The organism is Streptomyces alboniger (assembly GCF_008704395.1).
Taxonomy (GTDB): Bacteria; Actinomycetota; Actinomycetes; order Streptomycetales; family Streptomycetaceae; genus Streptomyces; species Streptomyces alboniger.
Genome location: NZ_CP023695.1, coordinates 5,753,119 through 5,810,789 on the forward strand (window position 1 = coordinate 5,753,119; position 57,671 = coordinate 5,810,789).

Annotated in this window: 45 protein-coding genes and 2 pseudogenes (2 of these 47 only partly in view); 37 read left to right on the forward strand and 10 right to left on the reverse strand. The window is 71.0% G+C overall.

Going from position 1 to position 57,671, the window contains the following annotated elements; all coding sequences use genetic code 11:
- The 5 genes from CP975_RS25840 to CP975_RS25860 all read left to right on the forward strand — a co-directional run.
- Window positions 1-43, forward strand: partial view of a YraN family protein gene (locus CP975_RS25840; protein ID WP_055529854.1) — the final stretch only. 335 nt of this gene lie to the left of the window's left edge; only the last 43 of its 378 coding nucleotides appear in the window; its start codon lies off the left edge, out of view; the stop codon is at window positions 41-43.
- The gene (locus tag CP975_RS25845; RefSeq protein ID WP_055529852.1) at window positions 43-1,662 is read left to right on the forward strand and encodes a YifB family Mg chelatase-like AAA ATPase; all 1,620 of its coding nucleotides are present in this window, start codon (window positions 43-45) and stop codon (window positions 1,660-1,662) included. The genes CP975_RS25840 and CP975_RS25845 overlap by 1 nt, the downstream gene beginning before the upstream one ends.
- Window positions 1,659-2,819 carry a DNA-processing protein DprA gene (dprA, locus tag CP975_RS25850; RefSeq protein ID WP_150477390.1) on the forward strand — a complete coding sequence of 387 codons (1,161 nt, stop codon included), beginning with the start codon at window positions 1,659-1,661 and terminating at the stop codon, window positions 2,817-2,819. Before CP975_RS25845 ends, dprA begins: the two co-directional genes overlap by 4 nt.
- A gap of 344 nt (window positions 2,820-3,163) precedes the next feature.
- The gene (gene whiG, locus CP975_RS25855; RefSeq protein WP_030784668.1) at window positions 3,164-4,006 is read left to right on the forward strand and encodes an RNA polymerase sigma factor WhiG; all 843 of its coding nucleotides are present in this window, start codon (window positions 3,164-3,166) and stop codon (window positions 4,004-4,006) included.
- Window positions 4,007-4,124: 118 nt separating this feature from the next.
- Window positions 4,125-4,682: a TetR/AcrR family transcriptional regulator gene (locus CP975_RS25860; protein ID WP_055534633.1), complete on the forward strand. Its 558-nt coding sequence runs from the start codon at window positions 4,125-4,127 to the stop codon at window positions 4,680-4,682.
- A gap of 26 nt (window positions 4,683-4,708) precedes the next feature.
- On the opposite strand, the gene CP975_RS25865 is transcribed toward CP975_RS25860, so the two are convergent.
- On the reverse strand, window positions 4,709-5,275 hold the full coding sequence (locus tag CP975_RS25865) for a M23 family metallopeptidase (RefSeq protein WP_150477391.1): 567 nt from the start codon (window positions 5,273-5,275) through the stop codon (window positions 4,709-4,711).
- A gap of 344 nt (window positions 5,276-5,619) precedes the next feature.
- Between CP975_RS25865 and rpsB the strand changes: the two genes are divergently transcribed.
- The 10 genes from rpsB to CP975_RS25915 all read left to right on the forward strand — a co-directional run bounded on the left by rpsB (window position 5,620) and on the right by CP975_RS25915 (window position 16,361).
- Window positions 5,620-6,540: a 30S ribosomal protein S2 gene (gene rpsB, locus CP975_RS25870; RefSeq protein ID WP_055534631.1), complete on the forward strand. Its 921-nt coding sequence runs from the start codon at window positions 5,620-5,622 to the stop codon at window positions 6,538-6,540.
- 100 nt (window positions 6,541-6,640) lie between these two features.
- On the forward strand, window positions 6,641-7,477 hold the full coding sequence (gene tsf, locus CP975_RS25875) for a translation elongation factor Ts (RefSeq protein WP_055534629.1): 837 nt from the start codon (window positions 6,641-6,643) through the stop codon (window positions 7,475-7,477).
- Between the two features lie 200 nt (window positions 7,478-7,677).
- Complete coding sequence (gene pyrH, locus CP975_RS25880; RefSeq protein ID WP_055534627.1) at window positions 7,678-8,439, forward strand: UMP kinase; 762 nt, start codon at window positions 7,678-7,680, stop codon at window positions 8,437-8,439.
- Between the two features lie 157 nt (window positions 8,440-8,596).
- Complete coding sequence (gene frr / locus CP975_RS25885; protein WP_030784640.1) at window positions 8,597-9,154, forward strand: ribosome recycling factor; 558 nt, start codon at window positions 8,597-8,599, stop codon at window positions 9,152-9,154.
- 32 nt (window positions 9,155-9,186) lie between these two features.
- Window positions 9,187-10,233: a phosphatidate cytidylyltransferase gene (locus CP975_RS25890; RefSeq protein WP_150477392.1), complete on the forward strand. Its 1,047-nt coding sequence runs from the start codon at window positions 9,187-9,189 to the stop codon at window positions 10,231-10,233.
- A gap of 123 nt (window positions 10,234-10,356) precedes the next feature.
- Window positions 10,357-11,463, forward strand: a complete 1,107-nt coding sequence (gene rlmN / locus CP975_RS25895) for a dual-specificity RNA methyltransferase RlmN (protein ID WP_055534624.1) — start codon at window positions 10,357-10,359, stop codon at window positions 11,461-11,463.
- A gap of 249 nt (window positions 11,464-11,712) precedes the next feature.
- On the forward strand, window positions 11,713-12,795 hold the full coding sequence (locus CP975_RS25900) for a thiamine ABC transporter substrate-binding protein (RefSeq protein WP_055534622.1): 1,083 nt from the start codon (window positions 11,713-11,715) through the stop codon (window positions 12,793-12,795).
- The gene (locus CP975_RS25905; protein WP_150477973.1) at window positions 12,771-14,462 is read left to right on the forward strand and encodes an ABC transporter permease; all 1,692 of its coding nucleotides are present in this window, start codon (window positions 12,771-12,773) and stop codon (window positions 14,460-14,462) included. Before CP975_RS25900 ends, CP975_RS25905 begins: the two co-directional genes overlap by 25 nt.
- On the forward strand, window positions 14,462-15,559 hold the full coding sequence (locus CP975_RS25910) for an ABC transporter ATP-binding protein (protein WP_055534618.1): 1,098 nt from the start codon (window positions 14,462-14,464) through the stop codon (window positions 15,557-15,559). Before CP975_RS25905 ends, CP975_RS25910 begins: the two co-directional genes overlap by 1 nt.
- 10 nt (window positions 15,560-15,569) lie before the next feature.
- Window positions 15,570-16,361, forward strand: coding sequence for a maleylpyruvate isomerase family mycothiol-dependent enzyme (locus CP975_RS25915; RefSeq protein WP_055534616.1), 792 nt, complete (start codon window positions 15,570-15,572; stop codon window positions 16,359-16,361).
- 18 nt (window positions 16,362-16,379) lie between these two features.
- On the opposite strand, the gene CP975_RS25920 is transcribed toward CP975_RS25915, so the two are convergent.
- Window positions 16,380-17,054, reverse strand: a complete 675-nt coding sequence (locus tag CP975_RS25920) for a response regulator (RefSeq protein WP_055534614.1) — start codon at window positions 17,052-17,054, stop codon at window positions 16,380-16,382.
- A 58-nt stretch (window positions 17,055-17,112) separates the two neighbouring features.
- The gene (locus tag CP975_RS25925; RefSeq protein WP_055534613.1) at window positions 17,113-18,309 is read right to left on the reverse strand and encodes a sensor histidine kinase; all 1,197 of its coding nucleotides are present in this window, start codon (window positions 18,307-18,309) and stop codon (window positions 17,113-17,115) included.
- Between the two features lie 141 nt (window positions 18,310-18,450).
- On the opposite strand from CP975_RS25925, the gene CP975_RS25930 reads away from it, so the two are divergent.
- Window positions 18,451-19,578: a glycosyltransferase family 4 protein gene (locus CP975_RS25930; RefSeq protein WP_055534612.1), complete on the forward strand. Its 1,128-nt coding sequence runs from the start codon at window positions 18,451-18,453 to the stop codon at window positions 19,576-19,578.
- Here the strand turns inward: CP975_RS25930 and CP975_RS25935 are convergent.
- Window positions 19,545-20,717: an LOG family protein gene (locus tag CP975_RS25935; RefSeq protein ID WP_055534611.1), complete on the reverse strand. Its 1,173-nt coding sequence runs from the start codon at window positions 20,715-20,717 to the stop codon at window positions 19,545-19,547. The genes CP975_RS25930 and CP975_RS25935 overlap by 34 nt on opposite strands.
- Window positions 20,718-20,924: 207 nt before the next feature.
- Between CP975_RS25935 and CP975_RS25940 the strand changes: the two genes are divergently transcribed.
- From CP975_RS25940 to CP975_RS25955, 4 genes are all read left to right on the forward strand, one after another.
- Window positions 20,925-25,238 (forward strand): HAMP domain-containing protein, encoded by a 4,314-nt coding sequence (locus tag CP975_RS25940; RefSeq protein WP_055534610.1) that lies wholly within the window; start codon window positions 20,925-20,927, stop codon window positions 25,236-25,238.
- Window positions 25,235-27,706, forward strand: coding sequence for a SpoIIE family protein phosphatase (locus tag CP975_RS25945; RefSeq protein WP_055534606.1), 2,472 nt, complete (start codon window positions 25,235-25,237; stop codon window positions 27,704-27,706). Before CP975_RS25940 ends, CP975_RS25945 begins: the two co-directional genes overlap by 4 nt.
- Before the next feature lie 99 nt (window positions 27,707-27,805).
- Window positions 27,806-28,168 (forward strand): STAS domain-containing protein, encoded by a 363-nt coding sequence (locus CP975_RS25950; RefSeq protein WP_246201630.1) that lies wholly within the window; start codon window positions 27,806-27,808, stop codon window positions 28,166-28,168.
- Entirely contained in the window at window positions 28,165-29,097 is a 933-nt protein-coding gene (locus CP975_RS25955) for a sensor histidine kinase (RefSeq protein ID WP_055534604.1), read from the forward strand. The genes CP975_RS25950 and CP975_RS25955 overlap by 4 nt, the downstream gene beginning before the upstream one ends.
- A gap of 19 nt (window positions 29,098-29,116) precedes the next feature.
- On the opposite strand, the gene CP975_RS25960 is transcribed toward CP975_RS25955, so the two are convergent.
- From CP975_RS25960 to CP975_RS25980, 5 genes and pseudogenes are all read right to left on the reverse strand, one after another.
- Complete coding sequence (locus CP975_RS25960; RefSeq protein WP_055534601.1) at window positions 29,117-29,521, reverse strand: VOC family protein; 405 nt, start codon at window positions 29,519-29,521, stop codon at window positions 29,117-29,119.
- A gap of 124 nt (window positions 29,522-29,645) precedes the next feature.
- The gene (locus CP975_RS25965) at window positions 29,646-30,803 is read right to left on the reverse strand and encodes a hypothetical protein (RefSeq protein WP_150477394.1); all 1,158 of its coding nucleotides are present in this window, start codon (window positions 30,801-30,803) and stop codon (window positions 29,646-29,648) included.
- Between the two features lie 749 nt (window positions 30,804-31,552).
- Window positions 31,553-32,248 (reverse strand): annotated as a pseudogene (locus CP975_RS25970) (ABC transporter ATP-binding protein); the annotation flags it as partial.
- A gap of 193 nt (window positions 32,249-32,441) precedes the next feature.
- Complete coding sequence (locus CP975_RS25975; RefSeq protein ID WP_055527190.1) at window positions 32,442-33,821, reverse strand: aspartate aminotransferase family protein; 1,380 nt, start codon at window positions 33,819-33,821, stop codon at window positions 32,442-32,444.
- On the reverse strand, window positions 33,806-34,351 hold the full coding sequence (locus CP975_RS25980; protein WP_078594210.1) for an Lrp/AsnC family transcriptional regulator: 546 nt from the start codon (window positions 34,349-34,351) through the stop codon (window positions 33,806-33,808). Before CP975_RS25980 ends, CP975_RS25975 begins: the two co-directional genes overlap by 16 nt.
- A gap of 162 nt (window positions 34,352-34,513) precedes the next feature.
- On the opposite strand from CP975_RS25980, the gene CP975_RS25985 reads away from it, so the two are divergent.
- The 10 genes from CP975_RS25985 to CP975_RS26030 all read left to right on the forward strand — a co-directional run bounded on the left by CP975_RS25985 (window position 34,514) and on the right by CP975_RS26030 (window position 47,796).
- Entirely contained in the window at window positions 34,514-35,953 is a 1,440-nt protein-coding gene (locus tag CP975_RS25985) for a gamma-aminobutyraldehyde dehydrogenase (RefSeq protein ID WP_030784580.1), read from the forward strand.
- A 215-nt stretch (window positions 35,954-36,168) separates the two neighbouring features.
- Window positions 36,169-38,766: an MXAN_6230/SCO0854 family RING domain-containing protein gene (locus CP975_RS25990; protein WP_055527187.1), complete on the forward strand. Its 2,598-nt coding sequence runs from the start codon at window positions 36,169-36,171 to the stop codon at window positions 38,764-38,766.
- Between the two features lie 94 nt (window positions 38,767-38,860).
- Entirely contained in the window at window positions 38,861-40,060 is a 1,200-nt protein-coding gene (locus CP975_RS25995; RefSeq protein ID WP_055527185.1) for a polyamine ABC transporter substrate-binding protein, read from the forward strand.
- A 418-nt stretch (window positions 40,061-40,478) separates the two neighbouring features.
- Entirely contained in the window at window positions 40,479-41,693 is a 1,215-nt protein-coding gene (locus CP975_RS26000) for a B12-binding domain-containing radical SAM protein (RefSeq protein ID WP_246201631.1), read from the forward strand.
- Window positions 41,690-43,216: a B12-binding domain-containing radical SAM protein gene (locus tag CP975_RS26005; protein WP_055527182.1), complete on the forward strand. Its 1,527-nt coding sequence runs from the start codon at window positions 41,690-41,692 to the stop codon at window positions 43,214-43,216. The genes CP975_RS26000 and CP975_RS26005 overlap by 4 nt, the downstream gene beginning before the upstream one ends.
- Window positions 43,213-45,021 carry a fatty acyl-AMP ligase gene (locus CP975_RS26010; protein ID WP_150477395.1) on the forward strand — a complete coding sequence of 603 codons (1,809 nt, stop codon included), beginning with the start codon at window positions 43,213-43,215 and terminating at the stop codon, window positions 45,019-45,021. Before CP975_RS26005 ends, CP975_RS26010 begins: the two co-directional genes overlap by 4 nt.
- Window positions 45,011-45,286 carry an acyl carrier protein gene (locus tag CP975_RS26015; protein ID WP_055527179.1) on the forward strand — a complete coding sequence of 92 codons (276 nt, stop codon included), beginning with the start codon at window positions 45,011-45,013 and terminating at the stop codon, window positions 45,284-45,286. The genes CP975_RS26010 and CP975_RS26015 overlap by 11 nt, the downstream gene beginning before the upstream one ends.
- A 13-nt stretch (window positions 45,287-45,299) precedes the next feature.
- Window positions 45,300-46,574, forward strand: coding sequence for a beta-ketoacyl-[acyl-carrier-protein] synthase family protein (locus CP975_RS26020; RefSeq protein WP_055527177.1), 1,275 nt, complete (start codon window positions 45,300-45,302; stop codon window positions 46,572-46,574).
- Window positions 46,575-46,604: 30 nt separating this feature from the next.
- Entirely contained in the window at window positions 46,605-47,039 is a 435-nt protein-coding gene (locus CP975_RS26025) for a PaaI family thioesterase (protein ID WP_051819590.1), read from the forward strand.
- A gap of 19 nt (window positions 47,040-47,058) precedes the next feature.
- Window positions 47,059-47,796 carry an enoyl-CoA hydratase/isomerase family protein gene (locus CP975_RS26030; RefSeq protein ID WP_055527175.1) on the forward strand — a complete coding sequence of 246 codons (738 nt, stop codon included), beginning with the start codon at window positions 47,059-47,061 and terminating at the stop codon, window positions 47,794-47,796.
- Between the two features lie 41 nt (window positions 47,797-47,837).
- Here the strand turns inward: CP975_RS26030 and CP975_RS26035 are convergent, their stop codons facing one another.
- Window positions 47,838-48,752, reverse strand: a complete 915-nt coding sequence (locus CP975_RS26035) for a helix-turn-helix domain-containing protein (RefSeq protein ID WP_055527173.1) — start codon at window positions 48,750-48,752, stop codon at window positions 47,838-47,840.
- A gap of 215 nt (window positions 48,753-48,967) precedes the next feature.
- Between CP975_RS26035 and tkt the strand changes: the two genes are divergently transcribed.
- The 7 genes and pseudogenes from tkt to CP975_RS26070 all read left to right on the forward strand — a co-directional run.
- Window positions 48,968-51,064 (forward strand): transketolase, encoded by a 2,097-nt coding sequence (tkt, locus tag CP975_RS26040; protein WP_055527172.1) that lies wholly within the window; start codon window positions 48,968-48,970, stop codon window positions 51,062-51,064.
- 55 nt (window positions 51,065-51,119) lie between these two features.
- Window positions 51,120-52,256, forward strand: a complete 1,137-nt coding sequence (gene tal, locus CP975_RS26045; RefSeq protein ID WP_055527194.1) for a transaldolase — start codon at window positions 51,120-51,122, stop codon at window positions 52,254-52,256.
- A complete protein-coding gene (gene zwf / locus CP975_RS26050) occupies window positions 52,253-53,785 on the forward strand; it encodes a glucose-6-phosphate dehydrogenase (protein ID WP_055527170.1) in 1,533 nt (510 codons plus the stop codon). The genes tal and zwf overlap by 4 nt, the downstream gene beginning before the upstream one ends.
- Window positions 53,782-54,723 carry a glucose-6-phosphate dehydrogenase assembly protein OpcA gene (opcA, locus tag CP975_RS26055; protein ID WP_055527167.1) on the forward strand — a complete coding sequence of 314 codons (942 nt, stop codon included), beginning with the start codon at window positions 53,782-53,784 and terminating at the stop codon, window positions 54,721-54,723. The genes zwf and opcA overlap by 4 nt, the downstream gene beginning before the upstream one ends.
- The gene (gene pgi, locus CP975_RS26060) at window positions 54,716-56,368 is read left to right on the forward strand and encodes a glucose-6-phosphate isomerase (protein ID WP_055527165.1); all 1,653 of its coding nucleotides are present in this window, start codon (window positions 54,716-54,718) and stop codon (window positions 56,366-56,368) included. Before opcA ends, pgi begins: the two co-directional genes overlap by 8 nt.
- Window positions 56,369-56,406: 38 nt before the next feature.
- A pseudogene (gnd, locus tag CP975_RS26065) lies at window positions 56,407-57,291 on the forward strand (phosphogluconate dehydrogenase (NAD(+)-dependent, decarboxylating)); the annotation flags it as partial.
- Window positions 57,292-57,376: 85 nt separating this feature from the next.
- A protein-coding gene (locus CP975_RS26070) for a histidine phosphatase family protein (RefSeq protein WP_055527163.1) crosses the window boundary here: on the forward strand, window positions 57,377-57,671 show its beginning. The gene runs 305 nt beyond the window's last position; 295 of the gene's 600 nt are visible here — the first part of the coding sequence; the start codon lies at window positions 57,377-57,379; its stop codon lies off the right edge, out of view.

Here is a 57,671-nt window from a genome sequence, read left to right on the forward strand (position 1 = left end):
GCGCGGCGCTCCCGTGGTCGAGCACGCGCGGGGGGTGGCCTGATGGGGTTCGCGCGTACGTGTTCCGTGGCGCTGGTCGGCGTCGAGGGCGTGGTCGTCGAGGTGCAGGCCGATCTGGAGCCGGGCGTGGCCGCGTTCACGCTGGTGGGGCTGCCGGACAAGAGTCTGACGGAGAGTCGGGACCGGGTCAGGGCCGCCGTGGTCAATTCGGGCGGGGAGTGGCCCCAGAAGAAGCTCACGGTGGGGCTGAGCCCGGCGTCGGTCCCCAAGGGCGGCAGCGGTTTCGACCTGGCCGTCGCGTGCGCGGTCCTCGGGGCTGCCGAGCGGATCGATCCCCGGGTGCTCGCCGACATCGTCATGATCGGCGAGCTGGGACTCGACGGGCGGGTGCGCCCGGTCCGTGGAGTGCTGCCGGCGGTCCTCGCCGCCGCGGACGCCGGGTACGAACAGGTGGTCGTCCCCGAGTGCACGGCCGCCGAGGCCTCGCTGGTGCCGGGGATCTCGGTCCTCGGGGTGCGCAGCCTGCGGCAGCTCATCGCGGTGCTCACCGACGAGCCGGTGCCGCAGGAGGAGCCGGACGAGCCGGGGCGGCCCGATCCACTGCTGGCCGGGCTCTGCGTGCCGGGGACCGGAGTGGGCACGGGACTCGGCGGCGCGACGGACGACGCGCACGGGCTCGACCTGGCCGACGTCGTCGGGCAGGCGGCGGCGAGGGCCGCCGTGGAGGTGGCCGCGGCCGGGGCGCACCACCTCTTCCTGCAAGGGCCACCGGGCGCGGGCAAGACCATGCTCGCGGAGCGGCTGCCGGCCATCCTGCCCCGGCTGACCCGCGAGGAGTCCCTGGAAGTGACGGCGGTCCACTCCGTAGCGGGCATGCTCCCGCCGGGCAAGCCGCTGGTCGACCTCGCGCCGTACTGCGCGCCGCATCACTCCGCGACGATGCAGTCGCTCGTGGGCGGCGGCAAGGGCCTCGCGCGGCCGGGCGCGGTTTCGTTGGCTCATAGAGGAGTGCTCTTTCTGGACGAGGCGCCGGAGTTCAGCAGCCAGACGCTGGACTCCTTGCGCCAGCCGCTCGAGTCGGGCCACGTGGTGATCGCGCGCAGCGCGGGAGTGGTGCGGCTGCCCGCGAAGTTCCTGATGGTCCTCGCGGCCAACCCCTGCCCCTGCGGTCGGCATACGTTGCTCGGGGACGGCTGCGAGTGCCCGGCCTCCGCTGTCCGGCGCTATCAGGCCCGCCTGTCGGGACCGCTGCTCGACCGGGTCGATCTGAAGGTCGAGGTGGAGGCCGTCACCCGGTCCGAACTCGCCGGGTACGGCACGCCCGGGGAGTCCACGCGGACCGTCGCCGACCGGGTGCGCGCCGCGCGCGAGAGAGCGGCTGCCAGGCTGACCGGGACCGGCTGGCGGACCAACAGCGAGGTCCCCGGGCATGCGCTGCGCACCCGGTGGCCCGCTGCCCCAGGAGCGCTGGACGCGGCCGAGCTGGACCTGGAGCGCGGCTTCCTGACCGCCCGTGGGCTTGATCGCGTCCTGCGGGTGGCGTGGACCGTGGCGGACCTGGCCGGGCACGACCGGCCCTCCGCTCACGACGTCGCCCTGGCCCTCCAACTGCGCACGGGCATCTCACGAGGTGTCCCGATGCCGATCGGAGTGGCGAGGTGACCGCCGGGCCGCCGACGGACGAAGAGCGTCTGGCCAGGCTCGCCCTGACGCGGGTCCTTGAGCCCGGGGACGCGGTCGGGGGCAGATGGCTGCGGGAGGCCGGTGCCGTCGAGGTGCTGCGCAGGCTCGGTGAGGAGGAGGGGCGGTTGGCGGGGGTGACCTCGCGGCGGTGGGAGGGGCTGCGGGCGCGGGCCGCCGGGGCGCGGCCGGAGTGTGACCTGGAGGCGGCGCGGGACGTCGGGGCGCGGTTCGTGTGCCCGGGGGACGCGGAGTGGCCGCTGCCGTTGGACGACCTCGGGGACGCCCGGCCGATCGGGCTCTGGGTGCGCGGGCGGCCCTCGTTACGGATATGGGCGGTGCGGTCGGTGGCCGTCGTGGGAGCCCGGGCCTGCACGCAGTACGGCGCGCACATGGCCGCCGACCTCGGCGCGGGGCTCGCGGAGCGCGGCTGGGTCGTGGTCTCCGGCGGGGCGTACGGCGTGGACGGCGCCGCGCACCGCGGGGCGCTCGGCGCGGGCGGTGCCACCGTGGCCGTGCTGGCTTGCGGGGTGGACCGGCCCTATCCCCGCGGGCATGTCGAACTGATCGGAAGGATCGCGGAACAGGGTCTGGTCGTCGGGGAGTTGCCGCCGGGAGACCACCCCACGCCGAGCCGGTTCATCCTGCGGAACAGGGTGATCGCCGCGCTGACCCGAGGGACGGTGGTGGTGGAGGCCGCCTACCGCAGTGGGGCTCTGGCCACTGCCCGCTGCGCCCAGGAGCTCGGCCGCTTCGCCATGGGGGTGCCGGGGCCCGCGACCAGCGGCCTCTCTGCGGGTGTGCACGAACTGCTGCGGGGCGACGGCGTCCTGGTGACCGACGCCGCGGAAGTGGTCGAGCTGGTCGGTGACATGGGTGAGCTGGCCCCCGAGCGGCGGGGGCCCGTCGTGCCGCGTGACCTGCTCGCCCCGGGGGCGGCCCGGGTCCTGGCCGCGCTGCCCGCGCGGGGGCGGGCGACGGCGCGGGATGCCGCCGTCGGCGCGGGGACGACCGAGGACGACGCGGTAGGGCGCCTGTACGAACTTCAGTCGTTGGGGTTCGTCGAACGACACGGCGATGGCTGGCAGTTGACACGCCAGGCGTACCGGACGGTCTTCGCCGCTGGAGGTGAATCGTGACCGAGCGTGTTCCGCCGGACGGATGACGCCCGACAGCCTTGGGAAATCGCGCAGTTGATGCGTCGACGTCGTCACGCAGTGCGACGATCCCGACTCCGCAGGAGGCCTAGCGGAACGTATCTGCGCACGCGCGATCCCATAGTCTTCGCACACTGCGACACTTCAGTCACGCTACGCTCACAAGGATTCCGACGCGGACAGGCAACCAGACGGACAACCTCATTCACTTCACGCACATCCCCCACCGCACGGACGCGAGCGGCACCCGCGAAATCGCCGCGTCGCGCGACCTCACCGACCCACGCGACCTCACCAATTCACGGCAGAACGGCTCAAGGCGACGAATGACCCAGCACACCTCAGGGTCCGACCGGGCGGCGGTTCCCCCCGCCACCCGTAGCGGCGAGCGGGAGCGGCCTCCCGCCCCCTCGTCGCTGGACGAGTTGTGGCGGTCGTACAAGGCGACGGGCGACGGACGGCTGCGGGAGCAGCTGATCCTGCACTACTCACCCCTGGTGAAGTACGTCGCGGGCCGTGTGAGTGTGGGGCTGCCGCCCAATGTGGAGCAGGCGGACTTCGTCTCGTCCGGGGTGTTCGGGCTGATCGACGCGATCGAGAAGTTCGACATCGAGCGGGAGATCAAGTTCGAGACCTATGCCATCACGCGCATTCGCGGGGCGATGATCGACGAGCTGCGGGCGCTCGACTGGATCCCGCGGTCCGTGCGCCAGAAGGCGCGCAACGTCGAGCGTGCCTACACCACCCTGGAGGCGCAGCTGCGGCGTACTCCCTCGGAGGGCGAGGTCGCCGCCGAGATGGGGATCGCTCTGGAGGAACTGCACGCCGTTTTCAGCCAGTTGTCCCTGGCGAACGTGGTGGCGCTCGAAGAGTTGCTGCACGTCGGCGGTGACGGCGGTGACCGGCTGAGCCTCATGGACACGCTGGAGGACCACGCGGCGGACAACCCCGTGGAGGTCGCCGAGGACCGGGAGCTGCGCAGGCTGCTCGCGCGGGCTATCAACACGCTGCCCGAGCGCGAGAAGACCGTCGTGACGCTCTACTACTACGAGGGGCTCACGCTCGCCGAGATCGGCAACGTACTCGGTGTGACCGAGAGCCGGGTGAGTCAGATCCACACGAAGTCGGTGTTGCAGCTGCGGGCGAAGCTGGCCAGTTTTGGCCGCTGACGCCGCGCGTCCGGCGAGCTGAATCGTCCCTGCCCGACGCATATGCGCCCGGCAGCGACTCCCGTGCGGGGCGTCCCGTCCGTAAAGTGGAGCCGTGCCAAGGATTCGAGCGGCCTCTGTGGCCGAGCACCGGTCGATGCAGCGCGGGGCCCTGCTGGACGCCGCGCGGTCCCTGTTGTCCGAAGGCGGCACGGAGGCGTTGACCTTCCCCGCCCTCGCCGAGCGCACCGGGCTCGCCCGGTCGTCCGTGTATGAGTACTTCCGGTCGCGGGCCGCCGTGGTCGAAGAGCTGTGCGAGGTCGACTTTCCCGTATGGGCCGCGGAGGTCTCCGCGGCGATGCGGGGGGCGCGGTCGCCCGAGGGTCAGGTCGAGGCGTATGTGCGGCGGCAGCTGGCCCTGGTGGGGGACCGGCGTCACCGTGCCGTGGTCGCCATCTCCGCCAGTGAGCTGGACGCCGGTGCCAGGGAGAAGATCCGGGCGGCGCACGGTGGGCTCATCGCGATGATCGTCGAGGCGCTGGAGGCGCTGGGGCACGAGCAGCCCCGGATGGCGGCGATGCTGCTCCAGGGGATCGTGGACGCGGCGGCGCGGCGGATCGAGCTGGGGGCCGCGGAGGATCCCTCCGCCATCACGGAGGCCGCGGTCTCGATGGCTCTGCGCGGGGTGCGCGGCTGAGGTTTCCGGGGCTCTTGAGGTCCCGCTCATGGCGCCGGTGGGCCGGTCAGTGGGAGCAGGCGGGACGGGCCGTCGCGCAGTAGCCACGGTGGCAGCAGGGTCAGTGGGTCCAGATAGGTCCCGGCTCTGCGCAAGCCCCAATGGAGGCAGACCTCGGAGGCCTCGGGACAGTGGCCCGTCGGACCCTCCAGGATGCCTACCTGCTCGCCCGCGGTGACCCGGGCGCCCTTCTTGAGCGTGGCCCGCACCGGCTCGTACGTCGTACGCAGCGGGGGATCCCCGCTCCCGTCCAGCTCCACCGAGACCACGCCTCTGCCCGCCACCCGGCCCGCGAAGGAGACCCGGCCCGGTGCCACCGCCCGTACCGGACTGCCCGGCGGTGCCGACAGGTCCACGCCCCGGTGGCCCGCGCCGTACGCGGTCGAGGGCGGGTCCCAGGCGCGTACGACCGCGGGGCGCTCGCTCGTGCGGGCGGCCACCGGCCAGGTCGTGGCCACGGGTGTCGGGGGCGGGGTCCGAGCCGGGCTCGGGGGTGGGTTCAGGGCGGTCGCCAGCAGCGCGGCCAGCGTCGTCAGGAGCATTTCCAGGCGCATGGCAGAACCGTCCCGCACCCCGGCGTTCCGCGGGGATCATGGTCCGGATCCGTGGAGTACCGGCCGGTTGTGGACAACGCCGTCACTCTCCCGGGTGGAGAGGCGAACGGCTCCGTCGCCAGGTCACGGGTAGCGGCGTCATCCGACGCCCCGCGGGTCCCGTACACTTCTTGTGGCGATCCGGGTCACCGGGTCGACTTCGCACGCCCCGACATCAGGCCCTCACAGGCCGGTGTCAGCGCCCCTCGGTCCCTAGGTCTCTAGTGGCAAGGCGCACAGCGGGCGTCAGGCGCGAGTGCCGTCCGGCACACGCGGCACAACCGAGAATCTCAAGGAGAACGGCCATGGCCGTCGTCACGATGCGGGAGCTGCTGGAAAGCGGCGTCCACTTCGGTCACCAGACCCGTCGCTGGAACCCGAAGATGAAGCGCTTCATCTTCACCGAGCGCAACGGCATCTACATCATCGACCTGCTCCAGTCGCTGTCGTACATCGACCGCGCCTACGAGTTCGTCAAGGAGACCGTCGCCCACGGCGGCACGGTCATGTTCGTCGGCACGAAGAAGCAGGCGCAGGAGGCCATCGCCGAGCAGGCGACCCGCGTCGGCATGCCCTACGTGAACCAGCGCTGGCTGGGCGGCATGCTCACCAACTTCTCGACCGTCTACAAGCGTCTGCAGCGCCTCAAGGAGCTCGAGCAGATCGACTTCGAGGACGTCGCCGCTTCCGGTCTCACCAAGAAGGAGCTTCTCGTGCTCTCGCGCGAGAAGGCCAAGCTGGAGAAGACCCTCGGTGGTATCCGCGAGATGTCCAAGGTGCCCAGCGCCGTCTGGATCGTGGACACCAAGAAGGAGCACATCGCGGTCGGTGAGGCCCGGAAGCTCAACATCCCGGTCGTCGCCATCCTCGACACCAACTGCGACCCCGACGAGGTCGACTACAAGATCCCCGGCAACGACGACGCGATCCGCTCCGTCACGCTGCTCACCCGCGTGATCGCCGACGCCGTCGCCGAGGGCCTCATCGCCCGTTCCGGCGTCGCCACCGGTGACTCGAAGCCGGGCGAGAAGGCCGCCGGCGAGCCGCTCGCCGAGTGGGAGCGCGACCTGCTCGAGGGCGACAAGAAGGCTGACGAGCCGAAGGCCGAGGAGCCGAAGGCCGCTGACGCCGAGGCCGAGGTTCAGAAGTCCGCCGAGACGGAGAAGGCCGCCGACGCCGAGCAGGCCGAGGCGCCCGCCGCCGCCGCGGACGCCGAGCAGGCCTGACCTCACAGGTTCGGTAGTTGACGGCGGGGGCCCGATCGGCCCCCGCCGTTCACCCGTAGACCTCCGTAGATCTTTCAGACTTCGAGAGAGAATTTCGATCATGGCGAACTACACCGCCGCTGACGTCAAGAAGCTCCGTGAGCTCACGGGCGCCGGCATGATGGACTGCAAGAAGGCGCTCGACGAGGCCGAGGGCAGCGTCGACAAGGCCGTCGAGGCGCTCCGCATCAAGGGCCAGAAGGGCGTCGCCAAGCGCGAGGGCCGCTCCGCCGAGAACGGTGCCGTGGTCTCCCTCATCGCCGACGACAACACCTCCGGTGTCATCGTCGAGCTGAAGTGCGAGACGGACTTCGTCGCCAAGGGTGACAAGTTCCAGGCCGTGGCGAACAACCTCGCCGCCCACATCGCCAAGACCTCCCCGGCCGACATCGAGGCGCTGCTCGCCTCCGAGATCGAGGCCGGCAAGACCGTCCAGGCGTACGTCGACGAGGCCAACGCCAACCTCGGCGAGAAGATCGTCCTGGACCGCTTCGCGCAGTTCTCCGGCGCCTACGTCTCCGCGTACATGCACCGCACCATGCCCGACCTGCCCCCGCAGATCGGTGTCCTGGTCGAGCTGGACAAGGCCGACGCCGAGGTCGCCAAGGGCATCGCGCAGCACATCGCCGCCTTCGCGCCGAAGTACCTCTCCCGCGAGGACGTCCCGGCCGAGGTCGTCGAGACCGAGCGTCGCGTCGCCGAGGAGACCACCCGCGCCGAGGGCAAGCCCGAGGCCGCCCTCCCGAAGATCGTCGAGGGTCGCGTCAACGGCTTCTTCAAGGAGGCCACCCTCCTCGGCCAGCCGTACGCGCTGGACAACAAGAAGTCGGTCGAGAAGGTTCTCGCCGAGGCCGGTGTCACCCTGAAGCGCTTCTCGCGCATCAAGGTCGGCATCTGAGTCCGTACCGCGATCGACGGTAGACCCCGCTAGGGTCGACAGCGGTCGCCCGCGTGGGGAGCCCCCGACAGGGAGCCCCCGCGCGACGGTACGACCGCAGGATCTGACGAGGAGGCCACTGCCGAGCATGGGATGCGAACAACACCCCACCGGCAGTGGCCTTCTTCGTATGTGTGTCAAGTAAGAGAAGCGAGAACACCATGACCACCAAGGCCGACTCGAAGAGTGACGACGACAAAGGCGCCGGACGCTTCCTGCTGAAGCTCTCCGGCGAGGCGTTCGCCGGCGGGGGCGGCCTCGGGGTCGACCCCGACGTGGTGCACGCCATCGCGCGCGAGATCGCGGCCGTGGTCCGCGACGGCGCCCAGATCGCCATCGTCATCGGCGGCGGCAACTTCTTCCGCGGCGCCGAGCTCCAGCAGCGCGGCATGGACCGGGCCCGCTCGGACTACATGGGCATGCTCGGCACGGTCATGAACTGCCTGGCCCTCCAGGACTTCCTGGAGAAGGAGGACATCGACTGCCGCGTCCAGACCGCCATCACCATGGGGCAGGTCGCGGAGCCGTACATCCCGCTGCGCGCCGTGCGCCACCTGGAGAAGGGCCGCGTGGTCATCTTCGGCGCCGGTATGGGCATGCCGTACTTCTCCACCGACACCACCGCCGCCCAGCGAGCCCTGGAGATCGACGCCGAGGCGCTGCTCATGGGCAAGAACGGCGTGGACGGCGTCTATGACTCCGACCCGAAGACCAACCCCGACGCGGTGAAGTTCGACGCCCTCGGCTACGGCGAGGTCATCACCCGCGACCTCAAGGTCGCCGACATGACCGCCATCACGCTGTGCCGGGACAACAAGCTGCCCATCCTCGTCTTCGAGCTGCTCTCCGAAGGCAATATCGCCCGGGCCGTCAAGGGTGAGAAGATCGGCACTCTCGTGGGCGACCAGGGAAGCCGGGCCTGACCCCGGGGACCTGGGCCGCTCTCAAGAGACGGACGCGAGACGTCACTTGAGAGGGATGGACAAAGCCCTGCCGGTCGGACACCGTGCAGGAAAGACACGCGACGCAGCCGGCCGCCCTGTGCTAGCCGGGCCTACTCAAGACACGCAGGAGCAAGTGGTGATCGAAGAGACCCTCCTCGAGGCCGAGGAGAAGATGGAGAAGGCCGTCGTGGTCGCCAAGGAGGACTTCGCCGCGATCCGCACCGGCCGTGCGCACCCGGCGATGTTCAACAAGATCGTGGCGGACTACTACGGTGCACTGACGCCGATCAACCAGCTGGCCTCGTTCTCGGTGCCCGAGCCGCGGATGGCCGTGGTGACCCCGTTCGACAAGAGCGCGCTGCGCAACATCGAACAGGCGATCCGCGACTCCGACCTCGGCGTCAACCCGAGCAACGACGGGAACATCATCCGGGTGACGTTCCCCGAGCTGACGCAGGACCGCCGCAAGGAGTACATCAAGGTCGCCAAGACCAAGGCCGAGGACTCCAAGATCTCGATCCGTTCCATCCGCCGCAAGGCCAAGGAAGCCATCGACAAGGCCGTCAAGGACGGCGACATCGGTGAGGACGAGGGCCGTCGCGCCGAGAAGGAGCTGGACGACACCACGGCGAAGTACGTCACCCAGGTGGACGAGCTGCTCAAGCACAAGGAAGCCGAGCTGCTCGAAGTCTGAGGCTCGAGTCCTAGGAATCAGGAAACCGATCCGTGAACGACTCTTCCTGGGGGGCGCCGCCCAGAGCCGGGTACTGGGGGCCTCCCGACCAGGGATCTGGTCAGGGGGCGCCCCCGGCAGGTCCCGCGTACGATGCGCAGGACGCGCTGCTTCCGCCCGAGACGCAGCCGATGCCCATCGTGCCCGACACCCCCGCGCCCCCGCAGGAGCCCATGCCCAGCGCACCACAGCCCGCCCCGGCAGCGCCGCGCCCTCCGCAGAAGAAGAGCGCGGGTCGTGATCTCGGCGCGGCCATAGGAGTCGGTGTGGGACTCGGCGCGGTGATCATCGCGTCGCTCTTCATCGTCAAGGCCGTCTTCATCGGCGTCATAGCGGTCGCCGTCGTGGTCGGCCTCTGGGAGCTCACCTCCCGGCTCGACGAGCGCAAGGGCATCAAGGCCCCGCTGGTGCCGCTCGCGGTGGGCGGCACGGCGATGGTCGTCGCCGGGTACGTCCGGGGGGCCGAGGGTGCGTGGGTGGCGATGGCGCTCACCGCGCTCGCGGTCCTGGTCTGGCGCATGACCGAGCCTCCCGAGGGCTATCTGAAGGACGTCACGGCGGGCGTCTTCGCGGCCTTCTACGTCCCCTTCCTCGCGACGTTCGTGGCGCTGATGCTCACCGCGGACGACGGGCCGTGGCGGGTGCTCACGTTCCTGCTGCTGACCGTGGTCAGCGACACCGGGGCGTACGCGATCGGCTGGCGCTTCGGCAAGCACAAGCTGGCGCCGCGCATCAGCCCCGGCAAGACCCGCGAGGGCCTGCTCGGTGCGGTCACGTTCGCGATGGCCGCGGGCGCCCTGTGCATGGAGTTCCTGATCGACGGCGGCACGTGGTGGCAGGGCCTGCTGATCGGTCTCGCGGTCGCGGCGAGCGCCACGCTCGGTGACCTCGGCGAGTCGATGATCAAGCGGGACCTCGGCATCAAGGACATGGGCACGCTGCTGCCGGGCCACGGCGGCATCATGGACCGGCTCGACTCCCTGCTGCCGACGGCGCCGGTGGTCTGGCTTCTGCTCGTGGTCTTCGTCGGGTCCACCTGACCGACTGCACGGCCGACCGCACGGTCGCTGCTTTCCCTTCTGACCTGCGCGGATGTGCGTGAGGGGCTCGTTGTCCACAGGGCGGCGGGCCCCTTGTCGTATGTCTGCGACACTGGAAGGACCATGCCTGTACCCGGAGAACTCACCTTCGTCGCGCCCCGCGGAGCCAAGAAGCCCCCGCGGCATCTCGCCGACCTCACGCCCGCCGAGCGCAAGGAAGCCGTCGCCGCCATCGGCGAGAAGCCGTTCCGCGCCAAGCAGCTCTCGCAGCACTACTTCGCGCGCTACGCCCACGACCCGGCGGAGTGGACCGACATCCCCGCCGGTGCGCGCGACAAGCTCCGGGAAGCGCTGCTGCCCGACCTGATGTCCGTGGTGCGGCACATCAGCTGCGACGACGACACCACGCGCAAGACGCTGTGGCGCCTCTTCGACGGGACGCTCGTCGAGTCGGTGCTCATGCGCTACCCCGACCGGGTCACCATGTGCATCAGCTCCCAGGCGGGCTGCGGCATGAACTGCCCGTTCTGCGCCACAGGCCAGGCCGGCCTCGACCGGAACCTGTCGACGGGCGAGATCGTGCACCAGATCGTCGACGGCATGCGGGCGCTCAGGGACGGCGAGATCCCCGGCGGGCCCGCGCGCCTCTCCAACATCGTCTTCATGGGCATGGGCGAGCCGCTGGCCAACTACAACCGCGTGACCGGCGCCATCCGCCGCCTCACCGACCCGGAGCCGGACGGCCTCGGGCTCTCGCAGCGCGGGATCACGGTGTCGACGGTCGGGCTCGTGCCCGCCATCCACCGGTTCTCCGACGAGGGCTTCAAGTGCCGCCTCGCGATCTCGCTGCACGCCCCGGACGACGACCTGCGCGACACCCTCGTGCCGGTCAACACCAAGTGGAAGGTGCGGGAGGTGCTCGACGCCGGCTGGGAGTACGCGGCCAAGTCCGGTCGCCGCCTCTCCATCGAGTACGCGCTGATCCGCGACATCAACGACCACGCGTGGCGCGGTGACCGCCTCGGCCGGCTGCTCAAGGGCAAGCCGGTGCACGTGAACCTCATTCCGCTGAACCCGACGCCGGGCTCGAAGTGGACGGCCTCGCGGCCCGAGGACGAGAAGGCGTTCGTGGAGGCCATCGCCGCCCACGGGGTGCCGGTGACCATCCGGGACACCCGGGGCCAGGAGATCGACGGGGCGTGCGGTCAGCTCGCGGCCGCCGAGAGGTAGTCTGGCGGTCGTACGCCTCGTACATGCGATCGCGTACTGCTCGTACACACATCTGCATATTCCGACAGGGGAGCGCCACAGCGCTGAGAGTGCGGCACCTTGGACAGGTGGGCCGCAGACCCTCTGAACCTCGCCCAGGTCATTCTGGGTAGGAAGTTCGGGCACGACTCAAGCTGTTGCGCCCTGCCCGCGGGCTTTCGCCGGCGGGCAGGGCCGCGTCTCTTCCTGGTCTCCCAGGAGGACATTCCAGTGAGCACCAAGAAGGTCACGTTCACCGCCGTCGCGGTGGGCATCGGGCTCGTCGCCGTCTCGGCGTGCGGCGGCTCCGACAGCGGTTCCACGAAGGACGGCTCCAAGAGCGTCACGCTGATCAGCCATGACTCCTTCAACGTCTCCAAGGACGTACTGAAGGACTTCGAGAAGCGCTCGGGGTACAAGGTCAACGTCCTCAAGGACGGTGACGCGGGCGCCGCCGTGAACAAGGCGGTCCTCTCGAAGGACAACCCGCAGGGCGACGTCTTCTTCGGCGTGGACAACACGCTGCTCTCACGCGCGCTCGACCACGGGCTCTTCCAGTCGTACGAGGCCAAGGGCTCGGACAGGATCAAGCCCGAGTTCCGCGTCGACGGGGGCAAGCACCGGGTGACGCCCGTGGACAGCGGCGACATCTGCGTGAACTACGACAAGAAGTACTTCGCCGACAAGAAGCTGGCGCCTCCGAAGTCCTTCGACGATCTCCTCAAGCCGCGGTACAAGAACCTGCTGGTCACCGAGAACGCCGCGACCTCGTCGCCCGGACTCGGGTTCCTGCTCGGCACGGCGGCGAAGTACGGCGACAAGGGCTGGGAGAGCTACTGGAAGAAGCTCGACGCCAACGGCGTCAAGGTCGTCGACGGCTGGGAGCAGGCCTACAACGAGGAGTTCTCCGGTTCCGCGGGCGGCAAGAAGGCCAAGGGCGACCGGCCGCTCGTCGTCTCCTACGCCTCCTCCCCGCCCGTCGAGGTGCTCTACGGCAAGCCGCAGCCCAAGAAGGCGCCGACCGGCGTCGCGACCGGCACGTGCTTCCGCCAGGTCGAGTACGCGGGTCTGCTGAGCAACGCCAGGAACCCCGAGGGCGGCAAGGCGCTCCTCGACTTCCTCGCGAGCGCGAAGTTCCAGGAGGACATGCCGCTGAACATGTTCGTGAACCCGGTGCGCGAGGGCGTCGAGCTGCCCGAGCTGTTCACGAAGCACGGGGTGAGGGTCGACGCGCCCCAGACCATGGACCCGAAGAAGATCGCCGACAATCGCGAGCCGTGGATCAAGTCGTGGACCTCGCTCGTACGGAAGTGACGAAGTCCCGCTCCCGCGCGGGCTTCGGCCGGGGGAGCGCGGCGCGGCTCGGTCTGATGGCCCTGCCCGTCGCGTTCTTCGCGGTCTTCTTCGCCTATCCGGTCTCGGCGATCGTCGCGCGCGGCCTGCACATCGGCGGGGTCTGGCGGTTCGGGCGGGTCGCGGAGGTGCTCGGGCAGTCCGACATCCGCCATGTCCTGTGGTTCACGACCTGGCAGGCGCTCGCCTCGACCGCGCTCACGCTGCTGATCGCGCTCCCCGGCGCGTATGTCTTCGCGCGCTTCGACTTCCCCGGCAAGCAGGTGCTGAGGGCCGTCGTCACCGTGCCGTTCGTGCTGCCCACGGTCGTCGTCGGCACGGCCTTCCTGGCGCTGATCGGGCGGGGAGGGCTCTTCGACGAGCTGTGGGGCGTGCGCCTGGACACCACCGTGTGGGCGATCCTGCTCGCGCACGTGTTCTTCAACTACGCGGTGGTCGTCCGCACGGTCGGCGGGCTCTGGTCGCAGCTCGACCCGCGGCAGGAGGAGGCCGCGCGGATGCTCGGGGCCTCGCGCTGGACGGCGTGGCGGACCGTGACGCTGCCCGCGCTCGGGCCGGCCGTGGCGGCCGCCGCGCTCATGGTCTTCCTCTTCACCTTCACCTCCTTCGGTGTCGTGCAGATCCTGGGCGGGCCCGCTTACTCGACGCTCGAAGTGGAGATCTACCGGCAGACCGCTCAGCTCCTCGATCTGCCGACGGCCGCCGTGCTGACGGTCGTGCAGTTCGCGGCGGTCGGCCTGATCCTGGCGGTCCACGCGTGGACGGTGCGGCGGCGCGAGAGCGCGCTGAAGCTGGTCGACGCCTCGGCCGTGGCGCGCCGCCCGCGCGGTGCGGGGCAGTGGTCGCTGCTCGGACTGGTCATGGCCACGGTCGTGCTGCTGATCCTGCTGCCGCTCGGGGTGCTGATCCAGCGTTCCTTCGACGGCCCGGACGGCTTCGGCCTCGCGTACTTCAGAGAGCTGACCTCGGCGGAGGGCGGCGCCTTCCTCGTGCCGCCGATCGAGGCGGTCTGGAATTCCCTTCACTACGCGATCGTGGCGACGGCCATCGCGGTCGTCATCGGCGGGCTCGCGGCCGCCGCCCTGACGCGGAGAGCCGGTCGTCTCGTACGCGGGTTCGACGCGCTCCTTATGCTGCCGCTCGGGGTGTCGGCGGTGACCGTCGGCTTCGGGTTCCTCATCACGCTGGACGAGCCGCCGCTCGACCTGCGGGCCTCCTGGATCCTGGTGCCGCTCGCCCAGGCGCTGGTCGGCGTGCCCTTCGTCGTACGCACCATGCTGCCCGTCCTGCGCGCTGTCGACGGGCGGCTGCGTGAGGCGGCGGCCGTGCTCGGCGCCTCGCCGCTGCGGGCGTGGCGGGAGGTCGACCTGCCGATGGTGCGGCGGGCGCTGCTGATCGCCGCAGGGTTCGCCTTCGCCGTCTCGCTCGGTGAGTTCGGGGCGACCGTCTTCATCGCGCGGCCCGACAACCCGACCCTGCCGGTCGCCGTGGCGCGGCTGCTCGGACGGGCCGGGGACCTCAACTACGGGCAGGCGATGGCCCTCTCGACGATCCTCATGGTGGTGTGCGCGGTGTCGCTGCTGCTTTTGGAACGCATCTGTACCGAACGCACCACGGGAGAGTTCTGATGGGCCCGCAGCCAATTCCGGCCGCCTTGCTGCGCCTGCGTGAGGCGACCGTCCGTTTCGGGGCGCGGGCCGTGCTCGACGCCGTGGACCTGGAGGTCGCCGAGCACGAGATCGTCTGTGTGCTCGGGCCGAGCGGCAGCGGCAAGTCGACGCTGCTGCGCGCGGTCGCCGGGCTCCAGTCCCTCGACGCGGGGCGGATCGAACTCGGTGGGCGCGACCAGCGCGGGGTGCCCGCGCACAAGCGGGGCGTCGGCCTGATGTTCCAGGACCACCAGCTCTTCCCGCAGCGCGACGTGGCGGGCAATGTCACCTTCGGGCTGCGCATGCACGGCGCCTCGCGGGGCGAACAGGCCGACCGGGTCGCCGAGTTGCTCGAACTCGTCGGGCTGCCGAAGGCGCAGCGGCGCGCGGTCGCCTCGCTCTCCGGGGGTGAGCAGCAGCGGGTGGCACTCGCACGGGCCCTCGCGCCCCGGCCCCGGCTGCTGATGCTGGACGAGCCGCTCGGCCAGCTCGACCGCTCGCTGCGGGAGCGGCTCGTCGTCGAACTGCGGGAACTCTTCGACGAGCTGGGCACGACCGTGCTCGCCGTCACGCACGACCAGGGCGAGGCCTTCGCGCTCGCCGACCGGGTCGTCGTGATGCGGGACGGGCGGATCGCCCAGTCCGGCACGCCGCTTGAGGTGTGGCAGCGCCCTGTGGACGAGTTCGTCGCGCGGTTCCTCGGCTTCGACAACATCGTCGGGGCGACGGTCACCGGCGAGGCGGCCGACACGGTGTGGGGCAAGATCCCCGTGCCGACGGGCACTCCCGCGGGGCGGTGCGAGGTCCTGGTGCGGCCCGCCGGGGTGCGGCTCGTCACCGCTCACGAGGGGCTGGCGTGCACGGTGACGGCGCGCACGTTCCGCGGCACCCATGTCGCCGTGCACCTCCAGCCCGAGGACGGGCCGCGTCTGGAGGCGGCGTGCGCGCTGCGCCGGGCGCCCGAGGTCGGGGAGAGGGTGGGGATCGCCTTCGACGCGGGGGATGTGGTCGTCCTCGGGGAGACGGGCGGGGCGGCGCCGGAAACGCGGGTGCCGCAGGAGCCCAAGTCGCTCTAGTGTTCGGCTCATGACGACCTTGAGTCACGACCGCTACTGCGCCGAAGTCACCACGCAGATCGACCTCTTGAGAGCCACGCTGCGCGGAGCGGACCTCTCCGTCACCGTGCCGACCTGCCCCGACTGGACGCTGTCGCAGCTCGCCCGGCACATGGGCGGCGCGGTGCGCTGGAGCGAGCGGCTGGTCGCCACGCGCGCCGAGCGGAACATTCCGGACGAGGACGTCCCGGACGCCCGCGGGCCCGAGAGTGACGACCCGGCCGCCCTCGACAGGTGGCTCGCCGACACCGCGGCGCTCGGCGAGCGGACGTTCCGCACGGCGGGCGCCGACGCCCCGGCGTGGTCGTGGGCGGGTGACCACACCGCCGGGTTCTGGGCCCGCCGCATGACGCACGAGCTGGCGATCCACCGCGCGGACGCCGCGATCGCCGCCGGTGTCGCGTACGAGATCGCCCCGGATGTCGCCGCCGACGCGATCGACGAATGGCTCGACCTCGTACGGCTGACACAGCTCACCGACCCCGAGGACAGCGCGTCCGAACTCAAGGGCGGCGGGCGCTCCCTCCATCTGCACGCGACCGACGCGCCGCCCGGGCTGAACGCCGAGTGGCTCATCGAGTTCGGTGAGGACGGCTTCACCTGGCGGCGCGGGCACGCCAAGGCGACGGTCGCGCTGCGCGGCCCGCTCACCGAGGTGCTGCTCGCCTTCTACCGGCGGCGATCGCTGGACGCCGGGCGCGTGGAGGTCGTGGGGGAACGGGAGTTGCTGGACTTCTGGCTGGAGCGGGCGACGTTCGGATGACGGGGGACACTCCCGGGTTCAACGCCGAGCCGACGCGGGCGCCCGCACGAGCCCCAGCTCGTACGCGAGGATCACCGCCTGCGCCCGGTCGCGCAGCCCCCTCTTCGTGAAGAGGCGGTTGATGTGGGTCTTCACGGTGTGGTCGCTGATCGTGAGGCGGTCGGCGATCTCCGCGTTCGACAGGCCCTGCGCGATGAGGACGAGCACCTCGGCCTCGCGGGCCGTCAGCCCTTCGACGCCGCCCGTCGGAGCCGGCGGCGTGGCGGCCCGCTGGCGCGTGAACTCCGCGACGAGCCGCTTGGTGACCTCGGGCGACAGCAGTGCGTCGCCGGCCGCCACGACCCGTACCGCGTGCAGCAGCTCGGGGAACGTGGCGTCCTTGAGCAGGAACCCCGAGGCCCCGGCGGTCAGCGCGTCGTACACGTACTCGTCGAGTCCGAACGTCGTCAGCATCAGTGCCTTCGTCGCGCCGCCGGACGCGGCGAGGATCTCGCGGGCCGCGTCGATGCCGTTCTTGTGCGGCATGCGGATGTCGAGGAGGACCAGGTCAGGGCGGTGCTCGGCGGCGAGGCTGACGGCCTGGGCGCCGTCCTCCGCCTCGGCGACCACCTGGATGTCGTCCTGGGTGTTCAGGAGGTTCACGAATCCGGTGCGGACGACGGCCTGGTCGTCGGCCACGAGAGTTCTGATCACGCCCGATGCTTCCCTTCCCGGGAGGTCAAGTACCGCTGTGGACAGAAGGGTTCAGCTGTCACCAAGGGAGTTCCGCCTCCACGCGGAAGCCGCCGGTCCGGCCCGCGCCCGCGGTGAGGCTGCCGCCGACCAGAGAGGCGCGCTCGCGCATGCCGGTGAGGCCGTGCCCCGGCCCGCCGCCACCGGGCGGCGGCGGGCCGGGACCGTCGTCGCTCACGCGGAGCGCCAGCCGGTCCTTGCGGTAGTCCAGCTCGACGGTCGCACGGGCGCCGGGAGCGTGCTTGCGCGCGTTCGTCAGCGACTCCTGGACGATGCGGTACGCCGACAGCTCCCACACCGCGGCCAGCGGCACCCGCTCCCCGCTGACCCGCAGGTCCACGCTGCCGCCCACCGCGCGGTGCTGGTCGAGCAGCTCGTCGAGGTGGGCGAGGGTGGGCTGCGGGGCGGTCACCGCGGTCTCGTCGTGCTGCGGGGTGCGCAGGACGCCGAGGAGGCGGCGCAGTTCGGACATGGAGGCGCGGGCCGTCCCCGCGATCTGCTGGAAGCCCTCGCGGGCCTGCGGGGTCAGACCCGGCGTCGTGTACGTCGCGCTCTCCGCCTGCACGGCGATCATCGACACCGAGTGCGAGACGATGTCGTGCAGCTCGCGGGCGATCGCGGCGCGCTCGGCCTCGGCCGCCTGCCTGCGCTCCATGGCGATCAACTGGTCCTGGGCCAGCGCTCGTTCGTGCCGCGTCTCCTCGCGGGCCCGTACCGCGTCCCCCATGCTGACGGCGCCGAGGATCACCGCGCACAGGCCGAACCCCTCGGCGAACAGACCGAGCGAGCCCGCGTTGCCGAGCGGCGGCACATAGGGCAGCCGGTCGTCGCGGGCCCAGCTGAAGATGTGCCAGAGGTTCGCCGCGAGGGCGCCGAGCGCGCCGCCCGCCACCAGCAGCGCCGGGTGCAGCACGCGATGCCGGGCGAGGACGTAACAGCCCACGAGCCCGCTGATCATCACAGCGATGGACAGGGACGTGTCGGCGCCGAAGCTCAGCAGCCCCGCCGCCACGGTCACCAGGGCCACCGGCGGAAAGGTCCGGCGCCACATCAGGGAGGCCGTGGAGACCAGGATCGCGGTCGCGTTGGTCACCGAGCCGGGGAACTCCACGAGTTCGGCGGCCGCGCCCGCGGTCAGGGCCGCGCCCGTGACCCACGGGTAGGCGGGGGCGGCCGTCAGGGCGCGCAGGCGGCGCCGCAGGGTGGTCGTGCTCATGCCCCGATTGTCGCGGGCCGCGCGGGGCGGGGGCGTCGGCGTCAGGGTGGAGGCGGCAGCCGCAAGTCATGCCACGGGTTGACCCGGGGTTACGGAGCCCGGGGCGACGCGCCGCGCGCCGCGGGTTCCTAGCGTCGGAGCATGCCTCGCACCCTCGTCGTCACCAATGACTTCCCGCCCCGCCAGGGCGGCATCGAGACCTTCGTGGACACCCTCGTCCGGCGCTTCCCGCCCGGCTCGGCCGTCGTGTACACCTCGGCGGAGCCGGGCGACGTGGCGTACGACGGGACGTTCCCCCACCCCGTCGTACGCGATCGGGCCCGCACCCTGCTGCCGACGCGGCGCACGGGGGAGCGGGCGGTCGCCCTCGCCCGGCGGTACGGCTGCGACCGCGTCTGGTTCGGCGCCGCCGCGCCGCTCGGGCTGCTCGCCGGGCGGTTGCGGCGGGAGGCGGCCGTGCGCAGGGTCGTCGCCACGACGCACGGCCACGAGGTGTGGTGGGCCCGCACCCCGGGCGCGCGGACGCTGCTGCGCAGGATCGGCGCGGGCGCCGACTGCGTCACCTACCTCGGGCCGAGCACCCGCGACCCCGTCCGCTGGGCCATGGACCCCGGGGTGCGGTTCGCCCGCCTGGTGCCCGGCGTCGACGCCGAGGCGTTCGGGCCAGGCCTGGACGGCCGCCAGGTGCGGGAGCGGTACGGACTCGCCGACGGCAGGCCGGTCGTCCTGTGCGCGGCGCGCCTCGTGCCGCGCAAGGGACAGGACACCCTGATCGAGGCGTGGCCGATGGTGCGCAGGGCGGTCGCCGACGCCACGCTGCTGCTGGTCGGCTCGGGGCCGCACGAGGCGCGCCTGCGGCAACTCGCCGAGGAACGGGGCGTCCTGGACGGCGTCGTCTTCGCAGGCGGACGGCCGCACCCCGAGATGCCGCTGTTCTACGCCGCCGCCGACGCCTTCGCCATGCCGTGCCGTACGCGCAGGGGTGGCCTGGAGGTGGAAGGGCTCGGCATCGTCTTCCTGGAGGCGGCCGCCGCCGGGCTGCCGGTCGTGGCGGGCGACTCCGGGGGCGCGCCGGACGCCGTACGGGACGGCGAGAGCGGCTACGTCGTCGACGGCCGCTCCCCGGCGGCCGTCGCGGACCGCCTCGTACGACTTCTGCGGGACCGCGAACTCGCCCGCTCCATGGGCGAGAAGGGCCGGGCGTGGGTGCGCGGGGAGTGGGACTGGGGACGGTCCTACGAGGTGCTCGCGGGGCTGCTGGAGACGTGACCCGGGCCCGACAGGAGGGCGTCGAGCGCCGCAGGGGCCTCCTCCACCCGGTCCACCAGGGCGATCCGCGACTCCATGGACCTGCCGCGGGCCAGTGACTCGAGCAGGGGCCACACCGGGAGGTGTTCCGTCCAGTGCGCGCGGTCGACCAGGACCATCGGGGTGGGCTCGCCGCGCGACTCGTAGTAGTTGGGGGTGGCGTTGTCGAAGACTTCCTGGACCGTGCCCGCGGCTCCCGGCAGGAAGACGACGCCCGCGTTCGAGCGGGCCAGCAGGCCGTCCTCCCGGGTGGCGTTGGCGAAGTACTTGGCCAGGTGGGACGCGAAGGCGTTCGGCGGCTCGTGGCCGTAGAACCAGGTGGGGATGCCGACCGAGGCGCCACCCGAGGGCCAGCGCTCGCGGACCGCGAAGGCCGCCCGCGCCCACTCGGTGACGGACGGCTCGAACGAGGGTGCCTTGGCGAGGAGTTCCAGGGCCTCGTCCAGCATGCCGTCGGCGAAGTCGGAGGCGTACGCGCCGAGGTTCGCCGCCTCCATCGCGCCCGGCCCGCCGCCCGTCGCGACGGTGAACCCGGCGCGGGCCAGCGCACGGCCGAGACGCGCCGCGCCCGCGTACGCCTCGGTGCCGCGCGCCATCGCGTGGCCGCCCATCACGCCCACCACGCCTGCCCCGGCGAGCAGTTCGTCCAGGGCGTCGGAGATCGAGTCGTCGTGTATCGCGCGCAGCATCGACGAGAAGACGTCGCCGTCGGCCTTGGTCCGCTGGAACCAGTCGTACGCGTGGGCGTCCGGCGTCGCGTCGTACCCGCCGTCGGCGAGGCCGGCGAACAGGTCGCCGGGGGTGTAGAGCAGCCCACGGTAGGGGTTGAACGGCAGGCCGGGGACCGGCGGGAAGACCAGCGCCCCCGAGGCCCGCACCTTCGCCGCCGCGTCCTCGCGCATGGGGCAGCCGAGGAAGACGGCGCCCGCGACATGGGCGGTCAGGAGCGCGGAACTGCGCTCGGTCAGGTCGACGGCCTGGACGCGGCAGCCGGCGAGCGCGCCGCGCCCCCAGACCTCGTCGAACTCGGCGAGGGTCTCGATCTCGCGGTCCTCGCCGGTCGGACGCGGGTCGGACACGGGTTCGTCAGTCGGCTGCATGGGCCCATCCTAAGAGCCTGTCCGGCCCGGCCCCGAGCGGGAATTCCGTCCCCGGTACGGGCACCGGGTAACCTGCTGCGTATTTTTGTACAGCCGTGGGCAAACGGTGAAGGTTGTGGAAGTCGGTCGGCGGCCCCGCCAACCAGAGGCGCGGGTTCCGCGCGGGGCGGCCCTTTGGTGCGGTATCTGAGCGAAACGAGGTCGATCATGGCTGAGGCGGCGGTCGAGAAGGGGCGCTCGGTGCCCCGATCGCGAACCTCTCATGAGGGCGGCGGGGTGGGGGAGCCGGAGCTGCGGCAGTTGTTGGCGGGGCTCACGGCCGTACGGGACGGCGATTTCGGCACGAGGCTGCCGGACGAGGGCGACGGACTGATCGGGGAGATCGCGTCCGTCTTCAACGGCATGGTCGATCAGCTGTCGCTGTTCACGTCCGAGGTGACCCGCGTGGCCCGCGAGGTCGGCACCGAGGGAACCCTGGGCGGGCAGGCCGTCGTACCCGGCGTCTCCGGGACCTGGGCGGACCTCACCGACAACGTGAACGCCATGGCGGGCAATCTGACGACCCAGGTCAGGGACATCGCCCAGGTGGCGACAGCGGTGGCCAAGGGTGACCTGTCGCAGAAGATCGACGTGGACGCCCGTGGTGAGATCCTGGAGTTGAAGGAGACCGTCAACACGATGGTCGACCAGCTCTCCGCCTTCGCCGACGAGGTCACCCGCGTCGCCCGGGAGGTCGGCAGCGAAGGCCGGCTGGGCGGCCAGGCCCAGGTGCCCGGCGTCGGCGGCGTCTGGCGGGACCTGACCGATTCGGTGAACCTGATGGCGGGCAACCTCACCGACCAGGTCCGCAACATCGCCCAGGTCACGACAGCCGTGGCCAAGGGTGACCTGTCGCAGAAGATCAAGGTCAACGCCCGCGGTGAGATCCTGGAGTTGAAGGAGACCATCAACACGATGGTCGACCAGCTCTCGTCCTTCGCCGACGAGGTCACCCGCATGGCGCGTGACGTGGGCACCGAGGGCATCCTGGGAGGCCAGGCCGACGTCAAGGGCGTCTCGGGCACCTGGCGGGACCTGACCGACTCGGTCAACAGCATGGCGGGCAACCTGACGGACCAGGTGCGTTCGATCGCCCAGGTGGCCACCGCGGTGGCCGGGGGCGACCTGTCGCAGAAGATCAAGGTCAACGCCCGCGGTGAGATCCTGGAGTTGAAGGAGACCATCAACACGATGGTCGACCAGCTCTCCGCCTTCGCCGACGAGGTGACCCGCGTGGCCCGCGAGGTCGGCACCGAGGGCAACCTCGGCGGCCAGGCGACCGTCCGCGGGGTCTCCGGCACCTGGAAGGACCTCACCGACAACGTCAACGTCATGGCGTCCAACCTCACGGGCCAGGTGCGGTCCATCGCCCAGGTCGCCACGGCGGTGGCGCGCGGTGACCTCTCGCAGAAGATCACCGTCGAGGCGAAGGGCGAGGTCGCCGCGCTCGCCGGCGGGATCAACACGATGGTCGACACCCTCTCGGCGTTCGCCGACGAGGTCACGCGCGTGGCGCGCGAGGTCGGCACCGAAGGCCAGCTCGGCGGCCAGGCCCGTGTCCCCAATGTCGCGGGTACCTGGAAGGACCTCACCGACAACGTCAACTCGATGGCGAACAACCTGACCAATCAGGTGCGCAACATCGCCCTGGTCACCACCGCGGTGGCCAACGGCGACCTGTCGAAGAAGATCGACGTGGACGCCCGCGGCGAGATCCTGGAGCTGAAGACGACCATCAACACGATGGTCGACCAGCTCTCGGCGTTCGCCGCCGAGGTGACGCGCGTGGCGCGCGAGGTCGGCAGCGAGGGCAGGCTGGGCGGTCAGGCCGAGGTCGAGGGAGTGTCGGGCACCTGGAAGCGCCTGACCGAGAACGTGAACGAACTGGCCGGCAACCTCACCCGGCAGGTACGTGCCATCGCCGAGGTGACGAGCGCGGTGGCCGAGGGCGACCTGACCCGCTCCATCACCGTCGACGCCTCCGGCGAGGTCGCCGAACTCAAGGACAACATCAACGCCATGGTCGAGTCGCTGCGCGAGACGACCCTGGCCAACCAGGAGCAGGACTGGCTCAAGTCCAACATCGCGCGCATCTCCGGCCTGCTCCAGGGCCACCGGGACCTCGCCGTGGTCGCGGAGCTGGTGATGGACGAGCTGACGCCCCTCGTGGGCGCGCAGTACGGAGCCTTCTACCTCGCCGAGGACGCGGACGGGTCCGCCGACCTCACGCTGGTCGGGTCCTACGGCCGCCCCGCGGACCGCGCGGAGGGCGGTCGCTTCCGGCTCGGGGAGTCCCTGGTGGGCCAGGCGGCGCGCAGTCGGCGGCCCATCACCGTCGACCGGCTCCCGGCGGACTACGTCATCTCGTCCGGGCTCGGGCAGGCCGCGCCGGGCAGCCTGATCGTGGTGCCGATCCTCGTCGAGGACCAGGTGCTCGGCGTCATCGAGCTGGCGTCGTTCGAGCAGTTCACCCCGGTGCACCGGGACTTCCTCGAACAGCTGATGGAGACGCTGGGGGTGAACGTCAACACCATCGTCGCCAACGCGCGCACCGACGAACTCCTTGACGAGTCCCAGCGGCTGACGGCCGAACTCCAGGCACGCTCCGCGGAGTTGCAGGTCCAGCAGGACGAGCTCCAGCGCTCCAACGCCGAACTGGAGGAGAAGGCGGCCCTGCTGGCGGCCCAGAACCGCGACATCGAGACGAAGAACCTGGAGATCGAGCAGGCCCGCCAGGAACTGGAGGCACGGGCACAGCAGTTGTCCCTCACCTCCAAGTACAAGTCGGAGTTCCTGGCCAACATGAGCCACGAGCTGCGCACCCCGCTGAACAGTCTGCTCATCCTCGCCCAGCTGCTCGCGCAGAACCCGACCCGCAACCTCACCGCGAAGCAGGTCGAGTACGCGGGCATCATCCACTCGGCGGGATCCGACCTGCTCCAGCTGATCAACGACATCCTCGACCTGTCCAAGGTCGAGGCCGGCAAGATGGACATCAACCCCGAGCGGGTGGCGATGCGGAAGCTCCTGGACTACGTCGAGGCGACCTTCCGGCCCATGACCACCCAGAAGCACCTCGGGTTCACCATCAGCACCGCGCCCGACGTGCCGTCCGAGCTGCACACCGACGATTCGAGGCTGCGGCAGGTCCTGCGCAACCTGCTGTCCAACGCGGTCAAGTTCACCGAACGCGGCAGCGTCGAGCTGCGTATCGAAATGGCCGGGGACAGCGAGGTGCCGGCGTCCGTTAGGCGCGGCGAGGCGATGCTGGCCTTCCGGGTGAAGGACACCGGCATCGGCATCGCCGAGCACCAGCTCGAAGCGATCTTCGGTGCGTTCCAGCAGGCTGACGGCACCACCAGCCGCAAGTACGGCGGCACCGGCCTCGGTCTGTCCATCAGCCGGGAGATCGCCCACCTCCTCGGCGGCGTGGTCGTCGCCGCGAGCACGCAGGGGCAGGGCAGTACGTTCACCCTCTACCTGCCCGTGGACCGCGCCGAATGGGGGACCACGGCCGACGCCGCGCCGGTCGCGCGGGCCACACCCGCCCGCCCGGTGGGCGACGGCCGTGGCGACCGCCCGGACCCGGCGCCCCGCCGGAAACGACGGCTGCTCGTCGTCGAGGGGCGGGCGCGCGGCCTGCTCTCCCTGGTCGCGGAGAGCGCTGTCGCCGATCTGTCCGGCGGCAGGGACCTCTCCGCGAAGGCGGCGGAGGAGGACATCGAGGTCATCACCGCCGTCGGCCCGGTGGAAGCGGCCGAGAGCCTGGCCGCGGGGGCCTGCCACTGCGTCGTCCTCGAACTCGACATGCCGAAGGACGAGGCGCTCCGGTTCCTCGACGCGATGGACGGCGACACCGCCGCGACATCGGTACCCGTCCTCGCGCACAACAGCCGCCGCCTGGACCCGGCGCACGAACAACAGCTCCAGTCACGTTCCCGCACGCGTCCCCTGGAGCTGATCTCCAGCCTGGACGAGCTGCGCGAACGCATCGCGCTGCACCTGTCCGCCGAGCAGCCCGGGGACGTGGTCCCGCTGGTACGGGGGGAGGAGGCCGGCGAGCAGCAGCTCCCGCAGGTGGTCGGCGGCAGCCTCTCCGGGCGGGTCGTGCTGGTCGTGGACGACGACGCCCGCAACCTGTACGCCATCAGCGGCATCCTGGAGATGCACGGCATCGAGGTGCTGCACGCGGAGAACGGGCGCAAGGGAATCGAGACGCTGCGCGCGAACCCGGAGATCGACCTGGTCCTGATGGACGTGATGATGCCCGAGATGGACGGCTACGCGGCGACGACGGAGATCAGGCAGGATCCGGCCTACGCGACACTGCCCATCGTCGCCGTGACGGCGAAGGCCATGCCGGGCGACCGGGAGAAGAGCCTGGCCTCCGGGGCCAGCGACTACGTCACCAAGCCCGTGGACGCCGACGACCTGATCGCTTGCATCGGGCGCTGGCTCAGTGAGGAGCCGGCAGCACAGTGACCACATCGGAACCCCTTCAGGAGCCCGTCGGCCAAGACGCGCCGCCGCCCCCCGACGCCCCGGCGGGGCCGTCGGCGCTCGCGCCCTCACCGGACCACCACGTACCCGGCGCCCGCACGGAGGCCGAGACCTCCGGCGTGGGCAGGCTGGCCGCGACGGTGGAACGGCTGCGCGGCGAGATCCGCGCCGCGCAGGCGGCGGCCGACGGCCGCGCGCTGATCGAACTCGCCAAGGGCGTGCTGATCGAGCGGCTGCGGTGCGGCCCCGCCGTGGCCGCGCGGCAACTGGCCTCGCTGGCCCAGGAAGCGGGCGTCTCCCAGCTGGAGCTGGCCGCGGACATCGTCAACCAGTCGTCGCAGGACCACCTCGCCGAGGTCGCCAGCGGTTTCGCCAGCCGCGCCAACGGCGATCCGCCCGCCGAGCAGGCAGCACCCTCCATCGGCGCGCGCCTGCGTACGGCGGAGAGCGGCGCCCTGGCCGGGGGCGACACACAGGCCGCGGCCCAGTCGCTCCTGGCGCACGCCCTGGCACCGCTGGGCGCCTGCTCGGTCGCCGTGTGGAGCGCGGGGTCCGACGCGTCACTGGCCCTGGCCGGGCACGCGGGTTTCGGCCCGGGCGAGGCCGACCGCTGGTGTTACGTGCCGCCGGGCGTGTCCACGCTGGCCCGCCGGGCGCTGACGGAGCGGCAGCCCGTGCACATCACGGACATGTCCGAGGAGGGCCTGCCGTCCATCGGCCGGGCATATCACCCCCGCGGCGGGCGCATCGCGCTCCCCGTGGGCACCGGCGGCCGCGTCAACGGCGTCCTGGAGATCTGCTGGCCGGGTCCGCTGGAACCGCAGCCACCGCAGATCCTCCGCCAGATCGACGCGCTCGCGGAGCTGTGCGCCCACACTCTGGAGAGCCGCCCGGACAGGCCGGCCCCGCCCTCCACGGACACCTGGGCGGCCACGCCCGGCCTCTCCGAACTGGTGGAGCTGGCGGACGGCCTGTACGACCCCGTCCTGGTCCTGGTGCCGTACATGGGCCCGGACGGACAGCTCACGGACTTCCGTGTCCACCATGTCAACAGCAGCTTCGTCGACCCCGCGGGCCGGCCGCGCAGCGCCGTGCACGGAGCGCTGCTGCTGGAGGCCTACCCCATGGCCGTCGGCGGCAGCGAGCTGTTCGAGAAGATCGAGCGGGTGTACGCGACCGGCGAGCCGTTCCGTACCCGCCGCATGACCCTCACCGCGCTGGTCGGTCAGGTCTCCCTCGCCGCGGTCGCCGATGTCAGCATCAGCCGCCAAGGCGGCTGCGTCCTGCTCATCTGGCGCATCGAGGACGAGGCGGCCCGCCTGGCCCACCTCTTGCAGCACGCCCAGCGCCTGGGCAGGATCGGCGGCTTCGAGGAGAACCTCACCACGGGCGAAGTCACCTGGAACGATCAGTTGTTCGACCTGTACGGGCGTCCGCACGACGCGCCGCCCGTACCCCTGGAAGCGCTGACCTCGTACGCCCACGCCGACGACGCCGCCGCCATCCGCCGTTTCCTGCGCACCGTGCTCCATCACCGCAGGTCGTCCTCGGCCGCCTTCCGCCTCGAACGGCCCGACGGCGTCACCCGCCACATGCGGGTGATCGCCGAACCCGTCCTGGACGCCGACGGCAGGTTGCTGTCCGTGCGAGGCGCCTACCAGGACATCTCCTCCCAGCACTGGACCGAGGTGGCCCTGGCGGCGACCCGCGACCAACTGGCCCACACCGAACAGCAGGCCGCCGAGAGCAACCGGCTGACCCTGCAACTGCAACACGCGATCATGCCTCCCGCCCAGGCCCCGCTGAGCAGTCCGGGACTCCAGATCGCCGTGCGGTACCGCCCCGCCGAATCGGAATCCATGGTCGGCGGGGACTGGTACGACGCCGTGACCCTGCCGTCCAAACAGATCATGCTGTGCGTGGGGGACGTGGCCGGACACGGTATCGAGGCCGCCACCAGCATGGTGGTCCTGCGCAACGCCATGCGCGGCCTGGCCGTCACCGGGGCCGGTCCCGCGCAACTGCTGTCCTGGCTCAACATCGTGGCCCACCACCTGACCGCCCACGTCACGGCCACCGCCGTGTGCGGCCTGTACGACCCGGAGCGGCACACCTTGCGCTGGGCGCGCGCCGGGCACCTGCCACCGGTGCTGCTGCGCGGGCAGAAGGCGGCCCCCCTGCCCACGGTCGGCGGCATCCTGCTGGGCGCCCTGGCCGACACCGACTACGAGGAGCGGGAGCTGAGCCTGGAACCCGGCGACACCCTGCTGATGTACACCGACGGACTTGTCGAGCGCCGTGACGAATCGGTCCAGGACTCGTTGGCCCGCTTGCTGACCACGGCAGGACCCCCGGCCGCGGACCTGGAGCAGCAGCTCGACAGACTCCTGACGCACAGCGCCTCCGACACCGACGACGACACCTGCCTCATCGGGGTGCGGGTCACCTGAGCCGTGCGGGACGGGGCGAGCTTGGTGCACCCCGCTCCTGGTCCGGGCCGGACCATGGATACTGGACGGCGACGTCCTGGACGGAAGCGGGAGGACGATGTGAACGACCCGCATGAGGGGCATGCGAGGGCGGACGAGGCGACACCGCGGAACACGCGGCTGAGCATCTGCCCCCTGACGGACCGAGCCGGCGTGGAGGTGGCCGGCGAGATCTGCCTGCCCACGCACGAGGCGTGGGAGCAGGCCTTGGAGCGGGTGGCCCAGCGGCAGCACGGCGCGTACTACTTCGAGCTTTCGGCACTGACGTTCATCGACATGGCGGGCGCCACGGCCCTGGCCATGACCGCTCAGGGTCTGCACGGCGGGCAGCGGTTCGTTCTGGAATGCCCGCCGCCAGCCCTGCGCCGTCTGCTGGAGTTGTTCTGGCCCGATCTGTCTGTAATCGAGGTGGCCGCTTCATGAGTGCCGTGACCGAGACCGAGCCCTTCGTCCACCCGGCCCTGTTCTACCGGGGCGAGCGGGAGTACGTGGCGGGCACCGTACCGTTCGTCGAAGAGGGTCTGGACGCGGGCGAGGCCGTGGCGGTGGCGGTCCCGGGGCCCAATCTGGAACTGATCCGCGGCGAGCTGGGCGCACGCGCCGCGCAGGTCAAACTCCTCGACATGACGCAGGTGGGGCGCAATCCGGGCCGGATCATCTCGCGGGTGCTCGGCGCCTTCGCCGACGCCCACCCCACCGGGCGCGTGCGGATCATCGGCGAGCCGATCTGGGCCGGGCGTACCCCGACGGAGTACCCCGCCTGCGTACAGCACGAGGCGCTGATCAACCTCGCGTTCCAGGGCCGCGCGGTAACGATCCTGTGTCCCTACGACGTGGTGAGCCTGGAGGAGACGGTCCTCACCGACGCCTACGCCACGCACCCCACGATCATCGAGGCCGGCACGCAGAGCACCAGCGCGGCCTACGCCCCCGAAGCGGTCGTCTCCCGCTACAACCAGCCCTTGACCGCACCCGGTGACGTGCCGCAGACGCGCTACGAGGCGCAGACACTCCCCGACGTACGGCACTTCGCCACCCGTCGTGCGGCCGAGCTGGGCCTGCCCGAGGAGCGCCTGCACGACTTCGCCCTCGCCGTCGCCGAGCTGACCACCAACAGCGTGGTGCACGGGCGGGGCTCCGGCGCGCTGCGGGTCTGGCTCCAGGACGGCCACGTCGTCTGCGAGGTGCGGGACGCCGGGCTCCTCACGGACCCGCTCGCCGGCCGCCGACCGCAGCCCCCGGGCCGGCGCGGAGGGCGGGGGCTGCTGCTGGTCCACGTGGTCGCCGACCTCGTCCGCATCCACACCGCCCCGGACGAGGGCACGACCATCCACGGCTACTTCCGCTGCTGACCCCTGAAAGCGGGCTCGCTCAGCCCTGGACCTCGGAGGGGTCCATCCACATGAACTCCCAGGTGTGGCCGTCCAGGTCGTCGAAGGCGCGGCCGTACATCGTGCCGTAGTCCTGGACCTTGCCGGCCGTGGCACCGGCGGCGATCGCCTTGTCGACGATCTCGTCGACCTTCTCGCGGCTCTCGGCGCTCAGACACAGCAGCGCCTCACTGGTCTTCGTGGAGTCCGCGATCTCCTTCTCCGTGAAGTCCGCGTAGCGCTGCTTGCCCAGCATCATCGCGACGATGGTGTCGCTGATGACCACGCACGCGCAGTCGTCCGACGAGAACTGCGGGTTGAGGGTGTAGCCGAGCGAGGTGAAGAACGTCTTCGTCGCGTCGACGTCGTTCACGGCGAGGTTCACGAAGATCATCTGCTGGTACATGAGCGTCTCTCCCAGTGAGTGCGGGTGCTGTACGCGTCTGCCGTATGCGTCTGCCGTACGGGAGGTTAGACGTGCGTTCGACTCCGAACTCATCGCTCGCCGCGATGTTTTCTCGTACGCGTTCTCAGCGGCCCAGCGGCAGCGCGGCCAGCTCCGCGACGACCCAGGTCAGCGGGGCGAACACGGCGGTGAGCGCGCCCGCCCGCAGCGCCGCGGAGCCGCGCAGCATCGTCGCGGGTGCCCCGAGCCGCAGCAGCGCCGCGGTCGTGTCCGCGCGGGACTGCCTGGCCTCCACGGCGGCCGTCGCGAGCGTCAGCACGGCGCAGCCCGCGACGAGCAGCGCGCCGAGGGCGGTGAGCGGGCCGATGCCTGTACGCGGGCCCGCGTACAGGACGCCCGAGGCGTACGCGCCCGACGCCACCGCGCACAGCACGCCGAGCGGTCGTCCGATGCGCCGCGCCTCCTCTTGGAGGACGCGCCCCGCGAGCAGCCGCACGGCGCCGGGCCGGGCGGCCTGGAGGAGGCGGCCGCAGAGGTAGGTGAGGCCGGGGCCCGCGAGCGCGAGGCCGAGTGCGGTCAGGGCCCATCCGGCGAGGACGCCCGCGGGGTTGCCGTCGGCCCCTCCCGGCACCGGCAGGCCGGTGCCGTTGGCCTTGCCGCTCGCGTACGTCTCCACGGCGAGGCCCGCCGCGAGCAGCGCGACGCCCCAGGGGAGGCCGCTCGGCGCCGGGGCCGGTGCGGCGGGCTCCCCGGGGTTCTCGGCGCCGCTCGACGTGGCGGGCCGCGGTCGCAGTGCCGCGGCGCTCGCGGCGGAGGCGGTGAGCGGGACCACGGTGAGCAGGGTCAGCGCGGCGGCGAGCGGCAACGGCCGGTCGGCGGCGAGCAGTTCGGCCGCCGCGCCGTCGAAGGGCAGGCCCGACAGGTCGCCGCGCAGATGCAGGAAGACGAGCAGCGCCACCAGGGAGCCGAGGGTGCAGGCGACGGCCGTGGAGATCGCGGCGAGGACCATCAGCCGGGCCGGTCCGAGGCCCACGGCGGAGAGCCCGGCACGCGGCCGGGTGCCGGGGTCGGTACGGGCGACGGCGACGGCGAAGTACACGGTCGCGGCGGTCGGCGCGGCGCACCAGGCGAGCCGCAGCACGGAACCGGTTCCCGGGTGCTCCATCGCGTACGCCAGTGTGCACAGCAGCAGGAACCCCGTCCCCGCGGCCGCGGCGGCGACGAGCAGCCGCCGCAACTGGACGAGCGGGTGGGCGCCGCGCGCTAGACGGAGAGCGAGCACGCGGCCCGGCCTTCCGCGTCGGAGACACGGGGGGCGGCGCCGGGCGCCCCGGGGGCGGGGGCGGTGCCTGCGGCGGAGTTGTCGGGGGCGCCCGAGGTGTCTGGGGTTGTTGGGGGGCTGGTGGTGGCGCCGAGGTCGGTAGAGGCGGCGGTGGTGCCGAGGTTGGTGGAGGTGGCAGAGGTGGTGCCTGTGTCGGGAGCGACCACCGGCGTTTCGTCGGGCTCGGAGGCGCTGGACGCCGCGGTCTGCGAGGTCTGCGTCTGCGATGCCTGCGCCTGGGGGGCCCGGGTGGCGGTGGTGGTGCCGGGGGTGGCGGCGGCCACCGGTCCTTCGCCGGCCCCGGACGCCGCGGTCTGCGAGGCCTGCGCCTGCGATGCCTGCGCCTGCGAGGCCCCGGCGGAGGTGGCGGTGGTGGTGCCGGAGGTGGCGGCGGCCACCGGTCCTTCGCCGGCCCCGGACGCCGAGGCCTGCGAGGTCCGCGCCTCCGCGGCCCGCTCCTGCGAAGCCTGAGCCTCCGAGAGCCGCGTTTCCGGGGCCCCCTCCTGCGAGGCCTGAGCCTCCGTGACCCGCGTTTGCGAAATCTGCGCCTCCGAGACGCGCGCCTGCGAAGCGTGCGGTCGCGACGCTCGTGCCTGCGACGCCCGCGCTTCCGAAGCCTGTCCCTCCGAGACCCGCCCCTCCGAAGTCCCCGCCTGGGACGCCCGCCTGGGCTCGGACGTCTTCGAGAGGCTCGGTCCGGGTGGGGTGTCCGCGTCCGGTAGGTGCACCGTCTTCACCCGGCGGCCGTCCAGCAGCGTGACCGTGCGGTCCGCCAGGGGGGCGAGGTCCGGGTCGTGGGTGGCGAGGACGACCGTGATGCCGTGGGAGCGGGCCGCGGTCGTCAGGGTGCGCAGCACGTGGGCGCGGTCGGCGCGGTGCAGGGGCGCGGTCGGCTCGTCGGCGAAGATCACCGTCGGCGTGGTGACCAGCGCGCGGGCGACGGCGACGCGCTGGCGCTCCGCCTGGAGGAGGGCGTGCGGGCGCTTGCGGGCGCACCGGCCGATGTCGAGTCGCTCCAGCCACTCCTGGGCGGCGGGCTTGGCGGTACGGCGCGAGGCGCCGCGCAGCATCAGCGGCAGGGCGACGTTCTCCCAGGCGGTGAGTTCGGGCACGAGGTGCGGCTCGGGGTCGATCCAGCCGAAGCGATCGCGCCGCAGGCGTTCGCGCACGAGCGGGCTCATCGTGTGGACGGGGGCGCTGTTGAACCAGACCTCGCCCTGCTGGGGCAGCAACTGGCCCGAGAGGCACCGCAGGAGAGTCGTTTTGCCGCTGCCGCGTGGGCCGCTGACGGCGAGGATCTCACCCTCGCGGACACCGAGCGAGACGCCGGTGAGGGCGGGGGAGCCGTTGTGTGTGACATGCAGTGCGCGTGCCCACAGCACGTCGTTGTCCGGCGGGGCCACCATGGCGTACACCTCGGTTCAGATCAGTTTGCCTCCCCCGTACGGGGGAACGAAGGCGGGGCCGATCGGTCACTGGGCACGCTAGGGATTCGGGCGGACTTGCCAGGAAAGGACGCGGCCCTGGGGCGCCCGTTCTCACTCGAACGGGCGCCCCAGGGCCGGTGTTGATCGGACGATCACCTCAGGTGACCACCGGTCAGAGCTTCGTCCAGGCCTCCGTGAGCACCTGTCGCAGAATGCCCTCGATCTCGTCGAAGGTCTCCTGGGTGGAGATCAGCGGCGGCGCCAGCTGGACGACCGGGTCGCCGCGGTCGTCGGCACGGCAGTACAGGCCGTTGTCGTAGAGCGCCTTCGAGAGGAAGCCGTACAGGACGCGCTCGGTCTCCTCGTCGTTGAACGACTCCTTGGTGTTCTTGTCCTTCACCAGCTCGATGCCGTAGAAGAAGCCGTTGCCGCGGACGTCGCCGACGATCGGCAGGTCGAGCAGCTTGCGCAGGGTCTGGTAGAACGCGTCCTCGTTGTCGAGGACGTGCTGGTTCAGACCCTCCTTCTCGAAGATGTCGAGGTTGGCGATGCCGACCGCGGCCGACACGGGGTGGCCGCCGAAGGTGTAGCCGTGCAGGAAGGTGTTGTCACCCTTGTAGAACGGCTCGGCGATCCTGTCCGAGATGATGCACGCGCCGATCGGGGAGTAGCCCGAGGTCATGCCCTTGGCGCAGGTGATCATGTCCGGGACGTAGCCGAACTTGTCGCAGGCGAACATCGTGCCGAGGCGGCCGAAGGCGCAGATGACCTCGTCCGACACGAGCAGCACGTCGTACTTGTCGCAGATCTCGCGCACCCGCTGGAAGTACCCGGGCGGGGGCGGGAAGCAGCCGCCCGCGTTCTGCACCGGCTCCAGGAAGACGGCCGCGACCGTCTCCGGGCCCTCGAAGAGGATCTCCTGCTCGATCTGGTCGGCGGCCCAGCGGCCGAAGGCCTCGGGGTCGTCGCCATGGATCGGGGCGCGGTAGATGTTGGTGTTCGGTACCTTGTGCGCGCCCGGGACGAGCGGCTCGAAGGGGGCCTTCAGGGCCGGCAGGCCGGTGATGGACAGGGCGCCCTGCGGGGTGCCGTGGTAGGCGACCGCGCGGGAGATGACCTTGTACTTCGTGTGATTGCCGGTGAGCTTGTGGTACTGCTTCGCCAGCTTCCACGCGGTCTCGACGGCCTCGCCGCCACCGGTGGTGAAGAAGACCTTGTTGAGGTCGCCCGGCGCGTAGTCCGCGAGGCGCTCGGCCAGCTCCACGGCCTTCGGGTGGGCGTAGCTCCACACCGGGAAGAAGGCCAGCTCCTGGGCCTGCTTGTAGGCGGTCTCGGCGAGCTCGTGACGGCCGTGTCCCGCGTTGACGACGAAGAGGCCGGAGAGGCCGTCCAGGTACTTCTTGCCCTTGTCGTCGAAGATGTAGGTGCCCTCGCCACGCACGATGGTGGGAACGGGCGCGTTCTCGTACGACGACATGCGGGTGAAGTGCATCCACAGGTGGTCGTAGGCGGTTTGGCTGAGGTCCTTGCTCACGGCTATCGGGTTCCCCACATATAGGTCTGCTTCTTGAGCTTGAGGTAGACGAAGCTCTCGGTGGAGCGCACGCCGGGGAGGGCGCGGATGCGCTTGTTGATGACTTCGAGCAGGTGGTCGTCGTCTTCGCAGACGATCTCCACGAGGAGGTCGTGCGAGCCCGCGGTCATCACCACGTACTCCGCCTCCGGCATGGCGGCCACGGCGTCCGCGACCGGGTCCACATCGCCCTCGACATTGATGCCGACCATCGCCTGCCTGCGGAAGCCCACGGTGAGCGGGTCCGTGACGGCGACGATCTGCATCACGCCCTGGTCGAGCAGCTTCTGGACGCGCTGGCGTACGGCCGCCTCGGACAGGCCCACGGCCTTGCCGATGGCGGCGTACGGACGGCGTCCGTCCTCCTGAAGCTGCTCGATGATCGCCAGAGAGACGGCGTCCACGGGCGGGGTGCCGTTCCCGCCGGCGCTTCCGCCCGGATTTCCGGTGCGGGAGCCGCGGGGGCTGCTGGGGTCTGCGCTGCGACTGGCCACGACCTCACTCTGCACGACGTCTCGTCACTTCCGCAAGGCCAGATCGATGAATTTCGTTGTCTGAGACTTCAATCGTCACGGATTCCGCAGTTCTGGGGTGCTGGGTATGTTGAAAGCGTCGGTATAGCGACTAGTGTGGGTGTCTCATCCACTGGACATCTGACTGGAGGGCCGGAAGTGAGCACCGAGCTGCGCCGTCTGCGCAACTACATCAACGGAGAATTCCGGGACGCGGCCGACGGACGGACCACCGAGGTGATCAATCCGGCGACCGGCGAGGCCTACGCCACCGCGCCGCTGTCGGGCCAGGCCGACGTCGACGCGGCGATGAAGGCCGCCGCCGACGCGTTCCCCGCCTGGCGCGACCTGACGCCCGCCGAGCGGCAGAAGGCCCTGCTGAAGATCGCTGACGCGTTCGAGGAGCGGGCCGAGGAGCTGATCGCCGCCGAGGTCGAGAACACGGGCAAGCCGATCGGGCTCACGCGGTCCGAGGAGATCCCGCCCATGGTCGACCAGATCCGCTTCTTCGCGGGTGCGGCCCGGATGCTGGAGGGGCGCGCCGCCGGCGAGTACATGGAGGGTCTGACCTCCATCATCCGCCGCGAGCCGATCGGCGTCTGCGCGCAGGTCGCGCCGTGGAACTACCCCATGATGATGGGCGTATGGAAGTTCGCCCCGGCGCTCGCGGCCGGTAACACGGTGGTGCTGAAGCCGTCCGACACCACGCCCGCGTCGACCGTCCTGATGGCCGAGATCATCGGCTCCATCGTGCCGCCCGGCGTCTTCAACGTCGTCACCGGCGACCGCGACACCGGCCGTCTGATGGTCGAGCACAAGACCCCCGCGATGGCCTCCATCACCGGTTCCGTGCGCGCCGGCATGCAGGTCGCCGAGTCCGCCTCCAAGGACCTCAAGCGGGTCCACCTGGAGCTGGGCGGCAAGGCGCCGGTCGTGGTGTTCGAGGACACCGACATCGCCAAGGCCGTCGAGGACATCTCGATGGCGGGCTTCTTCAACGCGGGCCAGGACTGTACGGCCGCCACGCGCGTGCTCGTCCACGAGTCCATCCACGACGAGTTCGTGACGGCGCTCGCCAAGGCCGCCGCCGACACGAAGACCGGCCAGCCGGACGACGAGGACGTGCTGTACGGCCCGCTCAACAACGCCAACCAGCTGAAGCAGGTCTCCGGCTTCATCGAGCGGCTGCCCGCGCACGCGCGCGTGGAGGCCGGTGGCCAGCGGGTCGGCGAGAAGGGTTACTTCTTCGCGCCGACCGTCGTCTCGGGCCTCAAGCAGGACGACGAGATCATCCAGAACGAGGTCTTCGGCCCCGTCATCACCGTGCAGTCCTTCACGGACGAGGCGCAGGCCGTGGAGTACGCGAACGGCGTCGAGTACGCGCTCGCGTCCTCCGTGTGGACCAAGGACCACGCGCGCGCGATGCGGATGTCCAAGGTGCTCGACTTCGGCTGCGTCTGGATCAACACGCACATTCCCCTCGTCGCCGAGATGCCTCACGGTGGGTTCAAGAAGTCGGGCTACGGCAAGGACCTTTCGGCCTACGGGTTCGACGACTACACCCGCATCAAGCACGTGATGACGTCCATCGAGGGTTAGTCCCCTGCGGGTGCGTGGGGTTGCTCGCGCGGTTCCCCGCGCCCCTTCGGGGCGCCCCCGACGCTAATTGAGATGCCCGGTCTCTCCGCCCCCGCGTACCGTTGGGTACGCGGGGGCGGCTCCGCGGTGTGCTTCCTTCTTTCTTCTTATGTCAAAAGATCCGTAGCGCACCCACTCCCCGCCCCCGCCTTTCCGTTTCCCGGGGGTGGGACCTGATGACGACGACCGATGACCTCGCCGGACTGCTGCTGCGCCGTCGGCAGAGTGTGTGCGTGCCTTCCGGCGCCGGACGGTCCGCCGAGACCGACGCCGCCGTCGTCGTCCTCGAAGCCGAACTCGCCGACCGCGGGCACCTGCTGACCGCCCCGCTGCGCCGCGCGCTGACCGCGCTGTCCGTCGGTGACCTCGCCGAGGCCGGGCGCAGGCTGATCGCCGACGTCGACGCCCTGATGGGCTCCGACCGCCGCCACGCCCCGCTCTTCGCGCGCTTCCCCGAAGAGGTCCCCTACCAGCACGCCTACGACCGCTTCACCTCCGTCGTCGCCGCCCACCTCGCCGCCCAGCCGCACCAGCCCTGCATGAACTGCGCGGGCACCCAGGCACGAGTGCGTGCCCTCATGCCCTGCGCGCACCTGCTGTGCGACGACTGCCACCGCAAGGAGAAGGACTGGGGCTGCTGCGACGACTGCTGCGTCTGGTACGCCTGCCAGATCTGCGAGCGGCGCTACGAGACCGACGGCCCCCTCGACCCCTGGCTCGACACCGGCGCCGGCCTCGGCGGTGACGGGGGCGAGGTCCTGCGCGCCCTGCGCCTCGCCGCACCCGGCGACGCCGCCGCCGAACTCGCCGCCCTGCTCGCCCGCCGTACGCCGTTGAACCCGCAGGACCACGACGACCTGGTGCTGCTCCTCGGACACGCGGACCCGGCCCGGGCCGCCGACTGGCTGCCCGAGTCGATACCGCTGCGCGAGAGCAAGGCCCTCGCCCTCGCCCCGCTGCTCGACCTCCCCGAGGTGCGCTCGCTCGTCGGGACGCACGCGGACACCGCCACCGACGTGCTGCGGATCCTCGTCGTACGCTCCGGGGGCGACCCCGACCTGCTCGAACTGCCGCGCCTGCGCGGCCTTTCCCGTCCCGTGCGACGCGAACTCCTGGCGCTGCTCGACGGGTTCGGCTTCCTGCGCCTCGCCGAGGACATGGCCCGCCACCCGCGCGCGTGGAAGCGGGCCGGTGAACTCCTGCACCCCTTCGAGGCCGCCGGCCGGCACGCGCGCGTGGCGCTCGCCTTCGCCGTGCTGCGCGGGACACGCCTCGAAGACAGCGCGCTCGGCGAGGTGCTGCTCACCGAGGCCGCCCGGCACGACAGCGTCCGCCTCGTCGGTGACCGGCTGCGCCTCGTCACCTGGCAGAGCCGTGTCGAGGAGGCCCTCGGCCGCTGGGACGTCACGGCCGCCGCCGGCCTGCTGTCCGAGCGCCCCGGTGAACTCCTGCGCCGCCTGGACCTGTTGCTGGCCCGCTCCGGCGCGGCCACCCTCCCGGAGCCGGTCGGTGAGGCCCTCGCGCACGCCCTGCCGCGCACCGCACCCGGCCCGCTGCTCGGGGCGTACGGACAGCTGAAGATCCGTACCGCGCCCGGGCACCGCCGGGTGTTCTTCCCGCGCGGACGGGTCACCAAGGCGTTCGCCGTCGGGGACCACCGCCCGCCGCTGCCCTCCCGCGTCGCGGGCCGCGCCGGTGAGCTGATCGAGGCCGAGGCGGTGCGGCGCCTCGCCGCGCGCGAGGGGGAGCGGTACGACGTGGCCGTCCTGGACGCCTCCCTCGACGACCTGCCCGTGCCGTTCGCCGAGCGCGCCTCCGCGGCCTCCCTGGTCGCGGTGCCGCGCGGCAGCTCGCTGCCCATGCCCACGGACAGCGAGCGGGTGCGGCTCTTCCTGCACTGGCTCCAGCCCAAGGGCACGCGCGTCGACCTGGACCTGTCCGTCGTGCTCTACGACGACCTGTGGCGGTTCGTCGGCCTGTGCGACTACACCCACCTGGAGTACGCGCGCGGCGCCGCCCGGCACTCCGGGGACCTGACCTCGGCGCCCGCCCCGCACGGTGCCACCGAGTACCTCGACCTCGATCTGCCGTGGCTCGCGAACACCGGGGTGCGGTTCGTCGTCCCTGCCGTCCTCTCGTACAACGACGTGCCCTTCGACGAACTCCCGGACGCCTTCGCGGGGTTCATGGCCGTCGAGGCAGGGGCGCGGGCCGTGTACGACCCGCGGAGCGTGCGACAGCGCTTCGACCTCGCGGGCGACGCGAAGCTGCGCGTCCCGATGATCGTCGACCTGCGGACGCGGCGCGCCTGGTGGGCGGATGTCACCCTCGCCACGACCGGCACCGACCACGACGTGTGGCGCCACCGCGAGCAGATCCGGCGCATGGGCAACGACCTGCTCGACACCTTCGAGCCGCGCGGCCGGGCCACCCTGTGGGACCTGGCCTGCTGGACGGCCGCGGCCCGCACCGACGGCGACGTGTACGTGCGCGGCCGCGGCCACGTCCTGTGGGGCTACCGGCGGGCTGCGGACGAGCCGCGCGCCGACTTCGCCCTGCGCATCCGGGAGGGCTGGGAGCCGGACGCGCTGTGCGCGGAGCCGGACCTCGGCGGCCGCAGGGCCCTTCTCGCGCTGCTGCACGGCGAGTTGGCGGCGACCGGCGAGGCCGCGTCCGGCACGCTGTACCGCCTCTACCCGGGCCCGGCCGACGCCGCGCCCCTGGAGCGGATCACGGCGGGGGACCTGGCGGCGTGGCTCGCGCCCGTGGCGTGACCGCACGCGTGATCGACAGGGTGTCGGTTCCACGAGGCGGCGCTCGACGCTGCGTCCATTGCCGCGCCGCCGCGCGAAGGCGCATGCTGCCGGGGTGCGAGCGAACCCCATAGCCCCCTCGGCCCGTCCGGTGCACCGCCGGTCCCTGCTCCGCGCCCTCGGCGGGGGCGCGGCCGCCGGCGCGCTCGCGGGGTGCGGTGTGCCCGCCGCGTACATCGCGCCGGACGAGCGCTCCGCGGGCGACCGCTCGGCGAAGGACGGGGCGCTGACCTTCGCGAACTGGCCGCTGTACATCGACACGGACGACAAGGACAAGACGCGGCGCCCCTCGCTGGACGCCTTCGAGAAGCGGACCGGGATCGACGTCCGCTACACGGAGGAGATCAACGACAACGACGAGTTCTTCGGCAAGATCAGCCCGTCCCTGATGAACCATCAGGAGACCGGCCGCGACCTCATCGTCATCAGCGACTGGATGTGCGCCCGCTTCGTGCGGCTCGGCTGGGTGCAGGAGATGGACCGCTCGCGCCAGCCCAACGTCACCAAGTACCTGGACCCGTTGCTGCGTTCACCGCATTTCGACCCGGGGCGGAAGTTCACCGTCCCCTGGCAGTCGGGCATCACCGGCATCGCGTACAACAAGCGCAGGCTCGGCCGCGAGATCAGGCACGTCTCCGACCTGTGGGCCGACGACCTCAAGGGCCGCGTCACGCTCCTGTCCGGGCTCGACGAGGCGTTCGCGCTGCTGCTCCAGGGGGACGGTGTCGACGTCACCCGGTGGAAGGCGGACGACTTCCACCGGATGTGCGACAGGATCGAGGAGCTGGTGAACTCCCACCACATCCGGCGCTTCACGGGCAACGACTACATCAAGGACCTCTCCAGTGGCGACGTCCTGGCCTGCCAGGCCTACAGCGGAGACGTCATCCAGCTCCAGGCGGACGACCCGGACATCGAGTTCGTCGTGCCCGAGGAGGGCGCCGAGCTGTGGGCCGAGTCGTTGATGATCCCCAACCTGGCCCGCCACAAGCGCAACGCCGAGCGGCTCGTCGACTACTACTACGACCCCGAGGTGGCGGCGGAACTCGCCGCCTGGGTCAACTACGTCTGCCCGGTCCCCGCGGCCCGCGACGTCCTCGCCTCCGCCAAGGACAAGGAGCTGGCGGCGCTCGCCGAGGACCCGCTGATATTCCCGGACGACGCGATGCGCGAACGGCTCGCGATCGCGCGGGACATCACGCCGAAGGAGCGCACGGAGTTCGCGAAGCGGTGGAACGCGCTGGCGGGGCTGTAGAGGTTTCTGGGCCGTGGGGCCGCACGGTTCCGGCCGAGTTGTCCGGGCCCATCGGCGGCCCCCGCGTCGGCGTACGGTCCGCCCACCGGGTCGCGAGGTGTCCGGATCAAGGAATGGGGCCCCGGGCCGGCTGGCGCGAATGCGGGTGGCCGTCATGACCTGCTCTGTAGGAGGGTTGACACGCATATTCAGCCGATCCTAGAGTCGAAAATCTGTGCATGCCTCAATCAAGTGGTTTTTGGTATTGCGGGCCGGTGGGGTACGGCCATGCCTGAAATAGGCTGTCCATAAAGCAGCGCATTTTCGTGGCGACAGGGGTCGGCAGATGAAAAGAGTGCTTCTCGCGACCGCTCCGATAGAGGCTCTGGTAGAGCCCGACGGGATCGGTGGGAACTGGTACGACAGAACCGATACCTATATGGCGTGGACCTGCGCGGTGGACCTTGAGGACCGGCTCTCCGTCACCTGTCCACCGACCGGGCTCCGTTTCATCAAGCACAACGTGCCGGACGTCGAAATTCTGGAGTACCCGACCTGGGACGAGTATCTCGCCGCCCTGCGCGCCGAGAAGTGGGACATGGTCGGCATCAGCTTCTACACCTGGTCGACGCCCGTCGCGATCGAGATGGCGAAGGCGGCACGCGAGGCCGGTGTACCGGAGATATGGGCCGGCAACTACGGCGTTCTCTCCCCGGGCATCGACCGCTACTTCACGAAGAAGGTGAAGGGCGCGGGCGAGGCGCCGATCCACGAATACGTCTACGGCACGCCGCTGCCCCGCGTGCGGCACCCGGCCATGCTGGGAGAGAGCGGATTCCGCGGGCTTAAATCCCCGGTCGGATATTTATATTCGAAGCGCGGATGCAACATCGGCTGTACCTTCTGTTCGACGCCGATCTTCAATCCCAAAGAAGAAGCCATCTTCATGGAGGACACGTACGCGGCGCTCGACGCGTACCGGGACGCCGACGTCGCCCACGTCATCATCTACGACGAGAGCTTCTTCCTCACCAACACCCTGGCCGAACAGGTGGTGGACGCGCTCGCGGAGCGCGAACTGCCCTGGATCTGCCTCACCCGTGCCGACCTGATCCGGGGAAGAATTCCCGAGCTGACCGACCGCTACATGGACGGCGCGATCGTCGGCATCGAGTCCTACCGGGACAAGAACGTCGCCGACGTGAAGAAGCGCGACGACGTCTACAACGTACGGCAGACGGTCCGGGAACTGATCGACAACGGCCGCCGGGCCCTTGGCACCTTCATGGTCGGATTCGCCGAGGACAGCATCGACGACATGCGGTTCGACATCGAGCAGCTGAGCGAGGAAGGGTTGTTCGCCTGCCAGCTGACCCTGCTCACCCCGTTCCACGGCACCCGCCTCTACCGCCAGATGGAACACCTGGTCGACGAACCCGACCTCAGCAAGCACGACCTGTACAACCTGGTGTGGAAGCACCCGAAGATGAGCCGCAGCGAGGCCCGTGACCTGCTCGCCTGGGCACAGCGCAAGGTCAACGACCCCGACCGCATCGCCGCCAGGCTCAAGCAGGAGATGAAGGCGAAGGTGCGCCAGGAGTTCGCGCGCCGCCACCGCACGACGCCGCTCAGCCCCTCGGGATCCCCGTCATGACGAACCTGCGCATCCTCTGCGTCCAACTGGGTTTCCACGAGGCGTATCCCGACGCCTCCACACTGGCGACGACGTACAACGACGGGATCTACTACGTCGCGTCGTTCGTCCAGCAGGAATTCCCGGACGCGCGGGTGGAGATGTGCCAGATGTTCTGGGGGGAGAAGCCCGAGGACTTCCCCCTCGCCACGTACGACTACATCCTGATCTCGGCGCTGGCCACCCACTTCTGGTCGAACATCGAGACGATCGAGCTGATCCAGCGCGCCAGACGCCCCGGCTGCGTGGTCATCATGGGCGGGCCCCACGCCGCGTTCGCGCCCTACGAGGCACTGCGCTACGCCGATTACGCGGTGATCGCCGAGGGCGAGATCCCCGCCGTCCAGCTGATCAACGCGCTGGAGAACGGCGAACCCCTCACCGAGGTCGACAACCTGGCCTACATCGGGGCCGACGGTGATCTCGTCGTGAACAAGATCGCCCGCTACGGAAACATCGCCACCGCGATCAACCCGAAGTTCCTCGCGGGCGCGCCGAAACTGCACTGGGCCACGGTCTCGATGTCCCGCGGTTGTCCGTTCGCCTGCTCCTTCTGCTATGCCATCCGCCTGCTCGGACGGCGCTTCCGCACCAAGACGGCCGAAGACGTCCGCAGCGAACTGGACGCCATCTACGCGCAGACCGGATGCAACCGCTTCTACGTCACGGACCTCAACTTCACGACCCGCAAGGACTACTGCCGGGAAATCGCCGAGACGTTCCGGGACCGCGACTACAAGTTCATCGCCATGAGCCGGGTCAATCACGCCGACGACCTGGATCTGGTCCTCGACCTCAAACGGTCGGGGTTCGACGAGTACTGCCTGGGAGTGGAATCGGAGGACCCGAGTGTCCTCCAGGCGTTCAACAAACGGGTCGACCCCTCCGAGCAGACCCGCCGCCTGCTGCGCTTCGCCGAGAACGACATCGCCATCCACTCCGCGATCATCTTCGGACTCGACGTCCAGGACCGGCCGGCGATCGAGGCCACCGCGCGATGGTGCGCCGAGGCCCGCATCATGCATCCGGTATTCGTATGCCTCGCGGAATACCCCTTCCAGAACCTGCTGTACGGGGCGCGGCAGGACGTCGAGGACCACCGGATCATCATGGAGGTCCCGACCTATCAGCACTATTCGTTCGTCGGCATCTTCCCGCGCGAGATGCGCCCCAGCGAACTCCAGCGGGGCATCCTCGACAGCTACGACATCTTCTTCCGGCGGGCGTTCGAGATCGAGACGCGGCCCCAGCGACGGGCACGCCTCAAGGCGTACTCCCGCAGCGTCGACCGCGGCCGCGAGGGAATGCGGCAGCACATCCACTTCCTCGAACAGCTGGAGAAGCCGTACTACACCGCGGCCGGGACCCTGCGGGAGGACCTGTTGAAGGCGGACTTCGACGCACGGCACGGAGAGCTGCGCGAGTGGCTGGCGCGCTCGTCCAAGTCCACCGACGTGGAATTCGTGAAGCGATACGCCCGATGACGGGAGCGATGCGCCCGCCGACGGCGGAGCACCGGGCACAGACCGTCGTCGGCGCGCTGCTCGAACAGGCCGCCGACGCCCCTGACCAGCCGGCGTTCCATGTGATCGAGAGGTCCGAGGAGGAGTTCGCACTCACCTACGCGGACGTCGGCCGCCTCGTCGGCCGGGCCGCGGCGGGCCTGCGGGCGCACGGCATCGGGGAGGGGGACCGGGTCCTCGTCGTCCTGCCCACCTCGCGGGACTTCCTCGCGGTCTACCTGGGCTGCCTGTACGCGGGCGTCGTGCCGGTCATCGCGGCGGAACCGACCGGCGCCAACCCGCACTACGCGGCCCACCTGCGCGGCCTCGTCGAACAGGCAGGGGCCACCAGGGTCGTCGCCGCCCCGGACCTCGCGGACTCGCTCGCCGCGTTCCTGCCGGGCGCGGTCACGGTCACGACGCCCGACGCGCTGCGCGGGCAGCCCCTCACCCTCGACGACCCACGGGCCACGCCCGCCTCGCTCGCCCATCTCCAGGCGACCTCCGGCTCGACCGGCGCCCCCAAGCTGGCCATGGTCCGGCACGGCAACATCACCGCCAACGTCCGGGCGATAGCCGAGGCGATCCGGGCGGAACCGAACGACTCGCTGGTGAGCTGGCTTCCGCTGTTCCACGACATGGGCCTCATCGGCATCTCGTACGCGCTCCACGCCCGCATTCCGATGGTGCTGGCCGATCCGGTCAACTTCCTGCGGAACCCGATGTCATGGCTGCGCTGGATCAGCCGCCACCGGGGCACCCTGTCGCCCGCGCCCAGCTCCGCGTTCCACATCTGCGCGCGGGTGGCCAAGCGGCGGCCGCCCGACGATCTCGACCTGTCGTCCTGGCGGGTGGCCCTGTGCGGTGCGGAGCCGGTGCACGAGGCCACCCTGCGCGAATTCCAGGCCGCGTTCGGCCCGTTCGGGCTTCCCGAGACGACGCTGCGGCCCGTGTACGGACTCGCGGAGACGACGCTGGCGGCGACCATCTCGGACGTCGACCACCCCTTCTCCGTCGACCGGGTGGACGCCGAGGCCGTCTCCGCCCGGGGGCGCGCCGAGCCCCGGCCGGCCGGTGATCCGCGCAGCATGAGCATGATGTGCGTGGGCCCCGCGGTGCCCGGCCACCGGCTGAGGGTGGTGGACCCGGACGGGACGCCGCTGCCCGACCGCATGATCGGCGAGATAGAGGTGGCCGGCCCCAGCGTCATCGACGGCTACCTCCCGGAGCCGGGCGCCGCCCAGGGCGCGTCGGGTGCCGCCCAGGCCACGTCGGGCGCCGCGCGGGCCGGGTCGGCGGACGAGCGGCTCAAGCGGCCGGACGGCTATCTCCGCACCGGTGACCTCGGCTATCAGCTCGACGGCGAGCTGTACGTCACCGGCCGCCGCAAGGAGATCGTGATCATCTCCGGCCGCAACTACATCCCCGACCAGATCGAGCGGTTCGTCGAGGCCGTCGCCAAGAGCCCGCGCACCCCCTCGGTCGTGGCGGTCGGCGTCCCCGATCCGATGCTCCTCACCGAGCAGTTGCATCTGCTTCTCGACGAACGCATCGGCGAGGGCCGCGACCGGCAGGCCGTCGCCGACGAGGTGCGCGGCGCACTGGCCGAGGCGTTCGGGATCGGCGGCGTCACCTTCCACTGGATCCGCCGGGCACAGCTGCCCCGGACCACCAGCGGCAAGATCCAGCGCCATCTCTGCCGGCGGATGATCGAGGAACGCCCGCCGTTCCGACGTACCGACGTACCCACGCGTGTGACCTCGGGAGGGGCACCTGATGCAGGATGAGAAGCGGGACCAGGAGCTTTTCGACAGGATCGTCAAGCACATCGGGGAGTTCGTCGAGACCGACGTGTCCCATCTGACCCCGGAGTCGAACATCGGCAACTCCATCGAGGGCATGAGTTCGCTCAAGATGGTCGAGCTGCTTCTGTTCCTTGAGGACTGCTTCGGCGTCGACTTCGACGAGTCCGTCATGGACGAGTTGCAGACCATGCGGGATCTGGAGCACTACATACGGCGGACGCTGGACGCGTCGGAGCAGCGGGCCTGACCCGGAGCGGGACATGCCGCTACACCGCGTGGTGGTCACCGGGGCGGGTGTGCTGTGCCCGCTCGGCTCAACGGTCGAGGAGTTGTGGCAGGGCCTTGTCGCCGGACGTTCGGGGATCGCCCCGCTGACCCGCTTCGACGCGGGCCGGTTCCACAGCCGGCACGCCGGGCAGGTCGACGACTCCGTCGTCACGTTCGCCCCCGGCCCGCTCCAGTTCGAGACGAAGCGCATGAGCGCGTTCGTGCGGTACGCCCTGTTCGCCGCCGACCGGGCGCTCGACGACAGCGGTCTGGGCGGGCCCGCGCAAACCGGGGCGGACGTACGCCGGTACCCGCCGGGAGGCGGCGTCTACCTCGGCGTGGCCATGGGAGGGCTGCCCAGTATCGAGGAGGGCGTACTGCGGCAGGAGAGGCGGGGAGTGCGCAGGACCAGCCCGTTCCTGATCCCCTCACTCATCCCCAACATGGCGGCGAGCGTGATCGCCCTGCGCCACGGCATCGAGGAGGAGCAGGTCACCGTCGCCGGTGCCTGCGCGAGCGGCAGCCAGGCGATCGGGCAGGCGATGCGCGCGATCCGGTCCGGTGCCCGCACCTGGGCCGTCGCAGGCGGGGCGGAGGCGGTCATCACGCCGATCACCTACTCCGGATTCCAGGCGATGCGAGTGCTCAGCCGGCACGACGACCCGCAGACCACCCCCCGCCCCTTCGACCGCTCGCGGGACGGCATCGTGGTCGGCGAGGGTGCCGCCGTCCTCGTGCTGGAGGAGCGTGCGCACGCCGAGGCGCGCGGTGCGGTGATCCACGGCGAGCTGACCGGCTTCGACGCCACCAGCGGGGGCGACGACCTCACCGCCATCTCGTCCCGCCACGTCACCCGCTGCCTGAGCGGCGCCCTCGCCGACGCCGGGCTCGAACCCGACGCCGTCGACTGCGTGTTCGCCCAGGCGTCTGGCATGGTCCAGGGCGACGCCGCCGAGCTGGAGGCGTTGGAGGCGCTCACCGCCGACACCGATCACAAGCCGGTCGTCACGTCGATCAAGGGGCACATGGGATACACGTTCGCCGCGAACGGCCCGCTGAACCTCGCCGCCGCCCTCATGTCGCTCCGCCACCAGGCCGTCCCGCCCACGCTGAACCTGAAGGAGACCGACCCCCGGTTCGTCAAGACCGACCTCGCCCGTGAGGTCCGGGAGATGGAGATACGCCGCTGCCTGGTCAACGCGTTCGGGTTCGGCGGGATCAACGCCGGCCTCGTCGTGTCCCTCGCCGATCCCCGCTCCCTCGCATAGTCCCGCCGCCGCTGCCCCCAGAGGAGTACCGTGTCCACGCACTTCGAGAAGCTCACCCGCTGCTGCATGAACTGCAAGATCTCCCGATTCCTCGACAAGACCATCGAGATCGAGGAGGCGGGGCGCGCGCGGGTGGCCATTCCGTTCCACAGCGACCTCACCCAGAACGCGGACTTCCTGCACGCCGCCCTGATGTTCGAGGTCGGGGACACGGCCGGTTTCGTGGCGGCCAACTCGATGGAGGAGACCTTCAGCGTCCTGACGGTCGACTACCACATCAACCTGATCCGGCCGGTCCAGAAAGAGGGCATCCACGCCGTCGGCCACGTGGTGACCGCGGGCAAGACCCTCTACGTCGCGCGCAGCGACATCTACAGCGAGAGCGGCAAGCTGGTGGCGGCCGGGCAGGGCACGTACACGGTGTCGAGGATCCCGCTCACCGACCTCGAAGGCTACGCGGACTGACCGGGCCGGGGAGCGACGAGTGATCGACGTATCCGACCACGACGGCATCGCGCTGCTGACGCTGGACCACGGGCCCGTCAACGCGCTGGACCGGGAACTGCTCACGCGCCTCGCCGAGACGCTGGAGGCGGTGGCCGACGCCCGCGCGGTGGTGCTGACCGGCAGCGGACGGTCCTTCTCGGCGGGGGTGGACCTCAAGCGGGTGATCGAGGGCGGGGCGGCGTACGCCGAGACCTTCCTGCCCGCGCTGCACCGCGCGACCCTCGCCCTGTTCGACCATCCGAGGCCGGTGGTCGGGGCGGTCAACGGCCACGCCCTGGCCGGCGGCTGCGTGCTGGCCGCCGCCTGCGATGTGCGGCTGATGTCCGGCGGCTCCATCGGGCTCACCGAACTCGCCGCCGGAGTGCCCTTCCCCGCGGTGTGCCTGGAGGTCGTACGCCATGCCGTCGGTCCGGCGCTCGACGCGCTGGTGCTCGGGGCCGGCCGCCTGGCGCCCCGACAGGCCCTGGCCATCGGCCTGGTGCACGCACTGGTCGAGCCGGAGGAGCTGCTCGCCGCCGCGCTGCTGCGGGCGAATGAGCTGTGCCGTGCGCCGTCGGACGTGTACGCCCTCTCCAAGCGCCAGCTCCATCGGCCCGCCCACCAACGCATAGGCGCCGCCCGGCCGTTGGACGACGGCGAGGTGCTGAAGCTGTGGAGCGCCGAGCGCACCGGCCGTACCCTGCGGGAGTATCTGGCGTCCCTGCGCCGGGGCTGACCGGGGCACCGGGCCGGGCACCGTCGGGGCGGACGCCCGCCTCAGGTCTGCTCGGCCCGGAACCCGGCCGGTGTCACCCCGGTCCGCTGCTGGAAGAACTTCGAGAAGTTCGCCGAGTCCGCGAAGCCGACGGCCGCTCCGATGCGGCCCGCCGGCAGGTCGGTGTGGGCGAGCAGGCGCTTGGCCTCCAGGATCACGCGGCGATCGATGAAGTCCTTCGGGGTCTGGCCGGTGGCGGCGCGCACCGCGCGGACGAGCGTGCGGCGGGAGTAGCCGAGCTGGTCGGCGTACGCGCTGACGCTGTGGTTGGTCGTGAAGCCCTGCTCGACCGCCCCGCGGAACCGGGAGAACGCCGAGTCCGGCAGCGGCCTGCACTCGTCCGCCGCCGCCTGCGCCGACACGTGCGCCACCCGCAGCATGAAGGCGGTCAGGGAGTGCCGCAGCACCGACGTGTGCAGGCTCAGCGGCAGCGTCGCCGTGTCCAGGTACTCGCGCTGGAGCTGTGCCAAGGAGGTTTCCAGGGCGGCCAGTTGGGCCTCGTCGGGGTGCAGGAGCGGCGGCCGGTCGTAGCGGTAGAGGCCTGTCGCCTCCACGGTCGCGCGCGGCAGGAAACCGGGCTGCATCGTGAGCGCGGTGCCGTTATAGGTGTCGGTCGCCGAGAAGCTGTGCACCTGCCCGGGGCGGATCCACAGGACGTCCCCTGCGCCCGCCTCGTACTCCGTGAAGTCGACCATGTGGCGGACGGGGCCCGCGCGGAAGAAGAGGAGCACATGGAAGTCGATGCGGTGCACGCGCCGGGCGAGACCGACGCCGCCCGCCCAGGGGCCCTCCGTGCCCATCGGGCCGACCTGCATCCCGACCCCCGAGACGCTCGCGCTCGGGTCGAAGGGGTAGGTACGGATGTGCTCCGCGGCGCCCATGTGCGCGCTCGGATGGGCGCCGGTCTGCTCCGTCATGCGTTCTTCCCTGCGCTTTCTCGGCCCGGACCGCCTCGGACCGCCTCCGTCCGCCAGGCTGTCCCATTTTCACCGGACGGTGACACGGGCGCACCTTCCTCGTAAAAAGTATGACCTTTACGTTCGTAGGTGGCTGGACCAGGGTCTTTGGGCCCGGACCGCCGGTGCCCCAGGGCACCACCCGAAGCTCCACGGATGCGAAGGAAGTCATACAGATGAGCACGCAGACACCGGACGGCCTCGACCCCTTCGAGCGGCCCTTCGAGTGGACCGGACTCGACCGGCGTGCCGTCGACACCGCCCGCCTCCTGGCGGCCGATGCCGTGCAGAAGGTCGGGAACGGACACCCCGGCACGGCGATGAGCCTGGCGCCGGCCGCGTACACCCTCTTCCAGAAGGTCATGCGGCACGACCCGGCCGACCCGGAGTGGACCGGCCGCGACCGCTTCGTCCTGTCGCCCGGCCACACCAGCCTCACCCTCTACACCCAGCTCTTCCTCTCCGGGTACGAGCTGGACCTCGACGACCTGAAGGCGTTCCGCACGCAGGGCTCGAAGACCCCGGGCCACCCCGAGTACGGGCACACCGCCGGGGTCGAGACGACGACGGGGCCGCTCGGCCAGGGCGTCGCCAACGCCGTCGGCATGGCCATGGCCGCCCGCTACGAGCGCGGCCTCTTCGACCCCGAGGCCCCCGAGGGCACCAGCCCCTTCGACCACACCGTCTGGGCGATCGTCTCCGACGGCGACCTGGAGGAGGGCGTCTCCGCCGAGGCCTCCTCGATGGCCGGGCACCAGAAGCTCGGCAACCTCGTCCTCCTCTACGACGACAACCACATCTCCATCGAGGGCGACACGGACACCGCCTTCTCCGAGGACGTCGCCAAGCGCTACGAGGCGTACGGCTGGCACGTCCAGCGCGTCGCGCCCAAGGCCGACGGCGACATCGACGCCGAGGCGCTGTACGAGGCGCTCGCCGCCGCCAAGGCCGAGACCGGGCGGCCGTCCCTCGTCGTGATGCGCACGATCATCGCCTGGCCCGCGCCCAACGCCCAGAACACCGCGGGCTCCCACGGCTCCGCGCTCGGCGCCGACGAGATCGCCGCCACCAAGCGCGTCCTCGGCTTCGACCCCGAGCGGTCGTTCACCGTCGAGGACGACGTCATCGCCCACACCCGCAAGGCCCTCGACCGGGGCGCCGAGGCGCACGCCGCCTGGGACAAGCGGCTCGCGCGGTGGCGCGCCGCCGACCCCGAGCGCTCCAGGCTGCTCGACCGCGTCGTCGCCGGCCGCCTCCCCGAGGGCTGGGAGCAGGCGCTGCCCGCCTTCGAGGCCGGTGCGAAGCTCGCCACGCGCGCCGCGTCCGGCAAGGTCCTCCAGGCCCTCGGCCCGGTCATCCCCGAGCTGTGGGGCGGCTCCGCCGACCTCGCGGGGTCGAACAACACGACGATCGACAAGACGTCGTCGTTCCTCCCGAAGGGCAACCCGCTGCCGGAGGCCGACCCCTACGGGCGCACGATCCACTTCGGCATCCGCGAGTTCTCGATGGCCGCCGAGATGAACGGCATAGCGCTGCACGGCAACACCCGTATCTACGGCGGCACCTTCCTGGTCTTCTCCGACTACATGCGCAACGCCGTGCGGATGTCGGCCCTCATGCAGCTGCCCGTCACCTACGTGTGGACGCACGACTCGATCGGCCTCGGCGAGGACGGTCCGACCCACCAGCCCGTCGAACACCTGGCCTCGCTGCGCGCCATCCCGGGCCTGAACGTCGTCCGCCCGGCCGACGCCAACGAGACCGCCATCGCCTGGCGCGAGATCCTGCGCCGCGGCTCGGACAAGCCGGCCCCGCACGGCCTGGCGCTGACCCGGCAGGGCGTGCCGACGTACGAGGCCAACGAGCTGGCCGCGAAGGGCGGCTACGTTTTGGCGGAGGCGTCCACGGGCACCCCGGACGTCGTGCTGATCGCCACCGGCTCCGAAGTGCACCTCGCCGTCGAGGCCCGCGAGCGGCTGGAGGCGGAGGGTGTCGCCACGCGCGTCGTGTCGATGCCGTCCGTCGAGTGGTTCGAGGAGCAGCCGCGGGAGTACCGCGACAGCGTCCTGCCGCCCGCCGTCAGGGCCCGCGTCGCCGTCGAGGCCGGCATCGGCCTGACCTGGTACCGCTACGTCGGGGACGCCGGGCGCATCGTCTCCCTGGAGCACTTCGGCGCCTCCGCGGACGCCGGCGTGCTGTTCGCCGAGTTCGGCTTCACCGCCGAGAACGTCGCCGCCAAGGCGCGTGAATCCCTCGCCGCGGCCCGCGCCTGACCCTTGCCGACCTCCGCGCCCGACCTCCCGCAAGACCCGAAAGAAGATGAAGCACATGACCAGCGCCGCCCCCTCCTCCTCGCCTCTCGGGGCCCTCTCCGACGAAGGCGTGTCCATCTGGCTGGACGACCTGTCCCGCACCCGCATCGAGTCCGGCAACCTCGCCGAGCTGATCGAGAAGAGCCACGTCGTGGGCGTCACCACGAACCCCTCGATCTTCCAGGCGGCCATCGGCTCCGGTGAGGGCTACGAGGAGCAGCTCGCCGACCTGGCCGCCCGCGAGGTCACCGTCGACGAGGCCGTCCGCATGATGACCACGGCCGACGTGCGTGCCGCCGCCGACGTGCTGCGTCCCGTGTACGAGGCGACCGGCGGTCGTGACGGCCGCGTGTCGATCGAGGTCGACCCGCGCCTCGCCCACGCGACCGAGGCCACCATCGCCGAGGCCAAGCAGCTCGCCTGGCTCGTCGACCGCCCGAACGTCATGATCAAGATCCCGGCGACCGAGGCGGGCCTGCCGGCCGTCACCGAGGTCATCGGCCTCGGTATCAGCGTCAACGTCACGCTGATCTTCTCCCTTGACCGCTACAAGGCCGTCATGGACGCCTACCTCGCGGGCCTGGAGAAGGCGCACGAGCGCGGCATCGACCTCTCGACCATCCACTCCGTCGCCTCCTTCTTCGTCTCGCGCGTCGACGCCGAGATCGACAAGCGCCTCGACAAGGTCGGCACGGACGAGGCCACGGCGCTCAAGGGCAAGGCCGCCCTCGCCAACGCGCGCCTCGCCTACGAGGCGTACGAGCAGGTCTTCGCCACCGACCGCGCCGTCCGCCTCGCGGCCGCGGGCGCCCACAAGCAGCGTCCGCTGTGGGCCTCGACGGGCGTCAAGGACCCGGCGTACAAGGACACCCTGTACGTCGACGAACTGGCCGCGCCCGGGACCGTCAACACCATGCCGGAGGCCACCCTCAGGGCCACCGCCGACCATGGCGACATCCACGGCGACACCGTCACCGGCACCTACGACGCCTCCCGCGCCGAGCTGGCCGCCGTCGAGAAGCTCGGCATCTCCTACGACGAGGTCGTGCGGCAGCTGGAGGACGAGGCCGTCGCCAAGTTCGAGGCCGCCTGGACCGACCTGCTCGGCACGGTGGCGAACCGCCTCGCGGACAAGGAGGCTGACACCAAGTGAGCGTCACCGCCTGGCAGAACCCCCTGAGGGACGCCCGCGACCGGCGCCTGCCGCGCATCGCGGGCCCCTCCGGGCTCGTCATCTTCGGCGTCACCGGCGACCTGTCCCGCAAGAAGCTGATGCCGGCCGTCTACGACCTCGCCAACCGCGGTCTGCTCCCGCCGGGCTTCTCGCTCCTCGGGTTCGCCCGCCGCGAGTGGGAGGACCAGGACTTCGCGCAGGTCGTCCACGACTCGGTGCGCGAGCACGCCCGCACCCCCTTCCGCGAGGAGGTCTGGCAGCAGCTCGCCGACGGCATGCGCTTCATCCCGGGCGACTTCGACGACGACACCGCGTTCCGGCAGCTGCGGGAGGCGGTCGACGAGCTGGACGAGAAGCGCGGTACGAGCGGCAACTACGCCTTCTACCTCTCCGTACCGCCGAAGTTCTTCCCGAAGGTCGTCCAGCAGCTCAAGAAGCACGGGCTCGCGGACGCCCCCGAGGGCTCCTGGCGCCGCGCCGTCATCGAGAAGCCGTTCGGCCACGACCTCGCGTCGGCCAAGGACCTGAACGCGATCGTCCACGAGGTGTTCGCCCCCGACCAGGTCTTCCGCATCGACCACTACCTCGGCAAGGAGACCGTCCAGAACATCCTGGCGCTCCGCTTCGCCAACCAGATGTACGAGCCCATCTGGAACCGGTCGTACGTCGACCACGTGCAGATCACGATGGCCGAGGACATCGGCATCGGCGGCCGCGCCGGCTACTACGACGGCATCGGCGCCGCCCGCGACGTCATCCAGAACCACCTGCTCCAGCTGATGGCCCTCACCGCCATGGAGGAGCCGGCCGCGTTCGACGCCGAGTCGCTCGTGATGGAGAAGCTGAAGGTCCTCAAGTCGGTGCGCCTGCCCGACGACCTGTCGGCGTCCACGGTCCGCGCGCAGTACGCGGAGGGCTGGCAGGGCGGCGAGAAGGTCAAGGGCTACCTCCAGGAAGAGGGCATCGACCCCGAGTCGAAGACCGACACCTACGCCGCGGTCAAGCTGGAGGTCGACAACCGCCGCTGGGCGGGCGTCCCCTTCTACCTGCGCACCGGCAAGCGCCTGGGCCGCCGCGTCACCGAGATCGCGGTCGTCTTCCAGCGCGCCCCGCACTCGCCGTTCGACTCCACCGCCACCGAGGAGCTGGGCCAGAACGCCATCGTCGTCCGCGTCCAGCCCGACGAGGGCATGACCGTGCGCTTCGGCTCGAAGGTGCCGGGTACGTCGATGGAGATCCGCGACGTGTCCATGGACTTCGCGTACGGCGAGTCCTTCACCGAGTCCAGCCCGGAAGCGTACGAACGGCTGATCCTGGACGTACTGCTGGGCGACGCCAACCTCTTCCCGCGCACGGAGGAGGTCGAGGAGTCCTGGCGCATCCTCGACCCCGTCGAGGCGCACTGGGACACCCACGGCAGGCCCGCCCGGTACGCCTCGGGCAGCTGGGGCCCGAGGGAAGCGGACGAGATGCTCGCACGAGACGGACGGAGCTGGCGCAGGCCATGAAGATCGATCTGACCGACACCACGGCAAGCAAGATCAATAAGGCGCTCGTGCAAGGACGCCGGGCCATCGGGACGCCCGCCGTGGGCGTGGTCCTGACGATGGTCATCGTCACCGACGAGGAGAACGCCTACGACTCGGTGAAGGCGGCCGAGGAGGCCTCCCGCGAGCACCCCTCGCGCACCCTCGTCGTCATCCGGCGCACCGCCCGCTCCCCGCGCGACCGGCAGGGCAACCGCTTGGACGCCGAGGTGCGGGTCGGCTCCGAGGCGGGCACCGGCGAGACCGTGATCCTGCGCCTGTACGGCGAGGTCGGCCAGCACGCCGACTCCGTCGTCCTGCCGCTGCTCCTGCCCGACGCCCCCGTCGTCGTCTGGTGGCCGGTCGACGCGCCGGAGAACCCCGCCAAGGACCCGCTGGGTGCGCTCGCCGCCCGCCGCATCACCGACGCGTACGCCGTCGAGGACCCCCTCGCGGCCCTCGCGGCCCGCGCCTCGTCCTACGCCCCCGGCGACACCGACCTCGCCTGGACCCGCCTCACGCCCTGGCGCTCCATGCTGGCCGCCGCCCTCGACCAGGCCCGCGTCGACGTCGTCTCGGCCGCCGTCGAGTCCGAGGCCGACAACCCCAGCGCCGAACTGCTCGCCCGCTGGCTGGGTGCCCGGCTCGGCGTCGCGGTGGAGCGCGTCACGACCGCCGGGCCCGTCGTCACCGCGGTCCGTCTCGGCACGGCCGACGGCGAGATCCGCATCGACCGCCCCGAGGGCCCCCTCGCCACCCTGTCCCTGCCCGGCCAGCCCGCGCGCACCCTCGCCCTGAAGGTGCGCTCGACCGCCGAGCTGATCGCCGAAGAGCTGCGCCGCCTCGACGCCGACGAGATGTACGCCGTCGCGCTGCACGGCGACGCCTCCGGCACGAAGGAGTCCGTACGACATGACTGACAGCACGCCGCTTCTCGCCCGCCGCCCGCAGTGGACCGCCCTGGAGGACCACCGCGCCAAGTTCAACGGCACGCACCTGCGCGACCTGTTCGCCGCCGACCCGTCACGCGCCGAGCGGTACACCGTCCAGGTCGGCGACCTGCACATCGACTACAGCAAGCACGTCGTCACCGACGAGACGCTCGCCCTCCTCCAGGAGCTGGCCGCCGCCACCGACGTGTTCGGGCAGCGCGACGCCATGTTCCGCGGCGAGAAGATCAACACGACGGAGGGGCGCGCGGTCCTGCACACGGCCCTGCGGGCACCCGCCGACGCCGTGATCGAGGTCGACGGCGAGAACGTCGTGCCGAAGGTGCACGCCGTACTCGACAAGATGGCCGCCTTCTCCCAGAAGATCCGTACGGGGGAGTGGACCGGCCACACCGGCAAGCGCGTCCGCAACATCGTCAACGTCGGCATCGGCGGCTCCGACCTCGGCCCCGCGATGGCCTACGACGCGCTGCGCCCGTACACCGCACGGGATTTGACGTTCCGCTTCGTCTCGAACGTCGACGGCGCCGACCTCCACGAGGCCGTCCGCGACCTCGACCCCGCCGAGACGCTGTTCATCATCGCCTCGAAGACCTTCACCACGATCGAGACGATCACCAACGCCAAGGCCGCGCGCTCCTGGCTGCTGGCCTCCCTCGGTGACGAGGCGGCCGTGGCCAAGCACTTCGTGGCCCTGTCGACCAACGCCGAGAAGGTCGCCGAGTTCGGCATCGACACGGCGAACATGTTCGAGTTCTGGGACTGGGTCGGCGGCCGCTACTCCTTCGACTCGGCCATCGGCCTGTCCCTGATGATCGCCATCGGCCCGGACGCCTTCCGCGAGCTGCTGGACGGCTTCCGCGTCGTCGACGAGCACTTCCGCACGGCACCGGCCGAGGCCAACGCGCCCTTGCTGATGGGTCTGCTGGGCATCTGGTACGGCAACTTCCACGACGCCCAGGCGCACGCGGTGCTCCCGTACTCGCACTACCTCTCCAAGTTCACCGCCTACCTCCAGCAGCTCGACATGGAGTCCAACGGCAAGTCCGTGGACCGCGAGGGCCGCCCGGTCCAGTGGCAGACGGGCCCCGTCGTCTGGGGCACGCCCGGCACCAACGGCCAGCACGCGTACTACCAACTCATCCACCAGGGCACGAAGCTGATCCCGGCGGACCTCATCGGCTTCGCGAAGCCGGTCGATGAGCTGGGCCCCGAACTCGCCGCGCAGCACGACCTGTTGATGGCCAACCTCTTCGCGCAGGGCCAGGCGCTCGCCTTCGGCAAGACGCCCGACGAGGTGCGCGCCGAGGGCGTGGCGGAGGAACTGGTCCCGCACAAGACGTTCAAGGGCAACCACCCGACGACGACGGTCCTCGCGCGCGAACTCACCCCTTCGGTCCTCGGCCAGCTCATCGCCCTCTACGAGCAGAAGGTGTTCGTCCAGGGCGCCGTCTGGAACATCGACTCCTTCGACCAGTGGGGCGTCGAACTCGGCAAGGTCCTCGCCAAGCGCGTCGAGCCCGCCCTCGCCGAAGGCGCCGAGGTCCCCGGCCTCGACGCCTCCACGCGGTCCCTCGTCGCCACCTACCGCGCCCTGCGCGGCCGTACCTCCTGACCCCACCGACCCTCCGCTGACCTCCTGGAAAGAGAGCAACTGACATGCAGCTCGGACTCATCGGCCTCGGCAAGATGGGCGGCAACATGCGCGAGCGCATCCGCCGCGCCGGCCACACCGTCATCGGCTACGACCGCAACCCCGACGTCTCCGACGTCGCCTCCCTCGCCGAACTCGTCGACAAGCTCGAAGGCCCGCGCGTCGTCTGGGTGATGGTCCCCGCGGGCGCCGCCACCCAGTCGACCGTCGACGAGCTGAAGGACCTCCTCTCCGAGGGCGACATCGTCGTCGACGGCGGCAACTCCCGCTGGACGGACGACGAGAAGCACGCCGAGGAGCTGAGGGCCAAGGGCATCGGCTTCGTCGACTGCGGTGTCTCCGGCGGCGTCTGGGGCCTGGAGAACGGCTACGCCCTGATGGTCGGCGGCGACGACGAGCACGTCGCGCGCGTCAAGCCCGTCTTCGACGCCCTCAAGCCGGAGGGCGACTTCGGCTACGTCCACGCGGGCAAGGTCGGCGCCGGCCACTTCTCCAAGATGGTCCACAACGGCATCGAGTACGCCATGATGCAGGCCTACGCCGAGGGCTGGGAGCTGCTGGAGGCCGCCGACTCGGTGACCGACGTCCGCGAGGTCTTCCGCTCCTGGCAGCAGGGCACGGTCATCCGTTCCTGGCTGCTCGACCTGGCCGTCAACGCCCTGGACGACGACGAGCACCTGGAGAAGCTGCGGGGCTTCGCCGCCGACTCCGGAGAGGGCCGCTGGACCGTCGAGGCGGCCATCGACAACGCCGTGCCGCTGCCGGCGATCACCGCGTCCCTCTTCGCCCGCTTCGCGTCCCGCCAGGACGACTCGCCGCAGATGAAGATGATCGCCGCGCTGCGCAACCAGTTCGGCGGCCACGCGGTCGAGTCCGCCAAGTAACGCCTCCAGGCAAGCAGCGCACCTGGAACCACAACGCATCCAGAACCACAACGTATCCAGAACCTTCGAAGGGGGGCGTGTCACCATGGGTGACCTTCTGCTGGTCCGGCACGGCGAGACCGAGTGGAGCCTGACCGGACAGCACACCAGCTGGACGGACAAGCCCCTCACCCAGCACGGCGAGGAACAGGCCAAGTCCCTCGCCCCGTTCTTCGCCGGCCGGCCCTTCGCTCTCGCCCTCACCAGCCCGCTGGACCGCGCGGTCCGCACCGCCGATCTGGCGGGCCTGGCGGGGGCCACCCCGTACGACGATCTCCACGAGTGGGACTACGGGGCGTACGAAGGCATCACCACCCGCGAGATCCACCGCACCCGGCCCA

What these genes read in the sequence shown, in the direction of transcription:
- CP975_RS26020 (WP_055527177.1), top strand. Translation starts at nt 45,300, where the DNA reads ATGCCGCTACACCGCGTGGTGGTCACCGGGGCGGGTGTGCTGTGCCCG.
- tkt (WP_055527172.1), top strand. Translation starts at nt 48,968, where the DNA reads ATGAGCACGCAGACACCGGACGGCCTCGACCCCTTCGAGCGGCCCTTC.
- CP975_RS26005 (WP_055527182.1), top strand. Translation starts at nt 41,690, where the DNA reads ATGACGAACCTGCGCATCCTCTGCGTCCAACTGGGTTTCCACGAGGCG.
- pyrH (WP_055534627.1), top strand. Translation starts at nt 7,678, where the DNA reads ATGACCACCAAGGCCGACTCGAAGAGTGACGACGACAAAGGCGCCGGA.
- CP975_RS25930 (WP_055534612.1), top strand. Translation starts at nt 18,451, where the DNA reads ATGCCTCGCACCCTCGTCGTCACCAATGACTTCCCGCCCCGCCAGGGC.
- tal (WP_055527194.1), top strand. Translation starts at nt 51,120, where the DNA reads ATGACCAGCGCCGCCCCCTCCTCCTCGCCTCTCGGGGCCCTCTCCGAC.
- CP975_RS26000 (WP_246201631.1), top strand. Translation starts at nt 40,479, where the DNA reads ATGGCGTGGACCTGCGCGGTGGACCTTGAGGACCGGCTCTCCGTCACC.
- CP975_RS25935 (WP_055534611.1), bottom strand. Translation starts at nt 20,717, where the DNA reads ATGCAGCCGACTGACGAACCCGTGTCCGACCCGCGTCCGACCGGCGAG.
- CP975_RS26010 (WP_150477395.1), top strand. Translation starts at nt 43,213, where the DNA reads ATGACGGGAGCGATGCGCCCGCCGACGGCGGAGCACCGGGCACAGACC.
- CP975_RS25845 (WP_055529852.1), top strand. Translation starts at nt 43, where the DNA reads ATGGGGTTCGCGCGTACGTGTTCCGTGGCGCTGGTCGGCGTCGAGGGC.
- CP975_RS25990 (WP_055527187.1), top strand. Translation starts at nt 36,169, where the DNA reads ATGACGACGACCGATGACCTCGCCGGACTGCTGCTGCGCCGTCGGCAG.
- tsf (WP_055534629.1), top strand. Translation starts at nt 6,641, where the DNA reads ATGGCGAACTACACCGCCGCTGACGTCAAGAAGCTCCGTGAGCTCACG.
- rpsB (WP_055534631.1), top strand. Translation starts at nt 5,620, where the DNA reads ATGGCCGTCGTCACGATGCGGGAGCTGCTGGAAAGCGGCGTCCACTTC.
- CP975_RS25940 (WP_055534610.1), top strand. Translation starts at nt 20,925, where the DNA reads ATGGCTGAGGCGGCGGTCGAGAAGGGGCGCTCGGTGCCCCGATCGCGA.
- rlmN (WP_055534624.1), top strand. Translation starts at nt 10,357, where the DNA reads ATGCCTGTACCCGGAGAACTCACCTTCGTCGCGCCCCGCGGAGCCAAG.
- whiG (WP_030784668.1), top strand. Translation starts at nt 3,164, where the DNA reads ATGACCCAGCACACCTCAGGGTCCGACCGGGCGGCGGTTCCCCCCGCC.
- CP975_RS25960 (WP_055534601.1), bottom strand. Translation starts at nt 29,521, where the DNA reads ATGTACCAGCAGATGATCTTCGTGAACCTCGCCGTGAACGACGTCGAC.
- CP975_RS25865 (WP_150477391.1), bottom strand. Translation starts at nt 5,275, where the DNA reads ATGCGCCTGGAAATGCTCCTGACGACGCTGGCCGCGCTGCTGGCGACC.
- CP975_RS26035 (WP_055527173.1), bottom strand. Translation starts at nt 48,752, where the DNA reads ATGACGGAGCAGACCGGCGCCCATCCGAGCGCGCACATGGGCGCCGCG.
- CP975_RS25910 (WP_055534618.1), top strand. Translation starts at nt 14,462, where the DNA reads ATGGGCCCGCAGCCAATTCCGGCCGCCTTGCTGCGCCTGCGTGAGGCG.
- pgi (WP_055527165.1), top strand. Translation starts at nt 54,716, where the DNA reads ATGACTGACAGCACGCCGCTTCTCGCCCGCCGCCCGCAGTGGACCGCC.
- CP975_RS25915 (WP_055534616.1), top strand. Translation starts at nt 15,570, where the DNA reads ATGACGACCTTGAGTCACGACCGCTACTGCGCCGAAGTCACCACGCAG.
- opcA (WP_055527167.1), top strand. Translation starts at nt 53,782, where the DNA reads ATGAAGATCGATCTGACCGACACCACGGCAAGCAAGATCAATAAGGCG.
- CP975_RS25955 (WP_055534604.1), top strand. Translation starts at nt 28,165, where the DNA reads ATGAGTGCCGTGACCGAGACCGAGCCCTTCGTCCACCCGGCCCTGTTC.
- CP975_RS25925 (WP_055534613.1), bottom strand. Translation starts at nt 18,309, where the DNA reads ATGAGCACGACCACCCTGCGGCGCCGCCTGCGCGCCCTGACGGCCGCC.
- CP975_RS26015 (WP_055527179.1), top strand. Translation starts at nt 45,011, where the DNA reads ATGCAGGATGAGAAGCGGGACCAGGAGCTTTTCGACAGGATCGTCAAG.